Annotated in this window: 49 protein-coding genes (1 of these 49 only partly in view); 20 read left to right on the top strand and 29 right to left on the bottom strand. The window is 69.7% G+C overall.

Annotated elements, in window-relative coordinates:
- Positions 1-251, bottom strand: partial view of a DoxX family protein gene (locus ACFPZ3_RS62220; RefSeq protein WP_379523845.1) — the 5' portion only. It extends 109 nt beyond the left edge of the window; only the first 251 of its 360 coding nucleotides appear in the window; it begins with the start codon at positions 249-251; the stop codon falls past the left edge of the window.
- 166 nt (positions 252-417) lie between these two features.
- Between ACFPZ3_RS62220 and ACFPZ3_RS62215 the strand changes: the two genes are divergently transcribed.
- A complete protein-coding gene (locus tag ACFPZ3_RS62215) occupies positions 418-1605 on the top strand; it encodes a molybdopterin molybdotransferase MoeA (protein ID WP_379523844.1) in 1188 nt (395 codons plus the stop codon).
- Between the two features lie 91 nt (positions 1606-1696).
- Here ACFPZ3_RS62215 and ACFPZ3_RS62210 read toward each other — a convergent pair whose 3' ends face one another.
- The 10 genes from ACFPZ3_RS62210 to ACFPZ3_RS62165 all read right to left on the bottom strand — a co-directional run bounded on the left by ACFPZ3_RS62210 (position 1697) and on the right by ACFPZ3_RS62165 (position 11257).
- A complete protein-coding gene (locus ACFPZ3_RS62210) occupies positions 1697-2341 on the bottom strand; it encodes a GntR family transcriptional regulator (protein ID WP_379523843.1) in 645 nt (214 codons plus the stop codon).
- A complete protein-coding gene (locus ACFPZ3_RS62205; RefSeq protein ID WP_379523842.1) occupies positions 2341-3603 on the bottom strand; it encodes an amidase in 1263 nt (420 codons plus the stop codon). Before ACFPZ3_RS62205 ends, ACFPZ3_RS62210 begins: the two co-directional genes overlap by 1 nt.
- Complete coding sequence (locus ACFPZ3_RS62200) at positions 3585-4919, bottom strand: amidohydrolase family protein (protein WP_379523841.1); 1335 nt, start codon at positions 4917-4919, stop codon at positions 3585-3587. The genes ACFPZ3_RS62205 and ACFPZ3_RS62200 overlap by 19 nt, the downstream gene beginning before the upstream one ends.
- Positions 4916-6202 (bottom strand): GAF domain-containing protein, encoded by a 1287-nt coding sequence (locus ACFPZ3_RS62195; RefSeq protein ID WP_379523840.1) that lies wholly within the window; start codon positions 6200-6202, stop codon positions 4916-4918. Before ACFPZ3_RS62195 ends, ACFPZ3_RS62200 begins: the two co-directional genes overlap by 4 nt.
- Entirely contained in the window at positions 6199-6621 is a 423-nt protein-coding gene (locus ACFPZ3_RS62190; RefSeq protein WP_379523839.1) for a nucleoside deaminase, read from the bottom strand. Before ACFPZ3_RS62190 ends, ACFPZ3_RS62195 begins: the two co-directional genes overlap by 4 nt.
- Before the next feature lie 13 nt (positions 6622-6634).
- Entirely contained in the window at positions 6635-7915 is a 1281-nt protein-coding gene (locus tag ACFPZ3_RS62185; protein ID WP_379523838.1) for an MFS transporter, read from the bottom strand.
- A gap of 10 nt (positions 7916-7925) precedes the next feature.
- On the bottom strand, positions 7926-8828 hold the full coding sequence (locus tag ACFPZ3_RS62180; protein WP_379523837.1) for a polysaccharide deacetylase family protein: 903 nt from the start codon (positions 8826-8828) through the stop codon (positions 7926-7928).
- Positions 8825-9235, bottom strand: coding sequence for a GAF domain-containing protein (locus tag ACFPZ3_RS62175; protein WP_379523836.1), 411 nt, complete (start codon positions 9233-9235; stop codon positions 8825-8827). The genes ACFPZ3_RS62180 and ACFPZ3_RS62175 overlap by 4 nt, the downstream gene beginning before the upstream one ends.
- 172 nt (positions 9236-9407) lie before the next feature.
- Positions 9408-10709 carry an FAD-binding oxidoreductase gene (locus tag ACFPZ3_RS62170; RefSeq protein WP_379523835.1) on the bottom strand — a complete coding sequence of 434 codons (1302 nt, stop codon included), beginning with the start codon at positions 10707-10709 and terminating at the stop codon, positions 9408-9410.
- Positions 10710-10747: 38 nt separating this feature from the next.
- The gene (locus ACFPZ3_RS62165; protein ID WP_379523834.1) at positions 10748-11257 is read right to left on the bottom strand and encodes a nuclear transport factor 2 family protein; all 510 of its coding nucleotides are present in this window, start codon (positions 11255-11257) and stop codon (positions 10748-10750) included.
- A 121-nt stretch (positions 11258-11378) separates the two neighbouring features.
- Here ACFPZ3_RS62165 and ACFPZ3_RS62160 point away from each other — a divergent pair, with 121 nt between their 5' ends.
- Positions 11379-12275, top strand: a complete 897-nt coding sequence (locus tag ACFPZ3_RS62160) for a LysR family transcriptional regulator (protein ID WP_379523833.1) — start codon at positions 11379-11381, stop codon at positions 12273-12275.
- A 307-nt stretch (positions 12276-12582) separates the two neighbouring features.
- Here ACFPZ3_RS62160 and ACFPZ3_RS62155 read toward each other — a convergent pair whose 3' ends face one another.
- Positions 12583-13347 (bottom strand): FadR/GntR family transcriptional regulator, encoded by a 765-nt coding sequence (locus ACFPZ3_RS62155; RefSeq protein ID WP_379523832.1) that lies wholly within the window; start codon positions 13345-13347, stop codon positions 12583-12585.
- A 183-nt stretch (positions 13348-13530) separates the two neighbouring features.
- On the opposite strand from ACFPZ3_RS62155, the gene ACFPZ3_RS62150 reads away from it, so the two are divergent.
- The 4 genes from ACFPZ3_RS62150 (at position 13531) to ACFPZ3_RS62135 (ending at position 18637) form a co-directional block, all read left to right on the top strand.
- Positions 13531-14769: an ABC transporter substrate-binding protein gene (locus ACFPZ3_RS62150; protein ID WP_379523831.1), complete on the top strand. Its 1239-nt coding sequence runs from the start codon at positions 13531-13533 to the stop codon at positions 14767-14769.
- A 69-nt stretch (positions 14770-14838) separates the two neighbouring features.
- Entirely contained in the window at positions 14839-15771 is a 933-nt protein-coding gene (locus ACFPZ3_RS62145; protein ID WP_379523830.1) for a carbohydrate ABC transporter permease, read from the top strand.
- Positions 15768-16583, top strand: a complete 816-nt coding sequence (locus ACFPZ3_RS62140; RefSeq protein ID WP_379523829.1) for a carbohydrate ABC transporter permease — start codon at positions 15768-15770, stop codon at positions 16581-16583. The genes ACFPZ3_RS62145 and ACFPZ3_RS62140 overlap by 4 nt, the downstream gene beginning before the upstream one ends.
- 140 nt (positions 16584-16723) lie before the next feature.
- On the top strand, positions 16724-18637 hold the full coding sequence (locus tag ACFPZ3_RS62135; protein ID WP_379523828.1) for an acetolactate synthase large subunit: 1914 nt from the start codon (positions 16724-16726) through the stop codon (positions 18635-18637).
- A 12-nt stretch (positions 18638-18649) separates the two neighbouring features.
- Here the strand turns inward: ACFPZ3_RS62135 and ACFPZ3_RS62130 are convergent, their stop codons facing one another.
- The gene (locus ACFPZ3_RS62130; RefSeq protein WP_379523827.1) at positions 18650-19882 is read right to left on the bottom strand and encodes an RNA polymerase sigma factor; all 1233 of its coding nucleotides are present in this window, start codon (positions 19880-19882) and stop codon (positions 18650-18652) included.
- Positions 19876-20223, bottom strand: coding sequence for a YciI family protein (locus tag ACFPZ3_RS62125; RefSeq protein ID WP_379523826.1), 348 nt, complete (start codon positions 20221-20223; stop codon positions 19876-19878). Before ACFPZ3_RS62125 ends, ACFPZ3_RS62130 begins: the two co-directional genes overlap by 7 nt.
- 139 nt (positions 20224-20362) lie before the next feature.
- On the opposite strand from ACFPZ3_RS62125, the gene ACFPZ3_RS62120 reads away from it, so the two are divergent.
- Positions 20363-21697, top strand: coding sequence for an MGH1-like glycoside hydrolase domain-containing protein (locus ACFPZ3_RS62120; protein WP_379523825.1), 1335 nt, complete (start codon positions 20363-20365; stop codon positions 21695-21697).
- Between the two features lie 182 nt (positions 21698-21879).
- Here ACFPZ3_RS62120 and ACFPZ3_RS62115 read toward each other — a convergent pair whose 3' ends face one another.
- The 3 genes from ACFPZ3_RS62115 to ACFPZ3_RS62105 form a co-directional block, all read right to left on the bottom strand.
- Positions 21880-22638 (bottom strand): SDR family NAD(P)-dependent oxidoreductase, encoded by a 759-nt coding sequence (locus ACFPZ3_RS62115; RefSeq protein WP_379523824.1) that lies wholly within the window; start codon positions 22636-22638, stop codon positions 21880-21882.
- A gap of 214 nt (positions 22639-22852) precedes the next feature.
- Entirely contained in the window at positions 22853-23809 is a 957-nt protein-coding gene (locus ACFPZ3_RS62110) for a caspase family protein (RefSeq protein WP_379523823.1), read from the bottom strand.
- Entirely contained in the window at positions 23806-25392 is a 1587-nt protein-coding gene (locus ACFPZ3_RS62105) for a hypothetical protein (RefSeq protein ID WP_379523822.1), read from the bottom strand. Before ACFPZ3_RS62105 ends, ACFPZ3_RS62110 begins: the two co-directional genes overlap by 4 nt.
- Positions 25393-25932: 540 nt before the next feature.
- Here ACFPZ3_RS62105 and ACFPZ3_RS62100 point away from each other — a divergent pair.
- Entirely contained in the window at positions 25933-28641 is a 2709-nt protein-coding gene (locus ACFPZ3_RS62100) for a TIR domain-containing protein (protein ID WP_379523821.1), read from the top strand.
- A 16-nt stretch (positions 28642-28657) separates the two neighbouring features.
- Entirely contained in the window at positions 28658-30808 is a 2151-nt protein-coding gene (locus tag ACFPZ3_RS62095; RefSeq protein ID WP_379523820.1) for a serine/threonine-protein kinase, read from the top strand.
- A 54-nt stretch (positions 30809-30862) separates the two neighbouring features.
- On the opposite strand, the gene ACFPZ3_RS62090 is transcribed toward ACFPZ3_RS62095, so the two are convergent.
- Positions 30863-34417 (bottom strand): CHAT domain-containing protein, encoded by a 3555-nt coding sequence (locus ACFPZ3_RS62090; protein ID WP_379523819.1) that lies wholly within the window; start codon positions 34415-34417, stop codon positions 30863-30865.
- A gap of 39 nt (positions 34418-34456) precedes the next feature.
- Positions 34457-34687 (bottom strand): hypothetical protein, encoded by a 231-nt coding sequence (locus ACFPZ3_RS62085; protein WP_379523818.1) that lies wholly within the window; start codon positions 34685-34687, stop codon positions 34457-34459.
- A 91-nt stretch (positions 34688-34778) separates the two neighbouring features.
- Between ACFPZ3_RS62085 and ACFPZ3_RS62080 the strand changes: the two genes are divergently transcribed.
- Positions 34779-35522 (top strand): DUF6338 family protein, encoded by a 744-nt coding sequence (locus tag ACFPZ3_RS62080; protein ID WP_379523817.1) that lies wholly within the window; start codon positions 34779-34781, stop codon positions 35520-35522.
- Positions 35523-35636: 114 nt separating this feature from the next.
- Here ACFPZ3_RS62080 and ACFPZ3_RS62075 read toward each other — a convergent pair whose 3' ends face one another.
- Positions 35637-36113: a MarR family winged helix-turn-helix transcriptional regulator gene (locus ACFPZ3_RS62075; protein ID WP_379523816.1), complete on the bottom strand. Its 477-nt coding sequence runs from the start codon at positions 36111-36113 to the stop codon at positions 35637-35639.
- 81 nt (positions 36114-36194) lie between these two features.
- Here ACFPZ3_RS62075 and ACFPZ3_RS62070 point away from each other — a divergent pair, with 81 nt between their 5' ends.
- Both ACFPZ3_RS62070 and ACFPZ3_RS62065 read left to right on the top strand, forming a co-directional pair.
- Entirely contained in the window at positions 36195-36614 is a 420-nt protein-coding gene (locus tag ACFPZ3_RS62070) for a PPOX class F420-dependent oxidoreductase (protein ID WP_379523815.1), read from the top strand.
- Between the two features lie 107 nt (positions 36615-36721).
- On the top strand, positions 36722-37204 hold the full coding sequence (locus ACFPZ3_RS62065) for a nitroreductase/quinone reductase family protein (protein ID WP_379523814.1): 483 nt from the start codon (positions 36722-36724) through the stop codon (positions 37202-37204).
- A 35-nt stretch (positions 37205-37239) separates the two neighbouring features.
- On the opposite strand, the gene ACFPZ3_RS62060 is transcribed toward ACFPZ3_RS62065, so the two are convergent.
- Positions 37240-37710, bottom strand: a complete 471-nt coding sequence (locus ACFPZ3_RS62060) for an NUDIX hydrolase (protein ID WP_379523813.1) — start codon at positions 37708-37710, stop codon at positions 37240-37242.
- Positions 37711-37860: 150 nt separating this feature from the next.
- Between ACFPZ3_RS62060 and ACFPZ3_RS62055 the strand changes: the two genes are divergently transcribed.
- Entirely contained in the window at positions 37861-38592 is a 732-nt protein-coding gene (locus ACFPZ3_RS62055; RefSeq protein WP_379523812.1) for a DUF3592 domain-containing protein, read from the top strand.
- Here ACFPZ3_RS62055 and ACFPZ3_RS62050 read toward each other — a convergent pair.
- A complete protein-coding gene (locus tag ACFPZ3_RS62050; RefSeq protein ID WP_379523811.1) occupies positions 38589-39056 on the bottom strand; it encodes a winged helix-turn-helix transcriptional regulator in 468 nt (155 codons plus the stop codon). The genes ACFPZ3_RS62055 and ACFPZ3_RS62050 overlap by 4 nt on opposite strands.
- An 85-nt stretch (positions 39057-39141) precedes the next feature.
- On the opposite strand from ACFPZ3_RS62050, the gene ACFPZ3_RS62045 reads away from it, so the two are divergent.
- Positions 39142-40362 (top strand): MFS transporter, encoded by a 1221-nt coding sequence (locus ACFPZ3_RS62045; protein WP_379523810.1) that lies wholly within the window; start codon positions 39142-39144, stop codon positions 40360-40362.
- 97 nt (positions 40363-40459) lie between these two features.
- Here ACFPZ3_RS62045 and ACFPZ3_RS62040 read toward each other — a convergent pair whose 3' ends face one another.
- The 3 genes from ACFPZ3_RS62040 to ACFPZ3_RS62030 all read right to left on the bottom strand — a co-directional run bounded on the left by ACFPZ3_RS62040 (position 40460) and on the right by ACFPZ3_RS62030 (position 44465).
- Positions 40460-41704 (bottom strand): RICIN domain-containing protein, encoded by a 1245-nt coding sequence (locus tag ACFPZ3_RS62040; protein ID WP_379523809.1) that lies wholly within the window; start codon positions 41702-41704, stop codon positions 40460-40462.
- Positions 41705-41875: 171 nt separating this feature from the next.
- On the bottom strand, positions 41876-43111 hold the full coding sequence (locus ACFPZ3_RS62035; protein WP_379523808.1) for an ATP-dependent Clp protease proteolytic subunit: 1236 nt from the start codon (positions 43109-43111) through the stop codon (positions 41876-41878).
- A 286-nt stretch (positions 43112-43397) separates the two neighbouring features.
- Positions 43398-44465: a serine hydrolase domain-containing protein gene (locus tag ACFPZ3_RS62030; RefSeq protein WP_379523807.1), complete on the bottom strand. Its 1068-nt coding sequence runs from the start codon at positions 44463-44465 to the stop codon at positions 43398-43400.
- Between the two features lie 167 nt (positions 44466-44632).
- Between ACFPZ3_RS62030 and ACFPZ3_RS62025 the strand changes: the two genes are divergently transcribed.
- The gene (locus ACFPZ3_RS62025; protein WP_379523806.1) at positions 44633-45289 is read left to right on the top strand and encodes a response regulator transcription factor; all 657 of its coding nucleotides are present in this window, start codon (positions 44633-44635) and stop codon (positions 45287-45289) included.
- Here ACFPZ3_RS62025 and ACFPZ3_RS62020 read toward each other — a convergent pair.
- From ACFPZ3_RS62020 to ACFPZ3_RS62010, 3 genes are all read right to left on the bottom strand, one after another.
- Positions 45286-45480, bottom strand: coding sequence for a carboxymuconolactone decarboxylase family protein (locus tag ACFPZ3_RS62020; protein ID WP_379523977.1), 195 nt, complete (start codon positions 45478-45480; stop codon positions 45286-45288). The two genes, ACFPZ3_RS62025 and ACFPZ3_RS62020, sit on opposite strands and share 4 nt — an antisense overlap.
- Before the next feature lie 207 nt (positions 45481-45687).
- Entirely contained in the window at positions 45688-47121 is a 1434-nt protein-coding gene (proS, locus tag ACFPZ3_RS62015; RefSeq protein ID WP_379523805.1) for a proline--tRNA ligase, read from the bottom strand.
- A gap of 166 nt (positions 47122-47287) precedes the next feature.
- Complete coding sequence (locus tag ACFPZ3_RS62010; protein WP_379523804.1) at positions 47288-48490, bottom strand: MFS transporter; 1203 nt, start codon at positions 48488-48490, stop codon at positions 47288-47290.
- 71 nt (positions 48491-48561) lie between these two features.
- Here ACFPZ3_RS62010 and ACFPZ3_RS62005 point away from each other — a divergent pair, with 71 nt between their 5' ends.
- Positions 48562-49593 carry a GlxA family transcriptional regulator gene (locus ACFPZ3_RS62005; protein ID WP_379523803.1) on the top strand — a complete coding sequence of 344 codons (1032 nt, stop codon included), beginning with the start codon at positions 48562-48564 and terminating at the stop codon, positions 49591-49593.
- On the opposite strand, the gene ACFPZ3_RS62000 is transcribed toward ACFPZ3_RS62005, so the two are convergent.
- A complete protein-coding gene (locus tag ACFPZ3_RS62000; protein ID WP_379523802.1) occupies positions 49548-52085 on the bottom strand; it encodes a caspase family protein in 2538 nt (845 codons plus the stop codon). The two genes, ACFPZ3_RS62005 and ACFPZ3_RS62000, sit on opposite strands and share 46 nt — an antisense overlap.
- 208 nt (positions 52086-52293) lie before the next feature.
- On the opposite strand from ACFPZ3_RS62000, the gene ACFPZ3_RS61995 reads away from it, so the two are divergent.
- From ACFPZ3_RS61995 to ACFPZ3_RS61980, 4 genes are all read left to right on the top strand, one after another.
- A complete protein-coding gene (locus tag ACFPZ3_RS61995) occupies positions 52294-52896 on the top strand; it encodes a GNAT family N-acetyltransferase (protein WP_379523801.1) in 603 nt (200 codons plus the stop codon).
- A gap of 147 nt (positions 52897-53043) precedes the next feature.
- Entirely contained in the window at positions 53044-53847 is an 804-nt protein-coding gene (locus tag ACFPZ3_RS61990) for an SAM-dependent methyltransferase (protein ID WP_379523800.1), read from the top strand.
- Positions 53848-54037: 190 nt separating this feature from the next.
- Complete coding sequence (locus tag ACFPZ3_RS61985; RefSeq protein WP_379523799.1) at positions 54038-54706, top strand: TetR family transcriptional regulator; 669 nt, start codon at positions 54038-54040, stop codon at positions 54704-54706.
- A gap of 450 nt (positions 54707-55156) precedes the next feature.
- The coding region (locus tag ACFPZ3_RS61980) for an AfsR/SARP family transcriptional regulator (RefSeq protein ID WP_379523798.1) at positions 55157-56190 on the top strand (1034 nt) is incomplete at its 3' end.

Below are 56190 nucleotides of genomic sequence, written 5' to 3'. Positions count from 1 at the left end.
GCGACCATGAAGTAGAGGACGAGCGCGGCACAGGTCACGGCGCCGAGATACGGCAGCCAGATGCCCAGGATCAGACCGGCCGCGGCGGCGAACTTCAGCGGTGGCATGATCCACCAATAACGTCGCGGCCAGTTCACGTTTTCGAAGCACTGGGCGATGAACGGAACGGGCTTGATGCACATGACGGCGTCACCGGCCTGGATGATCGCCAGCACGATAATCGGCCAAATCGGATCGGGCAGTGCTGACATGTCTCTCCCCTGGCTCGCGATGTTCTCAAGCCGTACTATACCGTATGGTATGGCAATGGCGAATGTGGAGTTGGAGGCCGATGGTGTGCGGTTGGTGGCGTCCATCAAGCCGGCAGGTGGGAGCGCCGCTACTTGCAGGTGGAAGCCGCAGATGGGACTGTGAGGCGTGGTCACGGCAGCCGATCAAGAAACATGTCGGGACGTCGCCTGGGCGACCGCGCGGCAATTCGCGCACGCGGCGGCCGAGCCGGCACCGCCCGTGCGAGTGGCGCTCGGCCGGGCCGCGGGGCTGGCGCTCGCCGAGGACCTCGTCGCGGCGACGCCGCTGCCGGCCTTCGACACAGCCGCGATGGACGGGTTCGCCGTGGCGGGTGCCGGTCCGTGGACGATCGTCGGCAGCGCCCGCCCCGGCCGGCCGTGGACGGGCACGCAGCTGGAAGCCGGTCACGCGGTGGAGATCTCGACAGGGGCCGTTGTCCCTCCGGGGGCGCGGGCGGTGCTCCCGATCGAGGAGGCCGTTCCCGGTGACGGCGTCCTGACCGGACCCGACCTGCCGAGCGGGAAGCACATCCGGTACGCGGGCGAGGACACGGCCGCAGGTGCGCGGCTGGCGCCCGCGGGGACCCCGGCAGGCCCCGCGCTCCTGGGTTTGGCCGCGTCCTGCGGATATGACGAGCTGCTGGTCCGTCGTACGCCCACCGTCCGGGCGATCGTCACCGGCGACGAGCTGGCCCATCAAGGGCTGCCGGGACCGGGCCGGATCCGCGACGCCCTCGGGCCGCTGCTGCCGCCGCTGATCGCGGATCTCGGCGGTCGCCTGGACACGCTCGTCCATGTGTCCGATCAGCCCGTTTCGGCACTGGGCGAGGCGCTGGAGGCCGCCGCCGGCACCGATGTCATCGTGGTCACCGGATCGACGTCGGTCGGCGTCACCGACGGGTTGCGCCGCCTGCTCACCGAGCGCGACGCCCGCTGGATCGTCGATGCGGTCGCGTGCCGGCCCGGCCATCCCCAGTTGCTCGCCCGGCCGCGCGGCGGCCCGTACGTCATCGGCCTTCCCGGCAACCCGTTCGCCGCGCTGACTGCGGCGTACACGCTGCTCGGCCCGCTCCTCGCCGGGCTGTCCGGCCGGGCGCTCGGCACCCTGCCGCAGGCCCCGCTGATCACCCAGGTCCCGGCGCCCGCCGGCTGTACCCGCATCGTCCCGGTCGTCTGGGACGGCTCCGGCGTGCGAGCTCTCGGCGGTGACCGCCCGGCGTTCCTGAACGGGGCGGCCCTCGGAGACGCTCTGGCGGCGGTCCCGCCCGGCCACGAGGCCGGTCAACCGGTGCCGCTTCTCCTCCTGCGCGGCTGAACGCCGGCCGACGGGGTCACATTCCAAGACCTGCCGTGGCCAAGGTGCTGTGCGTCAGGGCTCGGTCCGGTGGTGCGGGGCGGAGGGCGCGCTAGTCGCGGTTGTCGTAGGCGGCGAGGGCGTGCGCGCGGCTGACGCGGATGTGGGCCAGGGCCAGGGCCGCGGCGCGTTCGGTGTCCCGGTCGGCGAGCGCGTCCAGCAGCGCGCCGTGCTCCTGGGCCTGGCGTTCGTGCTCGTGGCTGTTGCTGATCAGCCAGCGCAGCCGCCCGGTGAGCGGTTCGAGGAGCGAGGTGAGCACCGGGTTGCCCGCCATCTCGACCACGGCTTCGTGGAAGGCGGTGTTGGCGGCGCTGATCTCCTCGTGCTCGCCGGCCCGGCCGGCTCGGTCGAGGTGGTCGCGCAGCACCGCCACGTCGGACGGCTTCGACCGTTCGGCGGCCAGGCGGAAGGCGAGAACCTCCAGCGCCTCCCGCACGTCGTACAGGTGCTGCAGGTCCTCCCTGGTCAGCCCGCGGACCACGACGCCGCGCCTGGGGACGGCCTCGACGAAGCCCTCGGTCTCCAGCATGCGCAGCGCCTCGCGCACCGGGATCCTCGACACCCCGAACTCGTCGGCCAGATCCTGTTCGATCAACCGCTCCCCGGGCGCGGCGAGCCCCTCGACGATGCGTCTGCGCACCTCGTCGCGTACCTGGTCGCGCAGCGGCGCGTGCCTGGCCCCCAGCACTCCGCCCATCAGTCCCTCCCCGCCAGCGTGTTCTCCAGCATCTCCCCGCCCCGCAGCACCGCCGCGTCCTGCCCCAGCCGCCCGGCGAGCTGGAGCCCGACCGGCAGGCCTGCCGCTGTCGTTCCGCAGGGCACGCTGAGCGCCGGATGCCCGGTCAGGTTGTACGGCAAGGTCAACCGGCAGTAGGCGGACAGCATACGCTCGGGATCCATCTCCGCCATGGGCACGGCGGGCAACGCGACTGTCGGTGAGCAGAGAAAGTCCACCTCATGATCGCAGAAAGCCCGCTCCACCGCTCCCCGCAGCCGGTCCCTGTCCCGCAGCGCGGCGGCCAGCCCGGTCTCCGTGCGCGAGGACCTGGCCGACTCGAGGAACGCCCGGACGCCGGGGTGCACCAGGTCCAGCGGCGTGGCCGCGTGCACGGTCACCGACTGGGCGGCGGCGATCACGCCGTGGATCTCCGCTGCCGCCGCCATACGGGGAATGTCGATCTCGACCACGTCGACGGCGGCGCGAAAACACTGCTCCACCTCGGGATCAAGCCCGTCCAGGAAGCCGGCCGGGCAGCCGAGCCGCAGCCCTCGCGGTGGCGTGGCGGTTCTTCCGGTCAGGACTTCGAGCAGCAGTGCCGCGTCGCCGGCGGTCGGGGTGATCCAGCCGATGTGGTCCAGGTCGGTCACGCCAGGCAGGACGCCGGCCGTGCTGACCAGGCCGTGGGTGGGTTTGAACCCGGCGACGCCGTTGAGCGCGGCGGGCTTGCGAATCGAGCCGCCGCCGTCGGTGCCGATGGCCGCCAGGCTGGACCCGAGCGCGACGGACACGCCGCCGCCGGCCGTGGAGCCGCCGGGGTAGCGGTCCGGGTCCACCGCGTTGCGCGTCGGCGGTTCGTCCAGGCCGAAGCCGAACTCGTGGGTGTGGTGCTTGCCGACCACGATGGCCCCCGCCGCGCGCAGCCGCCCGACCACCCACGCGTCGGCCGCCGGCCGGTGCCCGGCGAACGCCGGGGAGCCCGCCTCGGTCGGCTGTCCCGCGGTGGCGATCAGGTCCTTGACCCCGATCGGTATCCCGTGCAACGGGCCCCGGCGCGCCGCCCGATCGGCGGCGCGAGCGGCGGCCATCGCGTTCTCCTCGTCGAGATGGACGTAGGCGTGGTGGACGGGTTCGGTCTCCCGCGCCCGGCCGAGCACCGAGGCCATCAGCTCCTCGGCGCGCAGTTCCCCGCGAGCGAGCGCGCCGGCCGCCGCCCGCAGCGTCAGCCCTGGGCCGCGCATGACCAGCCCGCCACGACGTGCCAGAGGTGTTCGGCCCGCTCCTGGGCCTGGGCGACGATCTCGCGCTCGTCGGCGGTGAGCACCTGGCGGTCGCGGACGACGAAGCCACCGCCGACCATGACGTCGGAGATGTCGGCGGACTGGCCCGCGTAGACCAGGTTGGCCACCGGGTCGAGCACAGGAGCCAGGTGGGCGCCCGAGAGGTCGACGAAGACCAGGTCGGCGAGCTTGCCCGCCTCGATGGAGCCGAGCTCGTCCGCGCGGCCGAGCGCGCGGGCGCCTTCGATGGTGGCCATGGCCAGCGCGTCCATGGCCTTGATGCCGCCGGGGCCGCCGTCGGCCACGCGGTTCACGACCAGAGCCATCCGCACGGCCTCGATCATGTCGTGCACCATGTGGTCGGTGCCCAGGCCGACGGTCGCGCCCAGGCCGCGCAACCGCTGGGCGGGCGCGATCCAGCCGCTCTTGGCGTTGACGGTCGGCAGCTGGCAGATCCCGGCGCCGGAGGCGGCCAGCAGCTCCGCCTCGCCCTCGTCGAGGAAGGCGCAGTGCCCCGCGATCAGCCCGGGCCGCAGCAGGCCGAGGTCGGCCAGGTGGCGTACCGAGCCCTTGCCGGTGCGCCGCCGTACCTCCGCCACCTCTCCCCTGGTCTGGGCCAGGTGAATGAACATGCCGACGCCATAGGAGTCCGCCAGCTCCGCCGCCTGCTCCAGCAGCCCGGCCGAGGCGGTGTCCGGGCCGTGCGGGCCGACCTGGCAGGTGATCCGGCCGCCGTCGTGGCCGTGCCACTCCTCGATCAGCTCGGCGTTGGCCTCCAGGAGCCGCTTGCCCAGGCCGGCGTCGAAGGAGTACTCCCCGTCGCGTACCGAGAACAGGTCCGCGTCGTGCACCCTCTCGCTCACCACCGCACGCAGCCCCAGTTCGGCCAGCGCCCGTACGTTCGTGCCCGCGTGGATGTAGTTCTCCACCACCGTGGTCGAGCCGAACCGCAGCGCCTGCAACCCGCCGAGCCGGGACATCACCTCGGTGTCCGAGGGCGACAGCAGCACACCCTGCGGGATGTCCCTCCGGTACACGGGGGCGCCGCCGAGGTCGTCGCCCAGGCCCCTCGTGACCGCGAGCGCGGCGTGGACGTGCAGATTGACGAACCCGGGCAGCAGCAGCTTGCCGCCGGCGTCGATACGCTCGCCGGGCAGGTCGAGGCGGTCGCCCACGGCGACGATCCGGTTCCCCTCGATCGCCACCTCACCGGCGAGCACCCTGCGTTCCGCGTCCATCGTGACGACGGTCGCCCCGGTGATCACTTTCATGCTCATCCGAGCTCCTTCTCCGCGCGGGCGCGGGCGGCCGCGAGCGCGGCGACCTCGGCGTCCGTCCACGTGCGTGTCGTGTCCTGCTGGTGTACGGAGATCGTCCCGGCCAGTTCCCCGCGCACCACGATCGGGGCGAGCATCTGGGCGTACACCCGGTGGTGCTCCACCAGGGAGGCCGGTGGCCGCGGGTCGCCGGTCCTGCAGTCGTCCTGGATCAGCAGCCGCCGCTCGTCACGCAGGTACTGATAAGTGGGAAACGCGCGGGGGTCGATCGCGGGCCCCGCGTCCATGCCGCGCACCCCGGGCGCGCGGGACTCGGCGGCCAGTTCCGCCTCCCCGAGCCTGACCGTGGTACGGCTCGCGCCGGTCGCGGCCAGCAGCGAGTCGCACAGCTCGAAGGCCCACGACCGGCCGAGCCAGAGCCTGGCGATGTCCTCCCGCCCGGCGAACCAGACCTCGCCCCTGTCCTGTGCGTAGCGCAGGAACTCGCCCAGCGCGTGCGCCCTGGCTGGCTGGCCGACGAACCGCGGGTGCAGCCCGATGGTCATCATCTTCGGCTGCCCGGCGCCGCCCTCCTCCCAGAGCTGGTCGAAGGCGCGGCGGCAGTGATCGAGGAACACCTCGGGCCCGCTGTAGCTCTGCCCGGGCAGGAAACGGCCGTCGTTCAGGGTGAAGGAGTACGGGATGATCAGGTGGCGTCTGCCGAGCACCTCGGTGTAGTACGGCAGGTCGTCGGCGAAGGAGTCGCTGTCGTAGAGGAAGCCGCCCTCCTCCACGAGCAGTTCGCGGGTGTTGACCGAGGCGGGCTGGCGGCTGTACCAGCCGCGTGGCCGGCGGCCGCACGTGCTCGTGATCGACTCGATCGCCATGGCGAGCCGCTCGCGCTCCACCTCCCGGGGCAGCACGCTGACGTTCTCCCAGCGGTACCCGTGGCAGCACACGTCGTGCCCTGCCTCCTCGATCCACGCCCCGACCTCGGGGTTCAGCTCGAACGCCTGGGCACATCCCTGGATGGTGACCGGCAGGCGCAACGTGTCGAACAACCGCTGCAGCCGCCAGATCCCGGCTCGCGCCCCGTACTCGAAGATGGACTCGTTGCCCAGGTCCCGCACGCCGAGTGGCGGGTAGTCGAACTCCTGCGGGATCTCGTTGCGCCGGTCCCCCGCCCAGAAGGACTGCTCGGCGCCCTCCTCGTAGTTGACGACCAGGCACACCGCCACCCGTGCGCCACCCGGCCAGCGGACCGTGCGGCCCGCCCTGCCGTACCCGATGAGATCTCTGGTCATCGGGCCGGCGCCCGTACCTTCAGGCATTCCGCCGCCAGCGGCCCCGGCACGACGTCCGTACGGCCGGCCAGCTCGGCCATGGCCTCCGCGTTCAGGCCCGCGTACGTCGAGGTGCCCCGTGGCCGGCGGGCGCCGATGACGACGGTGCCGACGCGGCGGACGAGGAGGGCGCCGAAGCACATCGGACAGGGGTCGAAGCTCGTGTAGAGGGTGGCCGCGGACAGGTCGAGCCTGGGCACCTGACGCATGGCGTCGGTCTCCGCGTGGGCGAACGGGTCGCCGGTGGTGTTGGCGCGGTTGCCGCCCCTGGCGACGATCGCGCCGTCCAGCACGACGACCGCGCCCACGCCGACGTCGCCTCGCTCGGCGGCGCGCACGGCCTCGGCCAGTGCTTCCCGCATGAATGTGGTGTGGTCCATCTGTCTGTTCCTTCTACGCGTGCGCGGGCTCGTCGATGGCGCGCAGCTCGACGTGGGCGGTCTCGCGTGCGGCGCGTACGCAGGCGACGAGCAGCGCGAGCAGGGCGGTCAGGTAGACGGCGACCGGGATCCAGGTGCCGAACGCGCTGAGCAGGTAGGTGCAGATGATCGGGGCGAGCGCACCGCCGAAGATCCCGGCCGACTGGAAGCCGAGCCCGGCGCCCGTGTACCGCACCCTGGTCGGGAACAGCTCGGGCACGTACGCCGCGAGCGGCGCCCACATCGCGGCGATGCAGAAGTTGCCCAGCATCGGCGCGAGCAGCACGAGGGCAGTCGAGCCGCCGCCCAGCATCGGGAAGAACGCGAACACCCAGACCGCCGCGGCGATCGCACCGCCCATGAGCACCGGGCGGCGGCCGTACCTGTCGGCCAGGTGGCCGAACCACGGAATGGCGGCCGCCTGGGTCACCGCACCGCAGAGCACGGCGTTGAGCAGGAGCTGGCGTTCGATCCCGAGCGACGTGCCGTACACGAGGATGAGGATGTTGCAGACGTAGAACGCCGTGTCGCTGCCGACGCGCGAGCCGATGGCGAGCAGGAGGTTGCGGCGGTGGTCGGTGACGACCTCGCGCAGCGGGGTGCGCGGCTCGGGCTCCATCTCGGCGAACAGCGGCGACTCGCTCACCTGGAGCCTGATCCACAGGCCGAGCGCGACGAGCAGCGCGCTGGCCAGGAACGGCACCCGCCAGCCCCACGCGAAGAACGCGTCCTCCGCGATCAGCCAGGTGGTGAGGGAGAACACCCCGTTGGCCAGCAGCAGGCCGAGCGGGCTCGCGATCTGGACGAGCGCGCCGAGGACGCCGCGCCGCCGCCCGTCGCCGTGCTCGCCGACCAGCAGGGCGGCGCCGCCCCACTCGCCGCCCAGGCCGATGCCCTGGATGAAGCGGAGCAGCGCGAGCAGGAGCGGGGCGAGCACGCCCACCTGGGTGTAGGTGGGCAGCAGGCCGATCAGCGCGGTGGCCGCGCCCATCAGCACGAGCGTCACGACCAGCACCGACTTGCGCCCGTGCCTGTCGCCGAGGTGACCGAAGAGGGCGGCGCCGAGCGGGCGGGTGACGAACGCGACCGAGTACGTCACCAGGGACAGCAGCGTGGCGGCGAAGGGGTCGGCGTCGGGGAAGAACAGCCGGGGGAAGACGAGGGCGGCGGCCGAGCCGTAGATGAAGTGGTCGTACCACTCCAGCGTGGTGCCTGCGAGGCTCGCGCCGACCACCCTGCGGAGGGATCGGGCCATCGGGGTGCTCCTAGGGCTGAGGGCGTTCTGCCCGGTCGAAGGGATAGCGGGCGCGGAAGTCGGCGGCGGCCTGCTCGAAGGTCACGAATCGCACGCCAGGCTTGCTCCGCCAGTAGTCGAGGAGCCGTTCGAGCATCAGCAGGACCTGCGGGCGGCCGGACACGTCCGGGTGCAGGGTGACGGGGAAGACGGCGTAGTCGTACTCACGGTGGACCCAGTCGAACTGGTCGTTCCACAGCCGCTCGATGTCGTACGGGCTGACGAATCCATGGCTGTTGGCCGCGTGCTTGTTGAACATCATCGGCGGCAGGTCGTCCACGTACCAGTTGCCGCAGAACTCCACCAGGTCCACCTCGTGCCCGTGCTGGAGCGGCCGCATCCAGTGCTCGGCCCGTTCGGCGAAGTCGATCTTCGTCCAGGCGTCGCCGACGCGGGCGTAGAAGGGGTGGAAGTCGTTGTAGTTCTGCGAGTGGTCGTAGGTGAACCCGTTCTCCAGCAGCAGCGCGGCGGTGTGCTCGCTCATCTCCCACCACGGGGCGACATAGCCGCGCGGGCGCGCCCCTGACAGTTTCTCCACCAGGTCGACGCTCTTGAGCAACACGTCGCGTTCCTGCGCGGGGGTCAGTTGCACCGGGTTCTCGTGGCAGTAGCCGTGAGCGCCGATCTCGTGCCCGGCGGCCGCCACATCGGCCATCTGCGCGGGGAAGGTCTCGATCGAGTGACCGGGGATGAACCAGGTGGTCGGGATGTCGTAGCGGTCGAACAGCCGCAACATCCTGGGTGCGCCGACCTCGCCGGCGAACACGCCGCGCTGGATGTCGTTGGGCGAGTCCTGCCCGCCGTACGAGCCGAGCCAGCCGGCGACGGCGTCCACGTCGACGCCGATGCAGATCTGGATGTCCTTCTCGCTCATGAGAGCTCCTCGATCGCCTGAGCCAGTGCCGCCTGGTCACCGGCCGTCCACTCGCGCGGGGTGAGGCTGTGCACCGACAGCCAGCCGTACATCTCGCCGTCCTTGACCAGGGGGCCGAGCATCTGGGCGCGCACGCCGTACACGTCGATCAGCTCCTGCGGCGGCATCGGGTCGCCGGTGAACCCGGGCTGGACGAGGAGGCGGCGTTCGGCGTCAAGCCACCTGACGGTGGCCAGCGCCCGCTGGTCGAGGCCGGCCTCGCCGAGTAAAGACCGCACGCCGGTACGGCGCGCCTCGGCGGCGGGGAGGTCGACGTGCAGTCCGTCGCCGTCGAGGCGCAGGGTGATCCGGTCGGCGCGGGTCGCTTCGAGAAGCTGGTCGCAGACGTGCTGGAAGGTGGGGTACATCGACCACCTCTGGGGTGTTTTCGCAGTTCCAGGACTTTGTATCCAGGATACGAAGCCCGATTTCGGCATAATTAAGCACTTGTTGCCTTAAATAGCGCCTTTGTCGGCAAATATGGCCTGGAGATTTCCTGCGCCTCACACCCGCGACGTCACCAGCCGTGATCCGGAGCGGTCAGGTGGTGACGGGGAAGTTGCTCCGGATCGTGCCGTTCGGGTCACGGCGGAGCTTGATGTCGCGCAGGCGGGCCACGACGTCGGGGGCGAAGGCGGCGGTCACGGATTCCGCCGGCTTGAGATAGGTGAACGGCTTGCGTCCGCTGATCGCGGGCGCGAGGTCCTGGAGGAGCCGCCGCTGCCTGGCCTGGATGGCCGTGGCGGCATCCGGGGTGGTCGGCACTCCGAACAGGTAGAGGGCGTACGGTTCGGCGAGAGGCCCGTGCGGGCTGTCGGAGGGGCGGGCCAGGGCGCCGCCGAGGTGCCGGATCTGCACGCTGAGCAGCGGGTCGATCGGTGTGGCCAGGAGAGACTTGGCCGTGAGGTCGTCCAGTGCGGTGAGCAGGTCGCCGTGGGACAGGCCGGGGCCGGGTGTGGTGGGTTCGGCGGTGATGGAGCCGAGGTCGGCGAGCGGCATCGCACCACGGCTGTCGGACGACGCCGCGCCGAGGCGCTCCAGCGGCCGGAGGAGGGCGCGGCCCTCGGCCGGGTCGCCCAGGTAGGTGGCGTCCACGGCGACCATCGGCGGGCTCGCGGGGAAGTTCAGCAGGTCGAACCAGACGGTGAGCCGGTCGGGGGCCGCGGCGGTGATCTCCCGGAAGGCGTCCAGGACGTCGGCGGCCCGGTCGGCGGTCCACGACATCCGCCCGCCGTAGAGGGCGGGGGCGGGGTGCAGGCCGAACTCCAGCGCGGTGACCAGGGCGAAGTCGCCACCTCCGCCGCGCAGGGCCCAGAACAGGTCGGGGTCGGAGCCGGCGGTCACCCGGGCCTGGGCGCCGTCGGCGCCGACGACCTCGAAGGCGGTGACACTGTCGGCCGCCCAGCCGTAGGCGCGGGAGAACCAGCTGAGTCCACCGCCCAGGGTGTAACCGGTCACGCTCACCACGGGAGAGCTGCCGGGAAGCCCCGTCAGGCCGTGCCCGGCCGCGGCCCGCTGGATCCGGCCCCAGCGCACGCCTGCGCCGACGCGCGCGGTGCGGGCGACGGGATCCACGGACACCTCGTCCAGCAGGCCGGTGCGCAGCAGGATCGCGCCGTCCAGGTCGCCGGTGGCGCCGTGGCCGCTGGGCTGGGCCGACACCCTCAGGCCGCGGGCGCGGGCGTAGCGGACCAGGGCTGCGACGTCGGCGTCGTCGGCCGCCTCGACCACCGCGGGCACGGCCTGTTCGACGGCCAGGTTCCAGGGCCGGCGGGCCTGGTCGAAGCCGTCGTCCCCGGGCAGCAGAACCCGTCCCCGTACGAGGGCGAGCAGTTCGTTCATCTTGATCTCCTTAGGGTTTCGTGGTCGCCGGCCCGGCCTCAACCGGCGAAGATGGCGGCGGGGTCGCCGGTGTACCAGGCGTTGTCGATGCGGAGATGGCGGATCACCCAGCGGTCCCCGTCGCGGATCAGGTCGACGTCGTAGGGGTTCTTCAGCAGGGCGAAGGTGGCGTGGCCGGTGGTGAGCAGGTGCTGGGCCTCCACCAGCGCGGTGAGGCGCGCGGTGTCCCCGTCGACGGCGACGCGCGGGTTGGTGACCTGGTGGGTGGTGTCCACCCGGCCGGCGAACATGCCCAGGATGGTAGTGACGATCGTGTCCCGCCCGGCCAGCAGCGGCGGCTTGCCTCCCCACTTGGCCGCCGCCGGACCGAAGTCCAGCTCGGCGTCGGCGGCGAAGGCGGAGGCGAACAGTTCCCTGTCCTTCAGATCCTGTCCCAGGCCGAACCGGTACAGCGCGTCGATGATCTCCGTGCGGTCCCGCAGTTCCCGGACGGCCGCTTCGGTGCCGGCGGCCGGAGCGGACAGGGCCTGCTCGTCGGTGACGTACATCGTGTACTCCCATGTCAGGTGGGGTGTTTGAGTTCCTCTACTCTCGGCCGGGGCGCGGGGCGTATCAACGCGGGTCTGTGCAAGGATCGTGAAGTCTGGATTAACGATGTGGAGAAGCGTCATGCTGGAACGGCACGAACTGGAGGCCTTCCTCACCCTGGCCGAGGAGCTGCATTTCGGCCGCACCGCCGAACACCTGCGCGTCTCCACCTCCCGGGTCAGCCAGACCATCGCCAAGCTGGAGCGCCGGGTCGGGGTGCCGCTGTTCAACCGCACCAGCCGCCGGGTGGAGCTGTCCACGGTGGGCCGGCAGCTCTATGAGGAGGTCCGGCCCGCCTGGACCCAGATCGCCACCGCGTTCGAACGGGCCATCGACACCGGCCGCGGCCTCACCGGCACGCTACGCGTCGCCTTCGTCGGCGCGGCGGCCGGGCAACTGCTGATCGGCACCACCGAACTGTTCCGCGCCCGCGAGCCCGGCTGCGAGGTACGGCTCCGCGAGGCGCAGATGGCCGAGGTGTTCCCCTTGCTGTACGACGGCGAGATCGACATCGGGCTGGCCACCTTCCCCGTGGACCAGCCCGGCATCGTCTCCGGCCCCGTCCTGGTGAGCGAGACGCGCATGCTCGCCGTCCCCTCCCAGCACCCCTTCGCCCGCCGGACGTCGGTCTCCCTGGAGGACCTGGCCAGGGTGAGGGTGCTGCAGTTGCCCGACACCGTGCCGGACTCTCTGCGCGAGGACCGCACACCCCGCACCACCCCCAGCGGGCGGCCGATCGAGCACGGCCCCGCGACCGCGACGTTCAACGAGATGCTCACGCTCATCGGCGCCGGCCAGGGCGTCTTCCCCGTCGGCGCGCAGAGCAGGCGCTACTACGCCCGCCCCGACGTCGCCTACATCCCCTTCAGCGACGCACCGCCGCTGCGATGGGGCCTGCACTGGCGCGCGGACGGGGCCACCGCCCGCGTCCGTGCCTTCAACCAGGCCGCACACGACCTGGTGAGCGGCCGATCCTGAAGACGCCCCGGACGCCGAGTCCACGATGCGGCGGACCCAGCAGGCCTACCGCGGTGACGGCGGCACGGCGCTCGCCGGCCAGTGGCAGCGGAGCGGCAACGACCGCCCTATGCCGGGGCAGGCGGCCGGGCTCCCGTCGGGCGAGGGCCGTCGATGGAAGGCCCCGCACCTCGCGGCGGCCGGCGTCTGGAGGCCAGGGGCTGGTTCGGTCGAGGAGGCTCCGCGGACGACGCGCCCACTCCCAAGGCGCAGAAGGCGGCGGAGGAGAGGGTGGGGACGGCACAACTGACCGCCCGAGGCCCGCTCCCTAGGACGGGCCGCCCGGCTCGGCGGCCCGCTCCCACATCGACTTCATCTCGGCGAACCCCTGTTCCATGATTCCCACCATGGCGCGCCTGGCCCGCTCGCCGTCGCGCCGCTGGATCGCCTGTGCCACGTCGGTGTGCAGCCGCAGCGCCCGCTCGTCGGGGTAGTGAGGCATCAGGTGGTAGTGGTGACGGCCGGCGAGCACCTCGGCGACGATCAGCTGAAGCTCTTCGAACATCTCGTTGCCGGAGGCGGCCAGCACCCGCCGGTGGAAGTCGATGTCCAGGTCGAGGAAGCGCGCCTCGTCACCCGCCTTCCCCGCGGCCCACATCTTGGCCGCGAGTCCCACTAACTCGCTCGCCTCGTCGTCGTCGACGCGCTCGGCGGCCAGCCAGGCCGCGTACGGCTCGATCGCCGTCCGCAGCTCGGTGATCGAGCGCAGCTGCGCCATCCGCCCGCCCGAGGCGAGCCGCCACCGGATCACCTGCGGGTCGAAGACCTTCCACGCCCCGGCGGGCTGGATCATGATCCCGACCCGGCGCCGGGTCTCGACGAGCCCCATGGAGGCGAGCACCCGCAGCACTTCGCGGATCACCGAGCGGGAGACCTGGTAGCGGTCGACCAGGTCTTCGATGCTGAGGACGGAGCCGGCGGCCATGTCGCCGTTGCAGATGACGGTGCCGAGGTGGTCGAGGACGCGAGCGTGCAGCCCAGCCCCGGCGGTGACGTGTGGGGTGGATGCGCCCCGGGGGGAGGACTGGATCACGAATAAAGCATATCAATTGAAAGACGATACTTGAATAAATCAGCTTTTTTGTCCTAGCATCCCGGCATTAAACAGATGTTACGGGAGTGTGGCGCTCTACCGGGGGCGGCGACCATGACAGAAAGGCGAGATGACGTGCGGCATCGATCGGTAATCGGTACATCTCTGGCCGTGGTTGTGGCCATGAGCCTGTCCGCCTGCGGCGGCGGCGACGGCGACAGCGCGTCCACCACGGTCCGGGTCACGCTGGCCAACCACGTGTGGACGGACAACATCAAGAAGGCGCTGCCCGAGTTCGAGAAGCAGACCGGGCTCAAGGTCGAGGTCACCCAGCTCGGCGAGGACCAGCTCTCCGACCAGTACAACGTCAAGCTGAACGCCGGCTCGTCCGACATCGACGTGATGATGTACCGCCCTCTGCAGGAGGGGAAGCTCTTCGCCAAGAACAAGTACCTGGCCGACCTGTCCACCCAGGTGAAGGCCAACGCGAACTGGGACTTCGGCGACTTCCAGGCCGGCTCGCTGGAGGCCACCGCGTACGAGGGCAAGCCGGTCGGCGTCCCGATCATCACCGAGCAGGAAGTCCTCTATTACCGCAAGGACCTGCTGGAGAAGGCCGGCCTGGACGCCCCGCCGAAGACCCTCGACGAGCTGAAGGCCGCCGCCGCCAAGGTCAAGGCGGCCGAGCCGGACGTCGCCGGCTTCGTCGCCCGCACCGGCAAGTCCGCGGCGGTCACCCAGTTCTCCAGCTTCCTGTACAGCTTCGGCGGCGACTTCGTGGACGGCGGCGGCAAGGCGGCGGTCGGCAGCGACGCGGCCAAGCAGGCGTACGCCTTCTACGGCGGGCTGATCAAGGACTCCGGCCCGGCGAACGTCAGCACCGACATGGGCTGGCCCGAGGCGATGGCCATCTTCACCCAGGGCAAGGCCGCCTTCTACACCGAGGCGAACTCCCTCTACAAGAACGCCACCGACCCGGCCAAGTCCAAGGTCGCGGACCAGGTCGGCTTCGCGCCGTTCCCGGCCGGCCCGGCCGGTTCCAAGCCGTACAACATCCCGTCGTGGGCGCTGGGCATCAACTCCAGCTCCGAGAACGCCGGCAACGCCTGGAAGTTCATCGAGTGGGCCACCGGCAAGGAGCAGACGCTCGCCCAGCAGAAGTCCGGCGTTCCGGGTGCTCGCAGCTCCGTCTGGGCCAATCCCGAGGGCATCTCGACCTTCCCGAAGGACCTGGCGGACGCCATCGCGGCCAGCACCAAGACCGGGGTGGGGCATGACCGGCCGGTGGTCGTGAAGGTCGCCGAGTCGCGCGAGATCGTCGGCCAGCCGATCGTGGACGCGATCACCGGCAAGGACGCCGCGGCGGCCGCCGGCACCGCCAACACCGCGTTCCAGAAGTTCCTGGACGACGAGGCCAGGTAAGCGGGGTGACGGGTGGCCGGCCGCCCGTCACCCGCGCACCTCGCAGGCCCGCCCCTTTCTGGAGATCCCATGTCAACGATCACCACCGAGGCGCCGCGCAGCGCCCCCGCCACGCCCGGCTGGGCGCGCTGGGTGGACGCCCACCGCAAATGGCTCTTCGCCGCGCCCGCGATGACGTTCGTGGCCGCGCTGCTCGTGTTCCCCCTGGCCTGGACCGGCTACCTCAGCCTGACCGACGCCGAGGGGTCCGTCCGCGCGGAGAGCGAGTTCGTGGGCCTCCAGAACTACCTCGACGTCCTCACCGACACCGAGCGGTTCTGGCCCGCCGTCGGGCGGACCGCCACGTTCACCGTCGTGGCGCTGCTGTTCGAGGTGGTCATCGGGATGGCGGTCGCGCTGCTGCTGTGGCGGCCGTTCAAGGGTGAGAGGTGGGTCCGGGTCGCCATCCTGCTGCCGCTGGTGGCCACTCCGGTCGCGGTCGGCATGATGTGGCGGCTCATCTTCGACCCGAACATCGGCCTGGCCAACCAGATGCTCGGCTGGTTCGGCATCGGGCCGCAGCCCTGGCTGGCCGGCCAGCACTCGGCCCTGCCCACCACGATCTTCATCGACGTGTGGCAGTGGACGCCGATGGTGGTGCTGATCCTGCTCGCCGGGCTCACCTCGCTGTCGGAGGAGCCGCAGGAGGCGGCGCGCATCGACGGCGCCAGCACCTGGCAGCGGTTCCGGCACGTCACCCTGCCGCTGCTGATGCCCACGCTGACCGTGGCGATCCTGTTGCGCGGCATCGACGCGCTGAAGACCTTCGACATCCTCTACGCCACGAAGGGCCGCGGCGGCGGCTCGTTCCACGAGGTGGAGACGCTCAACGTGTACGCCTACGGCCTCAGCTTCGACTACAACGAGTACGGCGTCTCCTCCACCGTTCTCATCCTCTTCTTCCTGATCATCATCGGGGCTATGTGGGCCCTGACCGCCCGGCGCAAGGAGGCGCAGCGATGAGGCCCCAGCCCGCGTACCGGATCTTCCGGAGGGTGGCGCTCACCGTCGTGGTGGTCGCGCTGGTCGCGCCGCTGGTCTGGATGATCGCCGCGTCGTTCAAGACCAACGTCGACATCTACGACCCCGGCAAGGCGCTGGCCTTCGCCCCCACCCTGGCCAACTACGCCAAGGTGCTCCAGCAGGCGAACTACGTCGAGTTCATCGTCAACAGCCTCTGGGTGGCGTTCGCCGCCACCGTGGCCTCGCTCGTCCTCGGCGTGCCGGCCGCGTACTCGATGAGCCGGTTCAACATGAAGAAGTCCGCTCTGGTGGTGCTGATGGCGCGGGTCATCCCCGGCGTCTCGCTCCTGGTGCCCTGGTACTACGTCTTCTCCAACCTGAAGATGGTCGGAGGCTTCGGGGTGCTGATCATCAGCCACATGTTCGTGTCGCTGCCGCTGGTGGTCTACATCATGATGGGCTACTTCGACAGCCTGCCCGAGGAGCTCGAGGAGGCGGCGCTGGTCGACGGGCTGACCCACGTCGGCGCGTTCCGGCGGATCACGCTGCCGCTGTCCGTGCCGGGCATCGCCACCGCGGGAATCCTGTCCTTCATCTTCTCCTGGAACAACTTCATGTTCGCGCTGGTGCTGTCCGACGCGGACACCAAGACCCTGCCCGTGGCGATCTTCGACTTCGTCGGTTACGCCAGCATCGACTGGGGCGGCCTGATGGCCGCGACCACCGTGGTCACCCTGCCGATCCTGGTGATCGCCCTGTTCGTGCAGAAGTACGTGGTCTCCGGTCTCACCGCGGGCGCGACCAAGGGCTGACCGGCGCAACGACCGTCGCGGTCACCCCGGCTTCGCGCGGCGATCACGGGCGCCTATAGTGGGGGGTACGGAATCTGCGGATAAGCCTGGCATGCCCTGATATCGCGGGGTGCGGGCTGGTTCCGTTGTTACTGCTTCGAGTGGATCCTCGTGCGGTTGTCTGCTCCGGCTCTCCATCGCGTCGCTCGATCCGTACGCGATCCACCACTTCTCGAAGTGGTGAGAGCCGTCCGAATCAAGCGACGCGACGTCCGCGAGCCCATCGGGCTGGTGCGGGCGCGCGCTCACCACCTGCACATGAGGAAGACGCTGTGACAGAGACGATGACGGGTGCCCAGATCCTGGTTCAGGCCCTGGAAGAAGCAGGCGTGGAGATCTTGTTCGGGTTGCCGGGCGGGACGATCCTGCCCGCCTACGACCCGCTGATGGACTCCACGAAGTTGCGCCACATTCTGGTGCGGCACGAGCAGGACGCCGGGCACGCGGCGGCCGGCTACGCCACCGCGACGGGCCGGCCCGGGGTGTGCATGGCGACGTCAGGGCCCGGTGCGACGAACCTGGTGACGCCGCTGTGCGACGCCGCGATGGATTCGGTGCCGGTGGTGGCGGTGACAGGCCAGGTGGCCCGCCCCATGCTGGGCACCGACGCCTTCCAGGAGGCCGACATCTGCGGCATCACGCAGGGCATCACCAAGCACAACTGGCTGGTGCGCGCGGCGGAGGACATCCCGCGGGCGATCGCGGAGGCCTTCCACGTCGCCACCACCGGCCGCCCCGGCCCGGTCCTGGTCGACATTCCCAAGGATGTCCTGCAGGAACACGCGCCCTACGTGCGCCCCGAGCGGATCAACCTGCCCGGAGTGCCCCAGACGCCGCGCCCGCACCCGCGCAGCCTCACGCAGGCGGCGACCGCCCTGCGCGCGGCGAAACGGCCGGTCCTGTACGCCGGCGGCGGGATCATCAAAGCCGACGCGGCCGGCGAGCTGATGACCTTCGCCGAACTCACGGGCATCCCCGTGGTCACCACGCTGATGGCCCGCGGCGCGTTCCCGCGCAGCCACCCGCAGAACCTGGGCATGCCGGGCATGCACGGCACCGTGCCCGCGGTCACCGCGTTGCAACAGGCCGACCTCGTCCTCGCGGTCGGGGCCCGCTTCGACGACCGCGTCACGGGCGACCCGAAGACCTTCGCCCGGCACGCGAAGATCGTGCACGCCGACATCGACCCGGCCGAGATCGGCAAGAACCGCGCGGTGGACATCTCCATCGTCGGCGACGCCCGCGACGTCCTGACCGGCCTGACGGACGCGGTCCACCAACTCGGCGGCCCCACCCCCTGGCCGCCCTCCGCACCCTGGTGGGCCACCATCGAGACGTTGCGCGCCGCCCACCCGATGACCTACGACCGGCCCGCTGACGGCTCGCTGGCGCCGCAGCAGGTCATCGAGCGGATCGGGCAACTCGCCGGCCCCGACGCGCTCTACGTCTCCGGCGTCGGGCAGCACCAGATGTGGGCCGCCCACTACCTCCCCCTCGAGCGGCCCCGATCGTTCCTGAACTCCGGCGGCGCGGGCACCATGGGGTACGCGCTGCCCGCCGCGATGGGCGCCAAGCTGGCCCAGCCCGACACCATCGTGTGGGCCATCGACGGTGACGGCTGCTTCCAGATGACCTGCCGTACCCTGGCCACCTGCACCATCGAGGGCATCGCCATCAAGGTCGCGGTCATCAACAACTCCGGCCTGGGCATGGTCCGCCAGCTCCAGTCCCTGTTCTTCGACGACCGTCACTTCGGTGTCGACTGCAGCACCCCTCAGCTGCCGGACTTCGCCGCTCTGGGCGAGGCGTACGGCTGCGTCGGCCTGCGCTGCGACAAGGCCGAGGACCTCGATGCGACCATCCGCAAAGCCATGGAGATCAACGACGTCCCCGTCGTCATCGACTTCCGCGTGAACCAGCAGGAGATGGTCTGGCCGATGATCGCGGCCGGGGCGTCCAACGACGACATCCGCATCGCCCGCGACACCGCCCCGACCTGGGACAACGATTTCTGAGCTCAGGCCCGCCTACGGCGATCTCGTACTGCTGCGAGGGAGATCCATGCCCGCTTCCCGGAGCGCCCGGCGCTCGCCTGCGAGTTCCGTCAGCCGGCGTTCGAGGAAGCGCTGTTCGGCGCCGTCGGCGGTGAGTTGTCTCGCACGGAGATAGGCGTCGCGCGCCTCGTCGGTCCGCCCGAGACGTCGCAGGAGTTCGGCCCTGGTCGCATGCAGGTAGCGGAAGTCGTCGAGGCCAAGTCGGTCGACGATGCGCAGGCCGGCCTCGGGGCCCTCGGCCTCGGCGACGGCGATGGCGCGGTTGAGCTCCACGACGGGCGAGCCGGTCAGGCGGGTGAGCTCGCCGTACAGCGCGGCGATCTGCGGCCAGTCGCACGGCACGTCGGCGTGCAACGAAGCGATGGCGGCCTGCAGGACATAGGGCCCGCGGCCGCGCAGGGCGAGCGCGCGGTCGAGCTCGGCGCGGCCGGCGGCGATCTGCTCGGTGTTCCACCGTGACCGGTCCTGATCGCCGAGCAGCACAAGCTCCCCGTCGTTGAAGCGCGCCTCGCGACGGGAGTCGTGCAGGAGCATCATCGCCAGCAGCCCGTGCACCTCGGGCTGGTCCGGAAGCAGCTGGGCCAGCGCGCGCCCCAGCCACAGTGCCTCCGCCGCCAGCTCTTCACGACCGCCGTAGCCCTCATTGAAGATCAGGTACACGACGGCGAGAACGGCGTCGATTCGCTCGCGGAGCAGGTGAACCGGTGGCACGCGAAACGGGATCCCGGCAGCCTTGATCTTGCGCTTGGCCCGCACCAGCCGCTGCGCCATCGTGCGCTCCGGTACCAGGAAGGCACGGGCGATCTCGTCGGTGCTGAGCCCGCCGAGAGTGCGCAGGGTGAGCGCGACCTGCGCCTCGACCGCGAGCGCCGGGTGACAGCAGGTGAAGATGAGCTCCAGGCGCTCGTCAGGGAACGTGGTGGTCTTCATCGGCACCTCAGTACGATCGCCCGCGACGAGCAGGCCGAGCTTGGTCGCGAGAGCGCGGTCGCGGCGGATACGATCCGTCGCTCGGTTCCGAGCCGTCCTCATCAACCAGGCGCGCGGGTTACTGGGGACGCCGTCGCGCGGCCATCGGTCCGCGGCCGTCGCGAACGCCTCCTGCGCGGCTTCCTCGGCGAGGTCGAAGTCGCCGAGGAAGCCGATCAGGGTGGCCAGGACGCGGCCCCATTCCTCGCGGAAGACCTGTCCGAGCGTCGTTACCAATACACCTCCGAGGGGCGGATCTCGATGGCGCCACCGTAGCGCGCCGCAGGGTGGCGGGCGGCCACCTCGATGGCCGCGTCGAGGTCGTCGGCCTCAAGGATGAACCAGCCGCCGACGGCCTCCTTCATCCCGACGAAGGGACCGTCGGTCGTCAGGGTCTTGCCGCCTTCGACCCGCACGGTGGTCGCGTTCCCGGGCAGGCCCATCGGCAGCCCGGGGGTGACGCCCGGCGTCTCAGTGATCCCTTGGTAGTCGGCCTGGACCTGCTTCCGCTCCTCCTCGGGGAGCGCGGCCCGCCGCTCGAGCGCGGCGCCCTGATAGATCAGCATGGCGTACTTCATCGATTCCTCCTCGGCATTACCTGATGGTCACGCAGTAAGACGAACGACGAGGCGGGAAATCGACACCTCGGCGCCGGAGATCTCGACCTGGTCTCCCATCGCCGATCGGCGGCACAAGCGTCATGGATATCCTCTGGGAATGGCTCACAGGACCGTGCTGACCTGCCCCCAGCCCGATCTCATGGCGGTCTACGAGGCCGCACTGCACAACCTGCTCGACATCAACACGGTCGGCGGGATCATCCGCGCCGGCGGCGGCTACCCGGCTCCCTGGACCAGGGACGCCTCGATCAACGCCTGGTACGCGGCCAGCCTCCTGTCGCCGGACGCCGCACGCGACACTCTCCTGGCCGTCACCGGAGGAAGGCTCGTCCAGCAGGACGACCAGTGGTGGGACCAGATCATCTGGGCCGTCGCCGCCTGGAACCACGTGCTGGTGACGGGCGACGAGGACTTTCTGGCGCGCGCGTACCCGATCGCCATGGCGACGATGGAGATCCTGGACAAGGAGCGACTCGACGGCAGGTACGGGCTCTATCGCGGCGGCGCCGTCATGCAGGACGGCATCTCCGGCTACCCGGAGCCGCCCAACGATCCTGACATCGATTCCAGCTTCGTGCTCGACTACCCCCAGTCGCACTCGATCATGTGCCTGTCCACGAACGCCGTCTACGTCGGGGCGCATCGAGCGCTCGCCCGGATGGCGGCCGCGCTGGGGGACGACGAGCGACCTCACCTGGCGCGCGCCGACGCCACGAGTGCCGCGGTGAACCAGTGGCTGTGGCGCGAGGACGCCGGCCTCTACGGTTACTTCCTGCACGAGGACGGCCGCCTGGATCCGCATCAGGAAGCGTCAGGGCTGGCCATGGCGATCTTGTTCGGCGTGGCGGACGAGCGGCGGGCCGCCCTGATCGCGGCGAACACGCACCGGGAGCCTCGCGGTGTGGTCAACGTGTGGCCGCACTTCGACCGTTACGGCCCCGCGCGCCCCGGCCGCCACAACGCGATCTGCTGGCCGATGGTGATGGGCGTGTGGGGTGACGCGATGGCGAGAAGCGGCCACGTGGACCGGTTCCTCGAAACGCTGGACGACCTGGCCGGCCTGTTCGGCGGCGACGGACTGTCCGAGGTCTACAACGCGATCACCGGCACGCCCGACGGCGGCTGGCAGCAGGGCAGGCCGTGGCCGTCGGAGCCCGATCAGACCTGGTCCGCCACGACCATGCTCGGCCTGGTCCACCACGGCCTGTTCGGGATCAGGCTCGAGCCAGGAGGGATGCGCTTCTCCCCCGCCGTACCCGCGCACTGGAGCGACGCCACACTGAACGGCCTGCGCTACCGCGACATGACCCTGCACATCACGGTGTCAGGGGGCGGCACGGCGGTGGGAAGTGTCCGCCTCGACGGGCGCGAGGTGGATCTGGTGTCAGCCACCCTCACCGGGCACCACGACGTCCACATCACGCTCACCTGATTCTGGCCGCGCAACGTGGCTCCACCCCGGACACGGTCAGTGTCCCCAGGGAGAAAGCGACGACCAGTGCCCGCTGCCTGATCACGCTGCGTCTTGTCACACGTCCATCACCATCGGCCGGCGGATCGCGATGTGGGCGTCACCCGGTGATCACACGTACCGGCTCGCGATGGAAGGCGCCCTCACACCAGCACCGCGCCACCGGCGATGTCGATGATGACGCCGGTGATCCAGCTCGAGTCGTCGGATGCCAGGAACAACGCCGCCCGGGCGACGTCTTCGGGGGTGCCGAGCCGCCGCAGCGGGTGCGCGTCGGCGAGCGAGCGCTGGACGTCGGCCGGTATCCACTGTTGGTTCGTCTCGGTGAGGACCGTCTCAGGGGCGAGGCAGTTGGCGCGGATGCCGAACGGGCCCACCTGGGCGGCCAGATCCTGGGTGAAGACCTGTACACCGGCCTTCGCCGCGGCGTACGCGACAATCGTCCGTTCGCTCGGCTTGCGCCCCGCCGCGGAGGACAGGGTGATGATGTTGCCGGTACGGCGCTGCTTCATGTCGGGCAGGAACGTCTTCACGGTCAGGAAAGTCCCGGTCAGGTTCCGGTCGACGTCGGCTCGCCAGCTCTCCTCCGTGATGTCTTCGATGGGCGTCGGGCGGCTGTCCGAGCTGCCGGCGTTGGCGACCAGCACGTCGAGGTGGCCGTAGCGGTCGAGGATCTGCTCGCGGATCAGGGCGAGGTCGGCGGCGACGGTGACATCGCCCGTCACGCTGGTGGCCTCGCCGCCGAGGCCGGCGATGCGAGCTTGAACCGCGGCGAGCGCGGCTTCGTCCCGGCCGTGCAGCGCGACCCGGGCGCCGGCCTGTGCGAACGTGACCGCGATGGCCGCGCCGATCCCCCGCGAGCTGCCGGTGACCAGGGCCACCCGATCCTTGAGAAGACTCATCGGCCGTCATTCCTTTCCGTGCCTGAAGGCCACGACCGCCGCGTTGAGCGTCTCGGAGCGACCAAGTGGCCAGAGTCTCGCATGCCACTGCTTCATTTCGGCTTCATCGGTCCTGCCATCCGCCCGGTCCCCGCCCTGGTCCAGGTCATGCGGAACCTCGTCCCAGTCCACCACGTCCACGAGCCGACCGCCCACCGGTCACCCACCAGGACCGTCATATGCGTCCGGCCTTGGCCATGCTCCAGTAATGTCGGCCCAGCGGCGTGAGGCGGCAGCCGTGTCCGTGCATGGCGGCGTAATACATGTGCTCGGTCCCTACCGGTTCGACCAGCTTGGCCGCGCGGCATTTCTGGAGCTGAGCGAAGATCTCCTCGTGCACGGGTTCATGAGGCTCCGCGTCGGGTTCGTAGCTGGGATCGAGGGGGAGCCGCCCGTTCGGCTCCGGGAACCAGACGGGCAGCCGGCGCAGGATCGAGGGAGGAACGCTCGGTTCGCAGAGCCGGACGTCGTGCAGGCGATCGATGTTGGCTTTGAAAGCCGGTCGCTGCTCCCAGGATCCGAACGATTCGGACAGGTAGGCGTACAGGCCTGCCACGTTCACATGTCCGAGGACGTCCGCGGCGCCGCCGTCCAGACCGCCCTCCAGGTAGGTGGAGAATTGGCCGCGGCCCGCGGCCGTCTCCAGGCTCGGCTGATCGTGCCGGGTCGCGGCGAGAATGGACACGCCCGTCGGTATGGCCGACAGGCTCTCGGTGAGAAAGGCCAGCCCGCCCGCGGCACCCGCGAAGCAGCAGTCGAGGATGACGATGGTCTCGTTGACCTTGGACGCCCGGATCTGTTCCAGGATCTCGACGAAGCGGACTCCCCACGTCAGTCCCGCGCCGTCCGAGGTCACGAGGGTGACGTCATTGCTCGCGGCCTGGCCATGACCGGCGAAGTAGAAGAGCGCGAGGTCCGAGCCTGGGGCGAGCAGCGACTCGAGATTGGTGAGCAGTTGATCCCGCGTGACGGGCCGCTGGGCTCCGCTCACCAGCATCCGGCAGCTCATGTTGGGCGAGTTGTCCTCGTTACGCGAGAGAAGGGTATGTAACGCCGTCGCGTCATTTCCGCAGCCCGCGAGATCTTCCATGTTCTCGTAATGATCGATGCCTGTCAGCAGTGCGCGCCTCATGGTGAATATCCGTTATCCGTGGTGCCGGCCCGGTGCGCCTTGCTCCAGTGTGAGTCGAGCAAGGCGAAAGCCTCGTCGATGGCCGCGGTGTACGACCATGCGGTGCGAGAGGTCGCGCCCCAGCCGCACCAAGAACCGTCACCCGGAGCAGGAAGGCGCGCCAGAATCAGTACTCCGTCGGTGACCCACCCGTCGGCCAGGGAGCGGAAGACTTTGTACTTCGACACTTCACCGAGAAAGGCCGCGAACCGGTGGTAGAGCTCGATCTTCCGCCACGAGCCGAGAACCAGGAGGATTCTGTCGTGCGGCAAGTGCTCCGCGATCATCTGCAGTTCCCATTTCAGACCGGGATTGATCTCGGCGGGCGTCCCTGAGACCACGACGCCATAGGCGTTCGCCGCCCATTTCTCCACCTGGTTCTGCCAATCGTTGTGCGGCAGCGTCGTCTTGGCCGCGCCCAGCTTCGGCAGTCGGCTTCCCGGAGGGTCCACGGCGATGACCGGTCCATAGCGAGACAGGGCTCTGGCCAGAGTCTCCTCGAATCTGGCCGTTCTGGTGGGGTTCACCCAACCGGTCAAGATCTGCCACGGCCCCCTTCTGGCCAGCCCGCTCACTGGGACCGTCATCGCGTCGTCGCCGAAATTTCGCAAGTACAGAAAATGCGGTCGGTCATCCGACTTCAAGACCTCGTGGGTGTTGCGAGCACGTAATCGTTGCGCGGCACGATCGAGAAGGAACCCCGCCATGACCGCAAGGACCACTCCATAAGCCACAAACCGCCCAACGGCTTGCACCGGTTCGACCAAGCTGATGAGGAGCACTCCGATCAGTCCGGCGAACGGCAGCGCGGTAACGAGGATGCCGAGGATCATACTGAGCGACACCGACGCGACGCGGCGCAGGCTCGGAGAGGCGATCCGTCGTCGATGACGGAACAACCACGTCGCGGTCAGCGAAGGGTGCGCGCAACGGCGCAGCACCAGGAGTCCGCCCGCGCCGAGAACCACCCCCGTCAGGAGACCGGCGACGTCCACCCTGGCCTCCCGGGCCACCAGCAGGATCTCTCCCAGGACGGTGATCAGGCACAGCCCGATGAGGATCTGCCCCCAGCGACGACCTCTGTTCCGGCTTCGCAGGCGCCGAGCGCTCGCATCGACGTTACGGAGCCTGCCGTCGTCGACCCCGACGCGAAAAGCCTCGCGGCTTGCTCGCTGTGCCCACATCCGGATACCCACGAACAACAACCACACCGTGATCAGCCCAGGAACCAAGCCGGTGAGCGGCGGCAGCGACAGCGGAATCCCAGGAGAAGCGGCAGGTGCGGCGACCACGGTACCCAGGGGAATGCGCCGGGATATGTGGACAGTGGCCGCACCGGTGAGCCGTACACAGTCCTCGACGGCCAGGGCGCCGCATTTCGCGGCCACGACGAGCCGGTAACGCCCCTGAATCCAGGTCCGGGCCAGACGATCGCGATCAAGAGGCGCCACGAGATCCGCGTGATTCTCCAAAACGCCCCGATCGAGCCATGCCTGTGGTTGCACGGCTCGCAGGCGGGCATCGACCTGGGCCATCTCCCGCATGACAGGCTCCGGGCACAGAACCCAGTCGACACCCAATGTGACACCGTCCGGACGCTCCCACGATCGGGCCAGCCCCGAACAGCCGGTGGAGGACGGCGGCGACGCATTCCGACTGATCAATTGCCATTTGCCGGAAATAACCCCATTAGGGGTGAATGTGGTAAGGATCTCAGGTTCCCCCTGAGCCGCTTGCGCTCCCGTGCCGAACCAGCAACCTGCCAGCACCAGTAGTAACGCCAGGACGCCACGTACCATTCGTGCCGCCCTTCTCCTCGCGTCTGGACGACGAGCATCCCACATACATCATGCGGGCGGGCTTCCTTGTCCATGAACGCCGCGAATCGGAAACAGATCAATAACTCGACGACCAACGCCGGCACCATAGGGAATGGTTTCTTCTGCTTGACGAGGTGACGACCGCGGTCCAATGTTGATCGCGCGCCGAGGCGCGAAGCCCCGGGGAGACCCGGCTTTCGGCGTGCGAGGGGTGAAGAGGGTCGGGAATGAGCTTTGCGTTGCATATCGCAGCCGGACGCGATGATGTCTGATATCGCTCGCGATTTTTTCATCTCCTACACGGCGTCCGATGCCGCGTGGGCGGTGTGGATCGCCTGGCAGTTGGAGAAGGCGGATTACCGCGTTCTGGTGCAGGAATGGGACTTCGTTCCGGGAGTGCACTGGACCGCGACCATGGAAGAAGGAGTCAGCAAGGCCCGGCGGACGCTGGTGGTGCTGTCGGAGGACTACCTGCATTCCGTCTACGGCCGGCTCGAATGGACGACCGCGCTGCGGGCGGACCAGCACGGGAGCGAGCGGCGGCTGGTGCCTGTCCAGGTGGCCGAATGCCGCACGCCCAGCATGCTCACCGGGATCGTCTGGGTGGACCTGATGGGAGCCACCGAGGACGAGGCGCGACGCCGGCTACTGGCCGGGATCGAACAGGCGCACTCGGGCCGCGCCAAGCCTTCGCGGACCCCGATCTACCCGGGGATCGTCCCGACCCGGGTGGGCGGGCAGAACGTGAACCCTCCCACGCTGCCGCCGTCGTACCCGGGACCCGGCGGCTCGATGGCGACGAGCATGGTTCTCTTCGAGGGGCGCGACCGGTTCGAGCGGGCGACGCCGCTGACGAAGGCGGATCCTCAGATCATCGGCGGCTACGCGCTACGCCACCGCCTCAGTCTGGGAAACGCCTGCACGGTGTACCTGGGAGAGGACGGTAAGGGCCGCAAGGGCGCGGTGAAGGTGCCACACCGGCACCTCTGGAAGGACGCGCGGGCGCGTCTGGCACGAGAGGCCCAGCATGGCCGCGCCTTCCGGAGCGTCCATGTCTCCGCTGTGCTGGAAGCCGACGTGAACACCTCCCCGCCGTATCTGGTCACCGAGTTCGTCCACGGCCCCACGCTGGACGAACAGATCCTTCGGCGCCGGCTCTTCGGCGGGCCCGGCCTGCGCCACCTGGCCGTCAACGTGCTCACCGCCGTCGGTGACCTGCACCGGGCCGGGATCGTGCACGGAGATCTGAGCCCGGCCAATGTCATCCTCTCCAGCAGCGGCCCACGGCTGATCGATCTCGGCGCTTCCCGTACCAGCGGCGACCAGCAGATCTGGCGGCCGACCGGCACCGCTCAACTGCTCGCTCCCGAACAGTGGCGGGACGAGCCGATCACCGAGGCGACCGACGTGTTCGGCTGGGGATGCCTGATCATGTACGCCGCAACGGGGCGCTGGCCCTTTGCCGGCGGGAGCGAACTCGCGCTGCGCCGCGCGATCTTGGCGGACGCCCCCGATCTGACCGGCCTCGATGCCATCGTGCGCCCTCTCGTGCGGCAGGCCTTGGACAGGAATCCCGCGGCGCGTCCCACCATCGGGGTGCTGCGGACCCGGCTGAACCCACCCCTGGACGTGCTGACGCCCCGCACCCCCACAACGGCGAAGCGGATCGGCCGCAGAACCGCGGTCGGGATGATGGCCGGGCTGGCGGGCGTATCGCTGTCGCGTGACTCCGTTCGTGTCGCGCCCCTGCCGATCGTTGATCAGGCGAATGCCATCGCCACAGTCGCCGACCGTCTGCGCGACAGCGACCCGGACTTGGCGGGCAGGCTGGACCTCGCCGCGTACGTGACACGACCGACACCGCCGGCCCGGGCCAACCTGCTGCGGCACGCCAGGATCGCGACCCTGCGAGGACACGGCGGTTCGGTGAAGGGCCTCGCCTTCCACCCGCTGAACGGCATGCTGGTCAGTGCCGGTCTCGATGCGACCGTGCGGCTGTGGGACGTCCGCGGACAGAACTTCAGCGCTCCGGTCGTCGCATTCACGAACGTGTCGCCTCTCTTCAGCGCGGCTTTCGGCCCCGACGGCACGTTGTTCTTCGGCGACGGGGATGGCTTCGTCACGAAGGTCCGCGATCTGCGAAGCGTCGGGAGAGAGCTGCCGCGATTCAGGGCACACGACGCGGAGTCAGAGGTGCTCCGGCTTCGCTTCAGTCGCAACGGCCGCCTGCTGGCCACGTCGGGGTCAGACGGGTTCGCCAAGATCTGGGACCCGGCTGACACACGCAAGCCGCTGCGGGTCTTCGACCATACGGTCCGCACCCGTCACCTCCGGTATGTGTGGGGAGTGACCTTCTGCGGAGAGGATCGAGTGCTCGTCACGGCGGGAGATTGCGAGGATGAGTCCACGGTCAAACTGTGGCGCCTCGGCGACACCGATCCCGGCCGTCATGATCCACCCATGCGCATCCCCGACATGTTCGTGTCCATAGGCGACGTGATCAGCAACCCTGTCGACGACGGCGTCGTCGCGATAGTCAGTGGCGTGCTCGGCGGAAGCAACATGGTGCGGCGGCTGCGGGTGTCCGAGTCGGTCGCCCTCGACGTTCGTCCTGAGACCGACTTCGGCAGCTTCGCCAAGCTCAATCACTCGGCCGCGTTCAGTCCTGACGGCAGCATGTTCGCCACCGGTAACGACAATGACCACGACGCGAGGGTACGACTGTGGACTCTGTCGGACACGAGCGTCTCCACACCTCTCTTCGAGCAGCGTCGCCCGGTGTGGGCCACCGCGTTCAGCCCCGACGGAAAGCTTCTGGCGGCGGGCGGCGACGACCTTACCGTATGCCTTTGGGGAACTGATCCCGCACTCCTGCGAGCGGCGCTGTGCGCCTCCCCGTCCTTCGCCACGCCCTCCCGAGGCGTATGGCGCGAGTATCTTCCTGATGTCCCCTATCCCGGCCGGTGTCCCTAGGACCCGATGAGCTCCGATGACCACAGCTGAGAACGACCGGCCGGGTGCCCCGTTGGAACGGGACGATCCGGAGAGCATCGGCCCGTACCGTCTGCTGCGGCGCTTGGGCGCGGGCGGCATGGGGGTGGCGTACCTGGCCGGGGCCCGGGACGAGAGCCTGGTCGTGGTGAAGATGATCCACGAGCATCTGGCCGCTCGGCCCGAGTTCCGGATGCGCTTCACCCGTGAGTCCGTCATCGCCTGGCGGCTCAGGAGCCCCTACACGCCCGCGCTGGTGGCAGCGGAAACCGGGACCCGGCCCTATCTGGTGACCGAGTACGTGCCGGGTCCGACCCTCGCCCAGGAGATCGAGCGCCACGGGCCACTACCCGCTCCCCATCTGCGCCGGCTTGCCGTGGACCTGCTCCGGGGCCTCGCCGACCTCCACCGGGCAGGCATCGTGCACCGTGACATCAAGCCGTCGAACATCATCTTGTCGGCCTCCGGAGCACGCGTCATCGACCTGGGGCTCGCGCGTTGCCTCGACGACCAGGTAGAGGTCACCCGAGGCGAACGGCAACCCGGCACTCCCCAGCTCATGGCGCCCGAGCAGTGGACCAGCCGCACGCCGAACGCCGCAACGGACATCTTCGCCTGGGGCTGCGTCGTCACCTTCGCCGGCACCGGCCGGTGGCCGTTTCCCGGCGGGACCGAGCGTGAGCTCCGCCATGCCATCCTGCGTGAACCGCCCGACCTGCACGGATTGGATCAGGAACTGCGGGACCTCGTGGCCCAGTCGCTGAGCAAAGTGCCCGATGATCGCCCCTCAGCGGCGGAGTCGCTGGGCAGTCTCATCCGGCCGAAGGCGGTGTCACGTGCCACGTACGCGGTCGGCGCGATCGGGCTGCTCATCGTGGTGGTCGCGCAGATCGTGCTGTGGGGTCTGCTCGCATTCCCCTCTCCGGCACCCGCGTATGTGCCGCCCCTGGTGGCGATTTCGGCGCTCTGGCTGCTGTTGTCGATCTACAGCCGGATCGCGGCCTCGACCCGGGCCGGCCACGCCTCCCCAGGCGCGGACCGGTGGTGGGAAACGCACCTCCGAACCCCCGCCCTGCTTCAGCCGCTGCTGTGCGCCGTCGCCACCGGCCTGATCGCCGGTCTTGTGTCCGGTTGGTGGTACGGCCTGACCACCGCTCTCGTCCTCGGCGCCGCGGCCGACCGCCGGATCTGCGCCCGCGGCCGGCTGCCCGTCAAGCTGGGCCCGGTCCCCCGTGGATGGACCAGGCGCGGCATCGGCTTCGGTCTCACCGCGGCGGGCGGGCTCGCACTGGCCGTCCTGTCCGGTCATGTCATCGCCGGAGTGGTGGTCGGCGTCTGCGGCGCCGGCGCCGCGGCCTGGTGGAGCGTTCTCGCCCCCTCGCTCACCACACCCGATACGCGACCGAGCCTCCGCCGGGACGCTGTGGTCTCCTCGGCCGGGGCGGCCCTCCTCCTCGCTCTGTCGGGAAACGCGACCGGCGCTCTGACGTTCATGAGTGCCCTGCTCATGACGGGCTTCGACGGCCTGTTTCTTCGGAACACGCCCGGCTCAGGGGAGTTGTACAGCCAGTTCACCGGCATGGTTCGCGAAGCCTGGCCCGCCGTGGGCGTGGAACTGGGCCTCTGGTACCTGCTGACCTGTGCCGCGGCCAGATTCCTCATGGCCCGGCTGTGGCTGATGACCCGCTCCGCCGAGCGCCCGCCTGCCGCGGTCCCCGCACGATCGCGTCGGGTACAGAGCGTTCTGTACGCCGTACTCATCCTGTCGATGTCGGTGCCATTCCTGGCGGGGTCCCTGTCTCCCGTCGACGCATGCGACGGGTACCTTGGGCGCCGCCAGCGCGCCATCGAACTGGGCAACGACGCCGGCGTGCTCCGGGAAGGCGCGAGGACGACCATCATCTCTCCGCGCGGGGAGGCCACCGTCATCCTCCGCTGGACCGCGGAACCCCGTTGTGCCTGGGCTCTCATGACCGGACCACGAATCCCCGCAGAGGTGTGGCTGGATCGCACGCGGACCCAGCGGTTGGGCGTACGCGACGTCCTGGGCATCTCGCATACAGGGGCATACCTTATCGATCCAGGACACATTCGTGCCTGCGGCGAAATAGCTGGCCATGTGGGATGTACGGCGTGGTTCCCGGCATGACCTCCACAAGGCGACGGCGTCCGCGGCTGACGCCTCGCCCTCGGGAACGGAGATCTACGGGCCAGCGTGGATGATGCCCCACTGCAGGGGGTCCAGCGGGTCACGCGTGTAGAGCTCGTCCACCGCCTCGTGGAGGGCGGCGCTAATGGGCTTCGCGGCAGCGCCTGTGCCGGAACGCAGCGCGGTGTAGAACCTGCGGGCGACCGCGACGGCGTCCTCGTCCGCGATCGGCCACAGCGCCGCGATGACATGCGCGTAGCCGATGATCTGGAACGCCGAGGTCAGATGGATGGCCTCGTCGGGCAGCAGATCTCCGGCATGGGCGCTGTGACATGCCGACAGGTATGCCAGGTCACCGCCCCCGGCTCGCAGGCGCGAGATGTCCGCGACCGAGAGCGGGCCGTCGTACAACATCAGGTGGCTCTGCGAGGGGTCTTCGACGTCGTAGACGGCATGGCAGGCGAAGTGACTGCTGCCGCCCTCGGCCAGCGCCGCGAGAACGGCCTGGACAGTGGCGGTATCGTCGGCCAGCGTCACAGTACCGGGGCGGATCTCCCGTACGATGCCCATTTCTTCCCGTGCCTGCGGCAGATCGCCGTCCTTGCCCAGCAGCGGCGTGTGACCCATGGCCACGGCCAGGCCGCCGGAGGACTCCGCGGCCGAGGCGGCCAGCCTCTGAGCGCGTCGCAGGCCGCGGACGGTGGACGCGTACGAGGACGACGCCTCCGACCGTACCGTCGAGGAGGCCTTGCCGTCGGCGGTGTGCCGGCCTGCCCCGTGCAGCGGGAACTGAGCGAGGATCCCGGTCGGGATCCACCAGACGTGCGGCAGGGCGCGGGCGTCGTCGCCGGACCGCAGTTCGCTCAGCGACGGCCCGGCGGCGACCTCCCACAGCCAGCTCGCGACGTCGTGAAAGGCGTCACGCGTGCGTGCCAGGCAAGCCGCGTAGGTCTCGGTTTCTGCTTCTGTGAGCTCGTCCAGCGCTGCCCGGAACGCGCCGATGTGCGCGGTCACCGCCGCTGGGGTCAGATGGGGAAGCGGTACGGTACGCAGCCGCCCGCCGGTCAGGATGAGCGCGTCGGAGCGGTACTCGCTCAGGTTCACCATGATGACGCAACCGTCTGGAGGCGTTTCGAGTAGTTCGTCCGCGCTGCTGATCGGGGCGAGAAAGCGCTCGAAGCCGGGCACCCCGCTGGCTCGGATGTCGGCCACTACCTCGTCCCGGGCCGCCGAGAGCGAGTAGCGCTCGTTGATCAGCGCCGCGGCCGAGACGATCCCGCTTTGGCCAGGCCGCTCCTCGATCATGGGCGTCGTGAAGTCCCGCTCGAGTTCGGCGGTGATCCGCTCGAACCGATCCGCCAGCTCACGCCTGTGCTCGCGTAACACCGCCAGTTCGTCCCGCCCGCCGACCGATTGCTCGAACAGCACGCCTCTCCCCTGTTCGAGCAGGCTCAGTGCCAGCAGATCGTCTCCAGGACGCCCGCGTTGCAACGCGCAAGCCGCGGCATCGCAGGCCAGGCCGGACAGGTCGACCAGGTGGCGCCGGCGGTCGGGAGCGCCCAGCCGCTGGTGGGTGAGGTACGGCAGCATGGCGACAGCGGTCTGGAACGCTTCCAGCGCCTCGTCGAGGTGACCATCCCCGGCGGCGAGCTGGGCCCAGGTGTAGGCGGCCCACACCCGGTGGGTGGCGGCCCCGGCCCTGTCCAGCGCCGCTTCTCGCAGGTGGCCCAGGGCTTCGGCACGAGCCGTGGCGTCTCCTTCGCGTTCACTGCGAATGATCAGGCCGGTGGCCAGGTTGGCCTCGCAGACGACCCGTGTCGGATTGCCGGGCGGCATGGCGGCGACGGCGAGGCGCAGTGATTCCAGCAGCGCGTCCAGAAGGGCGGGCTCCTCGGTGCGCAGGAAGAGGCTGAGCTGGGTGGAGCCGAGGTTGGTCAAGCGAATGCCCCTGGCCGGGCTCGTCTCAGGCTCGAGGATCACCGCCTGTGACAGGGCCTCGACGGCCTCGGTCAGGAGTGCGTGGGGATCGGAGACGGTGTCGGCTTCGGTCCTGAGCAACTCGCCGAGGTTGGACAGCAGCCCGGCCTTCAACTGTGTCGCCTGCGGGGCGCGAGCGTCCAGGAGCCGCACCGCGAGCCGCAGGGACACGGCGGCCCTCCTCAGATCGCCGGCGTCGTCGAGACGCGTATGGCGGGCGTGCAACATGGTTCCCAGGTTCGCCAGTCGCACGATCCGCGGCAGGTCCGGCTCGGGCGTGGCGTCCACCGCGTCTCGTGCGGCCTCGACGGCGGCGTCGAGCGCCGCCACGTCGCCGTAGCCCTCATAGCGTGCCAGGTGCGCCGTGGCGAGGTTAGCCAGGCAACGTCCCAGCCCCCTTCCCTCGGCCGTCGCGGTCGCCTGCGCGAGCAGTTCCACCGCGCGTGTCAGTGTCTCCTCCGAACCCGTTTGCTCGTACTCCTCCAGCAGGATCGCGCCGAGGTTTCCGTGGACAGTGGCTCTTTCCGCCATACCGGGCAGCGTCCACCCGACAGCGCGTTCGCCGGTTTCCCGCGCCCTTGCGAGCAGGTCTCGGGAACCGGTCACGCGGAACAGGTGCAGCTGAGCCGAGCAGAGGTTCGTGAGCACCAGACAGGCGAGGGCGTCATCGGGGCGCAACAGGCCCAGCGCTTCCTCCAGCACCTCCACGGCCTCGACCAGCACGCCGGGATCGCCGGCGGTGTTGTACCTGGACAGCAGGGCGCCTCCGAGGTTCGACAGGATCCAGGGGGTGTCGGGTGCGATGGCGTCCGCTCGCGCCTGCCTGAGCGCGGCGACCGCCTCCTGCCATGCGTCCTCCTCGCCGCGCAACTCATACCATTCGACCAGTGCGATGCTCAGGGAACACAACCTGGCCGGACGACCGGGCCCCTGCGGCGGGGTGGCGGCGATGGCGTTCCGCAAGACCTCTATCGCTCGCCGGGCAACGTCCTCGTCGCCGCTGCGCCGGAACCTGTGGCCCAGAGCGGTTCCCAGGCTCGTCATCCGGATGGCCGCCGCCTCACCGGCGGACTCCGTCCGCGTGACCAGTTCCTCAAGGACGCTGATCCCCTCGTCCAGAGCGTCTCCGTCGCCGGTCATGTCGAAGGTGCTCACCAGGGCGACGGCGAGAACCCGCCGGGCGTCCTCATCGGAACGGCCTGCCTCGGCGGCGGCCTCCAGCGCCGCGCGAGCCGTCCTCACCGCCTCTCCCAGCAACTCCACCGAACCGCTTCGCGCCCCCTCCGTGTGCAGAAGGCCGCTGAGGTTGGTGAGTGCCCGGGCCTCGTCCCCGGAGGACCGCCCGGGCTCGGCGGCGGATTCGCGCAGCACCCGTACGCCTTCATGCCAGTAGCGGATGTCGCCCGTCGAGCTGTACCGGTAGCCGAGAACGGCTCCAAGGTTCGCCAGCGTTCCCGGGCGCTCGGGATGGCCATGAGGAAGGCGCCGCGCGACGTCGCGCAGCAGTGCCACCGACTCCGTCAGCGCCTGAGCGTCGCCCCGGGCCCGGAAGATCTCATAGAGCTCGAAGGCGCGATCGCCGTCGGCCAGCGCATCGCTCAGCCGCCGCTCTTCCTCCGACTCACCGCTCATCCGTCAGCACCCCGCGACCACCCGTCTCGTCGGCTGCTGTCAGCTGGTCTTCTCTCCCCCGGAAGCCTCCGGTGGCTGGGCGGGCGGAGCGGCCGGCTTCTGCGTGGCCGGCGAGGGCTTCACCGCCCGCGGCGCCTTGACGTGACCACGCCACCGGGGTGGCGTTCGAGGTGCGGGGGCGGGTTCGACGTTGCCGGGTCTTTCCTCGCGCTCGGCGATATCTTCCTGCCGCTCGGCGGGCACGGGGTGGTCTGCGTCTTCCGTCGCCATCCCGCCCTCCTCTCGTCACCAGGAGTGAATGTGACGATAATAGCTCTGCGATCCGCGACATGGACACATGAGCCCAGAAAGCTTGTGCAGAATGCCTTTTCCCGCAACGTTCATCGGCTTACTCCTGTTCGTCATCCTTCTCATGCCTGGATTCGCCCACTCGGTGATCCGCGACCGAAACAGAGCAAAGCCTCCCTTGTCGCCCGTCCGTGAAGTCATCGGCATCGCGTACGTGAGCGTGCTGGCCGATGGCGCGGCGCTCCTGTTTTTCACACTCCTGCGCATCATGTGGCCCACTGGAACACCGGACATCGGAGCTCTTGTCCGTGACCCTGATGGCTATACGCGTGTCCATTACGCCTCGCTGGGCTGGTGGAGCCTGGCAGTGCTCGCCCTGGCCGTCATCCTGGCGTCGATCAGCGCTTCCACCGGGCTCAGGAGGATATCGGACCGGTCAGCCGTGCTGCGCCGGATCGTTCCCTCGGCTCAGCACGATTCGGCCGCGTCCGCGTGGGTCCTGCTGTTCAATCAGTATCCGGATATGCGGGTTCACATCGGCTGCTTCCTGGATGACGATTCGTATGTCGCCGGGTGGCTGATGTCGTTCAACTGGTCGGTCGAGGAGTCAGCCGATCGGGAGTTGGTCCTTACCGACCCGATCACCTATCGCCCACCGAAGGGAACCACGGAAACCGTACTCAGCGGAGTCGGCGCTGTTTCGGTCAGTGCCCGCCGGATCAACCTGCTCATGGTGAGTTATCTGCCTGCCGAGGAAAATCAGGCCCCTGCCGAAAAGGATGCGAATAAACCACAGGCCGACGACGAATCGCCGTGACCGACGGAAAGGACAACCGCAAATCGTCTGCCTATCTCGTGGCCGCTCAGCTGGGCGAGGATGACGCAGGTGAAGAGGGAGAGATCTCTGTTGCCGAGCGGGTGAGGCCCGGCGTCAGCATTCGCCCCGGGCGGACGCGGCCCTGCACTCGGCGATGATCTCGGCCATCGCGCCGCGGAAGTGCTCGCGGCTGTCGGGTGTGAGTGGCGAGATGAGGCGGTCGAGTTCCGCGCCCACCTCGGCGTGGAAGGCGACTGCTGCCTGGCGGCCTGTCTCGGTCAGGGTCACCTGCGTCGCGCGCCGGTCGCCCGGCACGGGTGAACGCTGGGCGAGGCCGCGCCGCTCGGCCCGGTCCGTGAGGCCGGTGAGGGCGGCCTTCTCCACGCCGAAGCAGCGGGCCAGCTCGGCCATGCCCCTGGGGCCGTCGAGCAGGATGCACAGCAGTTTGGCCTGGACGGGGGTCAGATCGTGGCGATCGGAGACGCGCGCGTACATGCCCTGCACGAGGCCGGTGAGCTGGACCAGCCCGGCGGCGACGTCCAGCTCATGCCCTGCAGTCTCCCCCACGATCGTTTGCCCCGTTTTGATCACAAAGCTATGGTACACGGTGAATATAGTTAATGACGCGTACAGTATGCTTCATTAACGATTGTTGATGTGAGGAGACCTGAGGTGTCGTTCAACGAGGTGGAGATCGCCTATCTGCGGTCCCAGCAACTGGCCCGCATCGCCACCGTGTCGGCCGACGGGCAGCCGGACGTGGTGCCGGTGGGGTTCGAGTTCGACGGGACGTTCGTGTACGTGGGCGGGCTCGATCCGGCCAGGACCCGGAAGTTCCGCAACGTGCAGGCCGGGAACACCAAGGTCGCGCTCGTCGTCGACGACCTGGCGTCCGCCGAACCGTGGACGCCCCGCTACCTGCGCATCTACGGCGAGGCCGAACTCGTCGAACGCCAGGGCCAGTTCGGGCCCGCCCCCTACATGCGGATCACGCCGGACGTGTCGTGGAGCTTCAACCTGGAGGGGCTGCCTTTCAGCCACGACCAGAAGATCGATGTGCGGCGCACCGTCCATACCGGGCCCGGCGCATAACCGAGGCGCACCCCCTTCATCAAGTGCCCCCGGCTCGCCTCGCCGGCCGGACATGACCCGCGTACGGACAGACAGCAACGGCAACCACGCCACCAGGGAGAGGTCCCATGAGCTTCGACACCCCAGCGGGAACCCGCGGCAGCCGCCAGCCTGCCGGACGGGCGTTTCGATGGCTGAACAAGGTGATGACCAGGCGGATCCGCCGCACAGGCGGCCGCACGCCCATGGGGTTCAAGGCCCTGATCCTGACGAGCGTCGGCCGCAAGAGCGGACAACAGCGTACGACGCCGGTCGGCTACTTCCCCGGCGAGGACGGTAGCTGGCTGATCGTGGCGTCGGCGGCCGGAGCGGCGGGCAACCCGGCGTGGTACTACAACCTCGCCGCCCATCCCGACAAGGCCCAGGTCGAGGTCGAGGGCCGCACGGTGGCGGTGATCGCCGAGCAGCTCCATGGGACGGAACGCCAACAGGCCTGGGAGCAGATCACCACCGCCGCGCCCCGCTTCGCCGAGTACCAGCGCAAGACCGACAGGGAACTACCGATCATCCGGCTGGTGCCCCGATCCGGCGAGGAGGCGCCACAGGAATGACGCGATGAGCCGGGACAACACCAGGTCCGCAATGCTCAGTGCTCGATCAAGCCGCCGACCGGGACGGGACCGACATGACCGGTTGGCGGAAGGGTCCGCGCCAGGGCGAGGCCGACATCGACCAATGACGATCGGCGGAGGCGGGCGACGTCGGGAATCGGCGTCCAGACCGACTCGGCGGTTTCGCCGTTCGGCTCAGGCCGCAGTTGGCCACCGGTGATCCGAACCTGGTAGAAGATGCCGACATTCTGGTGTTCTGGCAGGCCGGGCAGGCGGTCGGCCGCGGGGATCACTCTCGAATCGACACCCAGCAAGCGTTCGACCACCCCGTCGCAGCCGGTCTCCTCGGCAACCTCCCGGATGACCGCGTCGAACGGATCCTCCCCGTGCTCGACCTTCCCGCCCGGAAGAGTCCACCGCCGATCGCCCTTCGGTCCCACGTAATGGGCGAGCAGCGCGCGTCCGTCCTCGATGCACACGGCGTACGCCGCCAGCCGGAAACTCATCGCCGCACGCTATCCCAACGCCCAAGATCCGCACACCTGGTTATTGATCTTGGTTGCCCGAAGTTTCGGCACCGCCTGACATTTGCGTCCGCGGGCTGCTCGGACAGGGGGGCGCACGACATGGTGCTCCGCGTTGGGCAGACTCGTCCCATGCGCAACGGACGGTTCTTCACCCTGGTCGGCGGGATCTTCGGGCTGATCGGCCTGCTACTGCTCTGCGTCGGCGTCGCGCTGGCCGTCTCCACGGCGAGCTTCCTGGCCTCGGCCGAACGGACCGACGGCACCGTGGTCGCGCTGACGGAACGGACCACCACGACGCGGAGCTCCGACGGCCATACCCGCAGCAGCACCTCGTGGTACCCGACCGTGGAGTTCACCGTCAACGGCAGCCGGTACTCCTTCCAGAGCTCCACCGGTGGCAACCCACCGTCCTACGAGAAAGGCGAAGGCGTACCCGTCGCCTACGACCCGGACGATCCGTCCGACGCGCGGATCTCGTCGTTCTGGTCGGCGTTCCTCGCCCCGCTGATCGTCGGCGGGCTGGGCGTGGTGTTCACCCCGATCGGTGCGATCCTGTTCGTCAAGGGACGGCGGATCGCCCGGCTGCGAGCCTGGTTGTGGAAGCAGGGCCGGCAGGTGTGGGCGGAGATCGACCATGTGGGACGCGACCTCAGCGTGCAGGTGAACAACCGGCACCCCTACGTCGTCCATGCGACGTGGCAGGACGAGCGGACGGGCCGGACCTACACCGCGGTCAGTGACCACCTCCACGACGACCCGGGTCCTCGCCTGCGGGGCCGGACCCGCGTTCGCGTGCTGTACGACGCCGCCGACCCGGATCGCAACCTGGTCGACCTGGACACGAGCCCATCCCCTTCCTAAGCCGGACGGGTTCCGGCGGTTTTCCGGACGTGCGACGCCTCGGCGGAGAGCGGCGCGCCGTCCTGGCCGAGCGAGTGGAGTTCGGGAAGCTCCCGCCCTTGGCCGTCGACGAGAATGGAGTGCGGCTCGTCCGGCGCGAAGGCGTGGCGCTCACCCCATTGGCGGAGGGCGACGACGGCCGTGAAGAGATCCTGCCCGGCTTCGGTGAGCCGGTAGGTGTGCCGCCTGCCGTCGGTGGCGGCGCTCTTGTCGAGGATTCCGTGCTCGACCAGCTTGCGGAGCCGGTCGGTGAGGATGTTGCGGGCGATCCCCAGCCGCTGATGGAACTCGGTGAAGGTCGTCGCCCCGTCCATCGCGTCGCGGACGATCAGCAGGCTCCAGCGGTCGCCCACCAGGTCGACGGTCCGTGCGACCGGGCAGGCCGGGTCGGTCCAAGCGCTTCCCGCGGCGAGTGTGACGTCCACTGACCCCTCCATGATGAGTTGCAATCTGAAACCATTATGCCCTAGCCTCAAATAGGTTGCATTTTGCAACTCATTGGAGGGTGATATGTCGTCAGGATTGACCGGGAGGCAGCGGGCCCTGCTCGCGCTGGTGTGCGCGGTGGCGGTGTCGACCATCTACGGCATCCAGCCGGTCCTCGAGGCCGCGGGCGAGGATTTGGGGCTGGGGAAAGGAGCGCTGGGGTGGCTGGTCGCCGCCGGCCAGATCGGCTATCTCGCAGGGCTGGTGCTGCTGGTCCCGCTCGGTGACCTGTTCGACCGCCGCAGACTCATCGCGGTGCACCTGCTGCTGACAGCGGCAGGTGCGGGGGTGGTCGCCGCCGCACCCGGCGGTGGCATCGCGATCGCGGGTCTGGCTCTGGCTGGACTGTTCGCCGTGGTGGTCCAGATCACGGTGGCCTACGTCGCCGCCGTCTCACCGGCCGGCGAGCGCGGCCGCAACATCGGAGCGGTCACCTCGGGCGTGGTCATCGGGATCCTCGGAGTGCGGGTGGTCGCGGGCACACTGGGCGAGCTGGCCGACTGGCGCATGGTCTACCTCGTCATCGCCGGGCTTTGCGCGATGCTCGCGCTCGCCGCCCGATTCACCCTTGAGGCCGATGTCCGCCGCCCCCGAGCCCGGTACGGGCAGCTGCTGTCATCGCTGGGCCGTCTGGTCGCCGGCGACCGGCTCTTTCTCAGCCGGGGGCTGGTCGCGTTCTTCCTGTTCGCCTCCTTCGGCACGCTGTGGAGCGGGCTGGCGCTCCCGCTCGGCGACGCGCCGTGGCACTTCGGCACCACCGAGATCGGACTGTTCGGACTCGCCGGACTCATCGGGGCGCTGGGCGCGGCCCGGGCCGGTCGATGGGCCGACCGCGGCCTGGCGCCCTCGGTCACCGGCTGGGCGCTCGCTCTGCTCACGGCCTCGTGGCTGCTGATCGCCCAAGCGGGGTCATCGTTGTGGCTGTTGATCGCCGGCGTCATCGTCCTGGACTTCGCCGTGCAGGCCGTTCACGTCAGCAGCCAGCACCTGCTCACCACCGCCCGCCCCGACCAGAGCAGCAGCGTCATCGGCGCCTACATGGCCTTCTACTCCCTCGGCTCCGCGCTCGGCGCGATCACCACCACCTGGGCCTACAGCGCCGCGGGATGGCCGGCCGCCAGCCTGCTCGGCGCGGCGTACGCCGCACTCGGACTCCTCGTCGCCACCTCGACCCGGCGTTTCACCAGCCTGCCCCAGGCGCGACAACCACGTTCGCCCAATAAAAGCGGGGCCGCCGCAAAGTGAAAGTTCGGAGCGATCGGGAGAGCGCGTTCTCGCCTTTCGCGCTAAAAGATGAAGGGCTCTTCCATGCCGGAGAAGAGCCCTTCATCACGTACGGGCGTCAGGCGCGGGTCCACCGCTGGGCGGCGCCGCCCGTGCAGTCCCAGATCTGCAGCCGGGTGCCGTTGGCGGAACTTCCCCCGGTCGCGTCAAGGCACCTGTTGGCCTGAGGGTTGACGATCTGGCCGGTGCCGGAGTTGAAGGTCCACCTTTGGGCGGCGCTGCCGTTGCAGTCGTACAACTGCACCTTCGCGCCGTTGGCGGTGGCGCCGGCGGTGACGTCCATGCACTTGCCGAGCGCGCGCACGGATCCGTCGCTGTTCCACGCCCAGCTCTGCGCGGCGGTGCTGTTGCAGTCCCAGAGTTGCACGGCCGTGCCGTTGGCGGGGTTGGCGCCGGCCACGTCGGCGCACTTGCCACCGAGGCCGGTGATCTGGCCGCCGCCCCCGCCGCCGGTGGGCGAGGCGTAGACGCGGACGTAGTCGACGGTCAGGGCCTGCGGGAAGGTGGTGGACGCGTCAGGGTAGCCGGGCCAGTATCCGCCGACCGCCAAGTTCATGATCATGAAGAACGGGTGGTCGAAGACCCATCGGTTGCCGTTGAGGCTGGCCGGTGTGCGGCGCTGGTACTCGTTGCCGTCGACGTACCAGATGATCAGGTTGGGCGACCAGTCGACGGCGAAGGTGTGGAACGCGTCCGCGAACGCGCCACCGATCGAGTAGGGGGCGCCGATGCCCGCGCCGCCGGAGTAACCCGGGCCGTGGATGGTGCCGTGAACGGTGCTGGGTTCGCGGCCGATGTTCTCCATGATGTCGAGCTCGCCGCTGTTGGGCCAGCCGACCGACCCGATGTCGTTGCCCAGCATCCAGAAGGCCGGCCAGATGCCCTGGCCACGGGGCAGTTTCATGCGCGCCTCGAACCGGCCGTACGCGCGGGTGAAGGTGGCGGAGGTGAGCAGGCGGGCGGAGGTGTACTGGCAGGTGCCGTAGTGGCACTGGAAGTTGGACGGATTCTCCCGGCGCGCGGTGATCACCAGATTCCCGCCGCCGTCCATGGCGGCGTTGCGGGTGCTGTTGGTGTAGTACTGCTGCTCGTTGTTGCCCCAGCCGCTGCCGCCGAGGTCGAAGCGCCACTTCGACTGGTCGACGGCGCTGCCGGCGGATCCGTTGAACTCATCGGACCAGACCAGGGGACCGGGGGCGGGAGCGGCACTGGCGACGCCGGCCATCGGGAGCAGCATCCCGATGACGGTGGCGAGAGCGGCGCCGATGGCGAGCAACGTTCTGGAGCGGGGGGTGCGGTCCATTCGGATTACCTCACCAGATTCACGGACGTGGAATTACCGAAACCTTCCGGCAACATCAACCCCTCTGTCAAGAGAGCGCTCTCTAGAAAGGCGTTCGACAGCGAAGTCGATTGCCGGCGGCCGGTTCATCGGCGCGCTCGGGGCGACCGCCCGGCGCGGTCAGGCCGGGGATCAGCCTGTGCCCCACCCACTCTGGCCCCCGCCGCCGTAACCCATGCTGATCACGAAGAAGTGCTTGTACGCCCACTCCCTCCCCGCGTCGGCGAGCTCGGGCGAACCGCTGTTGAGATAGTCGGTCGCGATCTCCGCCGTACCGTGCCGGTCGAGCAGAGCTTCGAGCTGGACGAGCGACTCCGGTCTGCCGATCTTGATCGCGGACTTCAAGATCGCGCGTGGCTCACCTCTTTTCACCGCTTTGGCCAGCGCGAAGGCGTACACGCTCGGATCGTGGCGGCGCAGCAGCGTGCAGAGCCTGGCGGCGGCGCCGGGGTTCGTCCACGTGCGGTCGCGCCGGCTCGCGGAAGGAGGGCTGGGCGGACCGATCATGCTCCCGCCCCAACTGTGCCCGGGGTCGACCAGGCTCGCCAGTTTGAAGAGTTGCGACTCGGCCAACCACACTTTGGCCATCAGCGGCGGCGTCACCCCGAACCGGTTGTGCAGAGCGGGGTCCGCGCCCAAGCCGAGCAGCCATGTGGCGACGCTCGTGTTACCGGAAAAGTACGCATGGTGCAACATGGTGTTGCCATCGACGTCCCGGTCACGGTCGGGATGCCTTTGGGTGAGCGGCTTGCACTGGTCGACGACCTCGTCCACGACACCGTACGCCCGGGCTTCCTCAGCACTGAACGAACGCTCCGCCGCCATGTCGGCGAGGACCTGCTCCATGGTGCGCCCGGTCCGCTCGGCGGCCACCCGTGCCACCTGGTGCCGTGCCGAGCGCACGCCTCGGTCATGCGGGAACTTCCTGGCCTCATCCGCGTCCGGCGGCCGGGGCGTCATGACGCGGGTGTCCGGTGGCCGGCGCATCATGACGCGGGCGTACGGCAGCGCGTGGCGCCTTCCCTTGGTCCCCGCGGCGAGAACGAGGAGCGCCATGCCCTCGGCGGACCCCATCACATACGTCACGACGTCACAGGAGACGTCGTCCATGACGGTGATGAGGTCGAGACCCGCCTGGACCGAACCCCCGGAGGAGTCGATCAACAGCACGACGTCGGTCAGAGGGTCGTGCCGCGCCAGCGCCCGCAGGTCATTGGCGATCCGATCGGCGTTGTCGTGCTCCAGTCTCTCGTCGAGCACGATCGTACGCCGCCGCAACAGCTCCTCACGCGTGTATTCCTGCTCGGCTGGAGGCTCCGCGAACGACCTCGGATCAGCGCCGTCCGGAGCGTGCGAAGCATCGGTCACGTCGATATGGGCCTCTCCCCTTTGAAGCTCGATCCCAGTTCTATCGCCGTGCCACGGGTTTGTCCCGCCCTTCGCCGAAACCCTCGCCTCCGTGGCGTGTGGGTCCTGCGTGACGGCGACGCGGTGCTGTTCTCCAGCACGACCGGCACCGCCGAAGGGGCCGAGGGCAGCGACAGGGTGCTCCCGTCGTCCAGCTCGAACATCCGGGCCGTTCCCGACACCATGCCCGACGTACACGACCCGATCAGCGGCCCGACATGGGTCTCAAATGGGGGGACGGCTCCCGTTATCGGCCGGGGCAGAGGACAGCCTCCGCGGCCTTGTTGATGGCGTCACCGACGGCCATGGCCTTCTCGTTGTCGATCTTCAGCGTGGCGGCCACCGCGAACTGGAGCCGGCCGTCGGTCGAGGAGAAGGTGACGGAGCTGACCCCGGGCATGCCGCCCGATGCCGACGCGACCGTTTCGCCGCACAGGCTGGGCCGCGGCCTGGGCATCTGTCCCTGCAGGTCCGCCGGCACCAGCCGGCCCTGGTTGAGCGCGCGGTAGAAGGCGCTGACGTCGTGCGCGGTGGAGATCGCTCCTTCGACACCCCAGCTGGTGGCGTTGAGCCGGTCGACGTCGCGCGGCCTGCCCTTGGCGTCGGGGTGGTAGCCGTGCCCGTGCGGGCCCTTGATCTGGTCGGAGACCTTGGTGGCCAGATAGGTGTGCTTCATGCCGAGCGGGGCGAACAGGCGCCGCGTGAACTCGGTGGCCCGATCATGGCCGGTCAGCTTCTCGATGATCATGCCGAGCAGGACGTAGTTGGTGGTGGAGTAGAGGTACTCCCCCGGCTCGCCCTCGCGAGGCACGGTGCGTGCGGCCTTCACCAGGTCGATCGGCTTGTAGGCGGTGGTGAAGTCGAAGACGTCGAACTTCCCGCCGGCGACGAAGTCGGGGATGCCCGAGGTGTGCCGGATCAGCTGCTGCACGGTGATCTCGCCGGCCCGATCCACATAGTCGTGCTCGGCCATCTCCGGCAGGACGTCACTGAGCTTGTCATCCAGGCTGAGCTTGCCCTCCCCGACCAGTTGCAGGACGATCGCGGCCTCCATGAGCTTGGTCTGGGACGCGATGCGGTAACGCGAAACCGAGGGGATGCGCCCGCCCTTCCCGCCGAGCAGACGCGAACCCGCCGTTCCCCGGCCCACCCGCCTGCCATCGAGGTACACCTCGCCGATGGCCCCCACCACACCGTCGACCTTCGCCACACTCTCCATCGCCCGCTGGACGTCTCCCAGCTCGACCTGGCCGGCGGCGGCCGCCGGGACCTGGACGCTCAACGCCAGCACCGCGCATGCCAGCCCGACGGCCATGCCTGCGGTTCTCCCACGTCGCGTCGCTGAGATGTGCGTGGTCATCATGGTCAGTCACCCTTTCCCGGCAGGACTTGAACGGTGAACACTTTTACCGGGCGGCGCCGATGGGAGAGCGATCGGCGGACCATACGCGTTCCATATGCGGGCGTTGCGATACTGCCTGGATGCGTGTGCTCCTGGTCGAAGACGAGCAACCTCTCGCCGGGTACATCGAAGCCGGGTTGCGCAAGCACGGCTTCACCGTCGACGTCGCCCTCGACGGGCGCACCGCCCTGGACAAGTGCGAGCTCACCCCGTACGACGTGGTGGTCCTGGACCGGGACCTGCCGGTCGTGCACGGCGACACGGTGTGCCGGCGGCTCGCCCAGCGGGGCAGGTCGCGGGTGCTGATGCTGACCGCGTCAGACGCCGTGGAGGACCGGGTCGGTGGGCTGATGCTGGGCGCGGACGACTACCTGGGCAAGCCGTTCGCGTTCTCCGAGCTCGTCGCGCGGGTTCATGCTCTGGTACGGCGCAGCGCCCCGGCCCGCCCGCCGGTGTTGCGGGCCGGCGGCGTGGCCGTGGATCCGGGCCGGCGGAGCGCCGAGCGGGACGGACGGCTGCTGCGCCTGACGCCCAAGGAGTTCGGCGTGCTGGAGCAGCTGCTGGCCGCCGGTGGTGACGTGGTCAGCGCGGAGATGTTGCTGGACAAGGTGTGGGACGAGCACGCGGACCCGTTCACCAACGCGATCCGGATCGCCGTGGGCACGCTGCGCCGCAAGCTCGGCGACCCGCCGCTGATCGAGACCGTCACCGGCGCCGGCTACCGGATCGGCGGCTAAGGACCTCCCCGGCCGAGCCGGTTGGCCGCGTTGATCATGGCGACCAGGGAGACCAGCGCCGCGATCTGGTCGTCGTCGTAGTGCCTGCGCACCTGCGCCCAGGTCTCGTCGGACACGCCGTGGTGGGCGTCGGCGAGCCTGGTGCCCTCCTCGGCCAGCGCCAGCGCGGCCTGCTCGGCCTCGGTGAACACGGTGGACTCGCGCCAGGCGGCGACCAGATGGAGCCGGACCGCGGCCCCCCTGCCACCGTGGCGTCCTTGGAGTGGTAGTCGACGCAGAAGCCGCAGCCGTTGATCTGGCTGACGCGCAACATCACCAGGTTCTGGGTGGCCTGGGGCCCGATCCTTGTGACAGCTCGGCGATGTGACGCGCGCCACCTGTCCAGGAGCGGGCCGGGCTCAGTAAGAACGGCCGAAGATGACCCGCTTGCCGTAGGTGGCAGGCTGACCGCAACGCACGCAGACCCCGGTCTCGGAGGCTCCGTCGAGCGGAACGCACCGAGGCGTCGCAGCGGTCTCGGCCTTGATCTCATCCTCGCAGGCAGCGGTGCCGCAGTGCAGAGCCAAGGCCCAGCCCTGGGTGACGGCGTCGGCGAAGGACTCCCAGGTGTCGGCGGTATGGGTGTGGGCGTCGCGGAAGTCGGTGGCCCGCCGCAGGAGGAAGGCCTGGAAGTCCTCCAGGACACCAGGCATGATCTCGGCCACGGAATCGAGAGGGATCGATTGCTTGCCCTCGTCGCCGAGCCGCTTGGCCATGACCACGGTGCCGGACTCCAGGTCACGCGGACCGAGCTCGAGCCGGACGGGTACGCCGCGGAGCTCCCAGTCGTTGAAGCGGTAGCCGGGCGAGAGGTGGGCGCGGTCATCGACGTGCACCCGGACACCAGCCGCCTTGAGCCGGCCCGCGAGGTCGCGAGCGGCGTCCAGGGCTTGGTCGCCGCGGCCGATGGGGACGATCACGACCTGGTGCGGCGCGACCCGGGGCGGCAGGACCAGGCCCTTGTCGTCGCCATGGGTCATGATGACGCCACCGATCATCCGGGTGGACATGCCCCAGGACGTGGTGTGGCACAGCTCGAGCCGACCGGCTTCTGAGGTGTATTGGATCTCGAAGGCCTTGGCGAAGTTCGTACCCATGTAATGGGAGGTGCCGGCCTGAAGCGCCTTGCCGTCGCGCATCATGCCCTCGATGGTGAAGGTGCGCGCCGCACCGGCGAACCGCTCCCCCGCCGTTTTCTCACCCGGCACCACGGGGATCGCCGCGAGGTCGCGTGCGACTTCGGTGTAGAGGTCGAGGGCGAGCATCGTCTCGCGCATCGCGTCGGCCTGGTCGGCGTGCGCGGTGTGGCCCTCCTGCCAGAGGAACTCCGTGGTGCGCAGGAACATCCGGGGCCGCAGCTCCCAGCGCACGACATTCGCCCACTGGTTGAGCAGCAGGGGCAGGTCGCGGTGGGAGGAGACCCACTTGGCCATCATCTCGCCGATGATCGTTTCCGAGGTGGGCCGGACGACCAGGGGCTCCTCCAGCTCCTTGCCGCCGGCGTGTGTGACGACCGCGAGCTCAGGAGAGAAACCCTCGACGTGCTGAGCCTCTCGCTGCAGGTAACTCTCCGGGATCAGCAGCGGGAAGTAGGCGTTCTCGTGGCCGGTGTCCTTGATCCGCTGGTCCAGCTCTCCCTGGATGAGCTCCCAGAGGCGGTAGCCATACGGTCGGATGACCATGGTGCCCTTCGCTGGTCCACGGTCCACGAGCTGGGCCTTGGCCACCAGTTCGTTGTACCAGGCAGAGAAGTCCTCGCTTTGAGGGGTCACACCGCGTTCATCACGTCCCATGAAGGGAGAATATCGCTCAGCGCGAGCGGCCAAGGTCACCGCGGCCGGTCCTCACCGCGATCACGCGCATAGCGAACGGCCTCGCGAACCTGGCCTGCGGGCATGGTCGCGGCCGGTCGCGGCCGGTCGCGGCCTGTACAAGGGGGAAGGACCGGCGAGGGGCGCGTCAGGTGCAGCTCGAGACGCTGGAAGGGTGCGTGACCCGGCCGCCGGTACGGGCGCGCACGCTCCGCGCCTGGCCGGTGGCGCGTGGCCGTAGGAGCAGGGCCAGCACGGCGACCGCCGCCGTCGCCAGGAACGCCGTCCGCAGGCCGTACCCGTCGGCCACGGCCCCCAGCGTCGCGGGCCCGGCGATCGTGCCCACCGCCAGGAAGGCCACCGCGGCGCTGAACCCGGTGGCCGGTCGTTCGGGGAAGAGGTGGTAGCTCCCGGCCGCCAGCAGCCCGGAACCGGCCATGAACAGCGGGCCGTACAGCACCGCCGACGTGATCACCGCGAACAGCGACCCCGGCGCCAGCCCGAGCAGCGCCACGGCCACGGCCAGCCCGGTGAAAACCCCAGCGTGCACCCGCCGCGCCCCGTAGCGGCCCACGGCGTGCCCGGTGAACACGCCCGCCGTGCCCGCGAATCCCATCAGCGTCCAGAACAGCGGCGCGGTCGCCTGGCCGTCGCCCATCCCGTCCTCGACGGCCGCCACCGCGTACTGCCAGTAGACCGAGCCGACCATGCCGTACGCCACGGCCGTCGCGTACAGCGGCACCGCCGTGCGGCGCGCGAACCACCGCAGGCCCACCCGTGAGCCGCTCCGCGCCGGGCGGTGTGCTCCGGCGGGAAGCACCCAGGCGTTGTACAGCGTCGTCGCGAGCGCGATCACGGCGAACAGCAGCCAGATCATCCGCCATCCCGTGCCCTGCCCGAGCAGCGCGAGCGGCCCGGCCGCCACCACGCCGAACGCCGTGCCCGACGAGATGATCCCCATGGCCCGCTCCCGCCGCCCCGGCGGCACCGCCCGGTCCACCGCGTCGGAGTACGGCGCCCACGCCCAGCCGGAGCTGGTCCCGGCCAGGATCAGCCCGGCCGTCAGCGCCACCGGTTCACGCGCGAAAGCCACCAGGGCCATGCCGGCGGTGGCGGAGACGCCGCCCGCGATCACCAGCGGACGGGGACCGAAGCGGGTCACCAGGGCGCCGACGAGCAGCAGGGCGAGGAGGTAGCCGACGTAGGTCGCGCTGCCGATCAGCCCCACCGCGGACATGGACAGGTCGAACTCCCGGCGCAGGTCGGGCTGGAAGAGGCCGTAGCCGTAGCGGGCCAGGCCAAAGGTCACACCAACGGCGGCGACGCCGCCCAGGATCAGCTGTCGACTCATGACATCTATCCTCTGACCTGCGGATATGATGGACGAGTGGCAAAAAAGTCATGATGCGCTAGATTTACGCCATGAGCATCAAGCCACTCCGCGTGGCCGTCACCGTGCTCAACCCGGCGGCGCTCTTCGAGCTCGCCGTACCGTGCGCGGTCTTCGGCGGCGAGGGCTACGAGCTGGTCCTGTGCGCCACCACGCCCGGCGGCGCCCTGCGCGCGCTCGGCGGGCTGCGCCTGGAGGCCGAGCACGGGCTGGAGGCGCTGGCGGACGCGGACCTGATCGTGGTGCCGGCCTGCCTGATGGACGTCGGTTACGAACCACCGGTGGAACTCCTGGACGCGCTGCGCGCCGCGCACGCCCGTGGCACCCGCATCGCCTCCCTGTGCTCGGGCGCCTTCGTCCTGGCCGCGGCGGGGCTGCTGGACGGCCGTGAGGCGGCCACGCACTGGATGTACGCCGAGGAGCTGCGCCGCCGCCACCCCGGCGTCCTGGTCAACGACCAGGCGCTGTACATCGACGACGGCGCCATCCTCACCAGCGCGGGCACGGCCGCCGCCATCGACCTGTGCCTGCACATCGTGCGTACGGACTACGGCACGGCGGCGGCCGCGGCGGTGGGCCGCCGCATGGTCGTGGCCCCGCACCGGGAGGGAGACCAGACCCAGTACGCGCCGGTGCGGCCCGCCCCCGCCCCGCGGACCCTCGCCCCGGTGCTGGACTGGGCGCTGGCCCGGCTGCACGAGCCGCTGACCATGGCGCAGCTGGCCCAGCGGGCGGGGATGAGCCTACGCACCTTCGGCCGGAACTTCGCGCAGGAGATCGGCACCACCCCGCTGCGCTGGCTCAACCAGCAGCGGCTGGCCCGGGCCCGCGAGCTGCTGGAAACCACCGACCTGACGATCGACGCGGTGGCCGAGCGCTCCGGCCTGGGCACCGCCGACGGGCTGCGGCAGCACTTCCACCGCGAGCTGGGGACGACCCCGGCCGCGTACCGGCGGACTTTTCGCGACCCCGGCGGCTCCCGTGTGGCCGAGGACGGCGGGGGCGCGGGGCGGCGGCATCAGTCCGGCCGTGGAGCCTCCCGTTCGGTCAGGCCGCTCAAGTAGACGGCGGCGCCCGCACAGGCCGCCGCGGCGAACAACACGCCGAGGAACACCAGCCCGGTGCCGACCAGGACGTAGTTGTGCACCAGCCCGATGATCACGGCCAGCTGGAGCGCGGTCAGCAGCCAGGACCGGTCGGGGCCCGCCTGGGCGGCCACGACCAGCAGGGTCAGCATGACGGGCAGGTAGGCGGGGCCGGCCTCCAAGGATTCGGCGTAGATGCTGAGGATGCCGCCGATGATGAGGAGCGTGGCCGCCGCACTCAACACGATGACCGGCCGCGACGTGCCTGCCCGCCAGCCCTGGACCGCGCGGGGCAGGACGGCTGCGATGGCGATCAGCGCCGCGATGAGGGCCTTGGCCCATCCCGTGCCATAGGCCACCGTGGCGGGATCGGCCAGGTTGATGATCATCAGGATGACGGCGAGCAGCCCGGCGGCGACCATCGCGATCCTGAGCCTGCCCGCCTGAGCCAGGGCTGTCTCCAGGAATACCACCAGCACGATGAGGAGGACGCCCGTCATGGTCATCAGGGCTTCTGTCCTGGTGTCGATGCCGCCCACCAGGCTGAGCCGCGCGTACAGGCCCAGGTTGAGCGCCGCCAGACCGGCCGCGGCGCCCAGCACGACCGGGCGCCCGCGGCCGTCAGGGAGGAACGCGACCGCGATCGCGGAGGCCACCAGCAGCAGGATCCACGTCGGGAAGGTTCCGGCGAAGGGTCCCGCGAACCGGGGCATGGCGGGGGATGCCCCCATGGGGCCGACCACGAGAAGCAGCGCCGACGCCAGGGCGAGCCCGCGCAGGGCAAGCGGCTGCCGGCGCCGCCGGCCGGTGACCCTCTCGTGCGAAACCGCGCCCGGCGCGGGCTGCCCCACCTCTGTGTCCTTCGGGACGGTACGCGCGGCAACCGGGGACGCAGCCGCCGGGAGTGCGGTGCCTTCGCCCTCCGCCAAGGCGCTCGTGCCCTTCGTGGCGGTCGGCGAGATCGTCTCCGGTCTCGTGCCCTTCGTGACAGTCGCCGGGATCGCCTCCGGTGCGGGAGTGACGGTCGGCGGGGTGGGCGCGCCGGCAGCGGAAGCGGCGGGCGGCACGGTCACGGGTGGCGAGGTGACCGGCGACGGCGCCGAGGGCTGAGGGGCGGCGCCGAGCGTGCGGTCGGCGGCGGCCGAGACCATGCGGCTGTCGTCGTGGGCCAGCCCCTCCAGCGCGAGGCGGGCGGCCAGGGCGAGACCCGCGTGCCTGCTGTGCCGCAACCGCGCCAGCTCGTCGACCGTGCCGGCCCTGATCGCGGCGATCGGATGGTCGATCGCCTCCTGCAACTCGGCCGGCAGCGCCGCGGGGCGGGTGACCGGGCGGCCGCGGCGTGCGATGACCAGGTCTCCCTGTACGTCATACGTCCATTTGCCCGGCGTCTGGTTGGGCGTGATGGTGCGCACCCGGTCGTAGACGTAGTCGTACAGCTCGTGGATTCCCACGTAGCCGTCCTGGTCGCGGTCGGCCTCGCCGGTTTCCAGCCCTTCCACCAGCGCGCTGGTGAACACAGAAGGAGACGTCGTCTCCTGGGCGTCGGCCAGCTCGGCCCCGTCGAAGGCGTACTCCAGAGCGTTGGAGGCGGTGATGACCACCCGCCCGCGCCCGCCGAACTGCTCCTCCACATGGATGTCCCCGCCGGCCCGCGGCAGCGCCCCACGCGCGAAGGCACCGGCGTAGCAGCAGTCGAGCAACAGCACGATGCGCCGGCACCGGCTGCGGCTCATCCGCCGGTTGACGAACTCGGCCGACACGGCGGTGGCTCCGAGCCGGTTGAGCTTGGTGCTGGGGGTGGCGAAGTACAGCTCGCCGCTGTCGTCCTTGACCCCGTGGCCGGAGAAGTGCAGCAGAAGCAGGTCGTCCGGGTGACGGTCGGCGAAGAAGTCCTCCACGGCCTCGTTGACGACCGAGGTGGACTCGTTGAGCATCGTACGAACGTCGAAACCGCCGATGGCCTCGTCACCGAGCACCCTGGACAGGGCTTCGGCGTCGAGCGCCGGCGCGCGCAGCCGACGCAGACCGGGGTCCTGGTACGCGTCGCCGGCCACGATCAGCGCCATACGACGTCCGCCAGGCTGAACAACGTTCGCGGGCTGCCGCCGGCGGCGTAACCAGACCTCGACCAGCTCGCGCTGCTCCTTGCCCCGGATGCCGGTCACCTCCAGCACGTCACCCTCGATGTCCAGCTTGACCGACCGATGCTGGTTGCGGTTGAGCCACGAGGTGACGGCTGTCACGATCGCGCCGAGCAACTCGGTGCCGGCCAGCGCGATCACCAGGCCGCCGACCGTGAACGACAGGACCGCCCTGGCGCCTTCCGGGGCCTGGCCGCCTTCTGCCGCGCTCGCGACCACGTCCAGATCGAGGAGCTCGTCGCGGAGCCTCGCGGTGGCCTCGTCCAGCTCTTGGGCGTCCGCTCCGTCGTCGAGCACCGACAGCAGCAGCCGGGTCGTCTCACCAGCCATGTGCCACCCCAGGGGGAAAGCGGAGCCACCTCAAGAATGGCGTCGGACGAATTCTAAGCCTCCGACCTGGCGCGAGTCAGCGGGATATCACGCAGGTTCGCCCAGGGCGGCGGGGTTGCTCCCGCTGCGTTCCACCTGGCGGGCCAGGGGCTCGATCAAGCGCAACGTGCCTGATCACGTAGGGGTTCGGGGTGTTATCGTCCATCGCATGATCGAACTGATCGCTCCCACGGTACGGCTGCATTCCTCGTGGCTCGCAGCGCGTGACGAGTGGCAGCCGGGTGCTCACCAGGACGGAGCCGGCTTGCGTCTGGTCGCTGACGATGACCTCGACACTCCGGACGGGTTCGCCTCATGGGTCGAGCGACTGCGCCGGCAGTCGGACCGGTCGCTGCCCGTCGGGGAAGGACGTGTCCACGCCACCCACTGGTGGATCGTTGACGGCGAGACCTACCTCGGAGCCATCGACCTCCGGCACTATCTGAACGCCTTCCTGCTGGAAGGCGGCGGACACATCGGCTACAACATCCGGCCTTCCGCCAGAAGGCGAGGACTGGCCACGTGGGCGCTGGGCGCGGTTCTCCTCAAGGCGCCGGCGCTCGGTCTGGATCGGGTCCTGCTCACCTGTGACGAGGACAACGCCGGTTCGGCGCGCACGATCGAAAGCAACGGCGGCGTCCTGGAAGACGTGCGCAGCACCGAACTCGGGGTCAAGCGCCGCTACTGGATCGCTCTCGATGCCGGCGTGCGGCCTTCGACGCGTTCGAGCAGCGGCAGCCCAGCGGTGCGGCCCGTGACGACTCCGTCCTGATCGCGTCAAGATTTTGTCAAATCTCATACGCCCTGGTCGGGGCGTTCGTTGCGCCTCGGAGGAATCGCCCATCGACCACCGTTTGACGCGCCGTGTCCCATGTTTGCGCTAATTTTAGGGAAATGATCTAGGGGATGGAGGCCGTTCATGACGGAGTACGGCGCAAACGGACCTAACGGCATCGATGTCACCAGGCCGAGCGTCGCCCGGATGTACGACTACTACCTGGGGGGCAAGGACAACTTCGAGATCGACCGGGAAGCCGTACGCCGCGTCGAGAAGGCCATGCCGGAGATCCGCCAGCTGGCCCTGGAGAACCGGGCCTTCCTGCGCCGCGCCGTACGCCACATGGCCAGGCAGGGTATTCGGCAGTTCATCGACATCGGCTCCGGCCTGCCCACGGTCGGCAACACGCACGAGATCGCCCAGGAGATCATCCCCGACGCCCGCGTCGTCTACGTCGACAACGATCCCGTCGTGCTGCAGCACGGCCGCGCCCTGCTCGCGACCGACGAGAACACCACCGTGGCCGCCGCCGACATGCGGCGCCCCTCCGACGTACTCGAGCACCCGCAGACCGTCAAGATCCTCGACTTCAACCAGCCGGTCGGCGTCCTGATGATCGCCATGGTGCACTTCCTGACCATGGATGAGCAGGGCGCGATCATGGCCCAGCTGCGCGACTCCCTGCCCTCCGGCAGCTACCTCACGGCGACCCACGTCACCCGCGACGGCCACCCGGCGGAGGCGGTGGCCGCGATCGAGGCCGTGTACGCGGCCACGCCGACGCCGATCTACTTCCGCGAGCACGCGGAGGTCTCGCGCTTCTTCGAGGGCTTCGAGCTGGTGCCTCCCGGCCTGGTCACCATCGACACCTGGCACCCGGACCCGGACGACCTGGCCCCCCAGGCCACGCGATGGCTCTACGGCGGCGTCGGCCGCAAGCCGTAACCCTTCTCGTTCGTCAGGAGGCGTCAGGCAGGCGTCAGGCAGGGGCGGACGCGCGCTGACCGCGGTGCCGTCCGGCATCGCGATGCGGCCGGCGTGCATGCGACGGGAATCGGCCAGGCGCCACCGTAACGCGAGCCAGAAGCCAGGACGGCGCATCTCTCAACGCAATCGAGGTGCGTTATGGTGGGGCATGCAGAGAAGAGCCCGCTCGCAGGACGCCAAGCTCCGCCGCGCCGAGGATCTCCTGGAAGCCGCCCGCACGCTGGCCGCCGAACGCGGCGGGGTGCGCCACATCACCCTCGCGGCCGTCACGGAGGTCGTCGGCCTGCACCCCTCCGCGGTCCGGCGCTACTTCGACAACAAGGAAGAACTCCTGCTCGAACTCGCCGAACGCGGCTGGCAGGAGTGGCGTGACGCTTTCACCACGCATCTGGCCGGCGCCAAGGACCTGACCCCGACGCAGACCGCCACCGCGCTGGGTGTCACCGTCGCCCGCCTGCCCCTGTTCTGCGACCTGCTCACACACGTGCCGCTCAGCCTCGAAGGCGAGGTCACCATCGACCGCGCCCGCCGCTTCGAGAGCAATTCGTTCACGGCCTTCGACACCATGATCGACACCATGACCGCCACAGGGACCATGACGACCGAGCAGGCCGAAGACCTCCTCGCGGCGGCGGTGTGCCTGATCGCCCACCTTTGGCAGGTCTCCCACCCCACCCCCGCCCTCACCCGGCTCTTCGACGAGGAACCCCACTGGGGCCGCATGGCGCTGCACTTCGAGCCGCGGATCATCCACTTCCTCCAGGCCACCGCCACCGGCCTCACCATGCTCACCGGCCGCCCCGCCCTGGCGCCTTGAGCCGGACCACGACCAGGCGGATGGCGACGGCGCGCGTTGGCCGCACGACCGGTAGGCGGCCAGGCGGCGCGGCGACAAGAAAGGCGTTATAGCATGCGACGGTTGCGGCCTGTTCCTGGAGCGTGACAGATAGCCGCCGTAACCGCGCGAGAATGAGGAAGTCCGGCCGTTCAAGGACGGTATGGCGAATCACGCCCCCGGCCCTCGGGTTAAGGACCTGCTCGCCCCGGCCGAGACGGATTTCTCGCACCACGCATAACGATGCGGAAATAAATTTCAGCGGTCCCGCGGCACCGGCCCCAGCTATTCGGGACCCGTAATCTTCTTATCCCGTTCCAGGAAGTACCATTCCAAGGTCGCTTCCGTCGATCATTGGTCGCGGCAAATCAGGATCTGTGTGCGTTCGTACGGTTCCTGTTGGTGGAAAGCCGCGCACTGCAGGGTGGTCGTATGGATTTCAAGATCCTTGGACCGATCGAGGTTCGTACCTCTCATGGGAGGGCGATCCCGCTCGGACGCCGAAAACAGCGAGTACTGCTGGCCGCCCTGCTGCTCAACACCGGCAAGGCGATCCCCAGCCGGCGCATGCTCGACTGGCTGTGGGGTGAGCGCGCTCCCGCCACCGCGGAGTCGAACCTCTACACCTACATCTCCGCGCTGCGCAAGGTGCTCGGCTCCCCCTCCCGCATCGAGGCGGGCTCCAACGGGTACGTGCTGCGCGTCATGCCCGGCGAGGTCGACGTCACGTTGTTCGAGGACCTCGCCGCGCAGGGGCAGCGGGCGCTGTCCGCCGGACGCCACGACGTCGCGCTCGAACGGCTGACCCGGGCCCTTTGCCTGTGGCGCGGCGAGTCCGTACTGGAAGAGCTGCCCCTGCCCGCGCCGCTGCGCTGTGAGGCGGCGCGGCTGGAGCGGCTGAGGGCGACCGTCGTGGACGCCTCGCTGGAGGCCCGGCTGGCGCTCGGCCGGCACGGCGAGATGCTCGCCGACCTGGAGGCCCTGACCCGCAGGGACCCGCTGAACGAGCGGCTCAGGGCACAGCTCATGCTGGCCCTGTACCGTTCCGGCCGCAGGGCCGACGCGCTGACGGTCTATCAGAGCGCGCGGATGACGCTGGCCGCCGAGGTCGGCATCGACCCCGGCCCGGACCTGGTCCGCATGCACCAGCGCATCCTCGCCGACGACGCCGCTCTGACGCCGCCGCCGGCGGTCGCCGCCCGCAGGGCCCCGGCCGAGTTGCCCATCGGCTCTGCCGCCTTCACCGGCCGGGCCGCCGAGATCGCCCGCCTGCACACGATGCTGACCTCGGCCTCCGGCGCGACCGCCATCTCGGCGATCACCGGCGCCGCGGGGGCCGGCAAGTCGGCGCTGGCCGTGCACGTCGCCCACCAGGTCGCGGGCCGGTTCCCGGACGGGCGGCTCTACGTGGACCTGCACGGCTCCACACCCGGCGTCGCGCCGCTGAAACCCGTCGACGTCCTGGC

Source organism: Nonomuraea insulae, assembly GCF_042656245.1.
This window is presented reverse-complemented; position numbering and strand designations above follow the sequence as displayed.

Excerpts from the sequence above, each read along its gene's own strand:
- ACFPZ3_RS62105 (WP_379523822.1), bottom strand. The coding sequence starts at position 25,392 with ATGCGGGAGATGGCCCAGGTCGATGCCCGCCTGCGAGCCGTGCAACCA.
- ACFPZ3_RS62160 (WP_379523833.1), top strand. The coding sequence starts at position 11,379 with ATGCTGGAACGGCACGAACTGGAGGCCTTCCTCACCCTGGCCGAGGAG.
- ACFPZ3_RS62060 (WP_379523813.1), bottom strand. The coding sequence starts at position 37,710 with ATGAGTTTCCGGCTGGCGGCGTACGCCGTGTGCATCGAGGACGGACGC.
- ACFPZ3_RS62165 (WP_379523834.1), bottom strand. The coding sequence starts at position 11,257 with ATGTACGTCACCGACGAGCAGGCCCTGTCCGCTCCGGCCGCCGGCACC.
- ACFPZ3_RS62085 (WP_379523818.1), bottom strand. The coding sequence starts at position 34,687 with ATGGCGACGGAAGACGCAGACCACCCCGTGCCCGCCGAGCGGCAGGAA.
- proS (WP_379523805.1), bottom strand. The coding sequence starts at position 47,121 with ATGGGACGTGATGAACGCGGTGTGACCCCTCAAAGCGAGGACTTCTCT.
- ACFPZ3_RS62170 (WP_379523835.1), bottom strand. The coding sequence starts at position 10,709 with ATGAACGAACTGCTCGCCCTCGTACGGGGACGGGTTCTGCTGCCCGGG.
- ACFPZ3_RS62045 (WP_379523810.1), top strand. The coding sequence starts at position 39,142 with ATGTCGTCAGGATTGACCGGGAGGCAGCGGGCCCTGCTCGCGCTGGTG.
- ACFPZ3_RS62065 (WP_379523814.1), top strand. The coding sequence starts at position 36,722 with ATGAGCTTCGACACCCCAGCGGGAACCCGCGGCAGCCGCCAGCCTGCC.
- ACFPZ3_RS62100 (WP_379523821.1), top strand. The coding sequence starts at position 25,933 with ATGTCTGATATCGCTCGCGATTTTTTCATCTCCTACACGGCGTCCGAT.
- ACFPZ3_RS62150 (WP_379523831.1), top strand. The coding sequence starts at position 13,531 with ATGAGCCTGTCCGCCTGCGGCGGCGGCGACGGCGACAGCGCGTCCACC.
- ACFPZ3_RS62180 (WP_379523837.1), bottom strand. The coding sequence starts at position 8,828 with ATGAGCGAGAAGGACATCCAGATCTGCATCGGCGTCGACGTGGACGCC.
- ACFPZ3_RS62175 (WP_379523836.1), bottom strand. The coding sequence starts at position 9,235 with ATGTACCCCACCTTCCAGCACGTCTGCGACCAGCTTCTCGAAGCGACC.
- ACFPZ3_RS62030 (WP_379523807.1), bottom strand. The coding sequence starts at position 44,465 with ATGGCCGTCGGGCTGGCATGCGCGGTGCTGGCGTTGAGCGTCCAGGTC.
- ACFPZ3_RS62200 (WP_379523841.1), bottom strand. The coding sequence starts at position 4,919 with ATGAGCATGAAAGTGATCACCGGGGCGACCGTCGTCACGATGGACGCG.
- ACFPZ3_RS62195 (WP_379523840.1), bottom strand. The coding sequence starts at position 6,202 with ATGACCAGAGATCTCATCGGGTACGGCAGGGCGGGCCGCACGGTCCGC.
- ACFPZ3_RS61990 (WP_379523800.1), top strand. The coding sequence starts at position 53,044 with ATGACGGAGTACGGCGCAAACGGACCTAACGGCATCGATGTCACCAGG.
- ACFPZ3_RS62145 (WP_379523830.1), top strand. The coding sequence starts at position 14,839 with ATGTCAACGATCACCACCGAGGCGCCGCGCAGCGCCCCCGCCACGCCC.
- ACFPZ3_RS62040 (WP_379523809.1), bottom strand. The coding sequence starts at position 41,704 with ATGGACCGCACCCCCCGCTCCAGAACGTTGCTCGCCATCGGCGCCGCT.
- ACFPZ3_RS62205 (WP_379523842.1), bottom strand. The coding sequence starts at position 3,603 with ATGCGCGGCCCAGGGCTGACGCTGCGGGCGGCGGCCGGCGCGCTCGCT.
- ACFPZ3_RS62000 (WP_379523802.1), bottom strand. The coding sequence starts at position 52,085 with ATGGCTGGTGAGACGACCCGGCTGCTGCTGTCGGTGCTCGACGACGGA.
- ACFPZ3_RS62210 (WP_379523843.1), bottom strand. The coding sequence starts at position 2,341 with ATGGGCGGAGTGCTGGGGGCCAGGCACGCGCCGCTGCGCGACCAGGTA.
- ACFPZ3_RS62120 (WP_379523825.1), top strand. The coding sequence starts at position 20,363 with ATGGCTCACAGGACCGTGCTGACCTGCCCCCAGCCCGATCTCATGGCG.
- ACFPZ3_RS62125 (WP_379523826.1), bottom strand. The coding sequence starts at position 20,223 with ATGAAGTACGCCATGCTGATCTATCAGGGCGCCGCGCTCGAGCGGCGG.
- ACFPZ3_RS62190 (WP_379523839.1), bottom strand. The coding sequence starts at position 6,621 with ATGGACCACACCACATTCATGCGGGAAGCACTGGCCGAGGCCGTGCGC.
- ACFPZ3_RS62090 (WP_379523819.1), bottom strand. The coding sequence starts at position 34,417 with ATGAGCGGTGAGTCGGAGGAAGAGCGGCGGCTGAGCGATGCGCTGGCC.
- ACFPZ3_RS62140 (WP_379523829.1), top strand. The coding sequence starts at position 15,768 with ATGAGGCCCCAGCCCGCGTACCGGATCTTCCGGAGGGTGGCGCTCACC.
- ACFPZ3_RS62005 (WP_379523803.1), top strand. The coding sequence starts at position 48,562 with ATGAGCATCAAGCCACTCCGCGTGGCCGTCACCGTGCTCAACCCGGCG.
- ACFPZ3_RS62115 (WP_379523824.1), bottom strand. The coding sequence starts at position 22,638 with ATGAGTCTTCTCAAGGATCGGGTGGCCCTGGTCACCGGCAGCTCGCGG.
- ACFPZ3_RS61995 (WP_379523801.1), top strand. The coding sequence starts at position 52,294 with ATGATCGAACTGATCGCTCCCACGGTACGGCTGCATTCCTCGTGGCTC.
- ACFPZ3_RS62095 (WP_379523820.1), top strand. The coding sequence starts at position 28,658 with ATGACCACAGCTGAGAACGACCGGCCGGGTGCCCCGTTGGAACGGGAC.
- ACFPZ3_RS62080 (WP_379523817.1), top strand. The coding sequence starts at position 34,779 with ATGCCTTTTCCCGCAACGTTCATCGGCTTACTCCTGTTCGTCATCCTT.
- ACFPZ3_RS62110 (WP_379523823.1), bottom strand. The coding sequence starts at position 23,809 with ATGAGGCGCGCACTGCTGACAGGCATCGATCATTACGAGAACATGGAA.
- ACFPZ3_RS62025 (WP_379523806.1), top strand. The coding sequence starts at position 44,633 with ATGCGTGTGCTCCTGGTCGAAGACGAGCAACCTCTCGCCGGGTACATC.
- ACFPZ3_RS62055 (WP_379523812.1), top strand. The coding sequence starts at position 37,861 with ATGCGCAACGGACGGTTCTTCACCCTGGTCGGCGGGATCTTCGGGCTG.
- ACFPZ3_RS62010 (WP_379523804.1), bottom strand. The coding sequence starts at position 48,490 with ATGAGTCGACAGCTGATCCTGGGCGGCGTCGCCGCCGTTGGTGTGACC.
- ACFPZ3_RS61985 (WP_379523799.1), top strand. The coding sequence starts at position 54,038 with ATGCAGAGAAGAGCCCGCTCGCAGGACGCCAAGCTCCGCCGCGCCGAG.
- ACFPZ3_RS62185 (WP_379523838.1), bottom strand. The coding sequence starts at position 7,915 with ATGGCCCGATCCCTCCGCAGGGTGGTCGGCGCGAGCCTCGCAGGCACC.